Genomic DNA, 57,193 nt, shown 5'->3' with positions numbered 1-57,193 from the left:
CCGAAAGGCCGCCCCTTCAGCCGGGCGACGATGTACAGCACGCCGATTGCCAGGGCGGTCGAGGCCATGAAGATAAACGCCATCACCAGACCGAAGAAGGCCAGGACCAGGAACAGGGCGGCGCGCAGGATTTGTTGGATCAGGTTCATGAGAGTTGGACTCCTGTGGCCGGAAAAGGTTGCATGTGAAGCGTAGACTGACGCGGTCTCCGGCCGGTTCTGGAGGGTGCGCCGTGCCTATCCATATTGGGGTCAATCGGCGGATTTCCAGGGGAATCCGCTATGCTTCTGGTTTCGACTGTTTTCACCCGGACTTCTATGGCTACCACGATACAGGACATCCGCACGATCCTGTCCAGGGTCATCAACCCCGATACCCGGAAAACGTTGGCGGTGACCGAACCCGACCTGCAGATCGCCGCTGCGGGCGATGCCTTCAACATCACTGTAACCCTGGGCTATCCCTTGTTCAATGGCGAGCAGGCCCTGGGGGCCGCCATCCGGACCGCGCTGGACGCGGCCGGCGTGCGCCTGGGGACGCTGGGATTCCAGTCGCGGATCGCCGCCCACTCGGTGCAGCGCGGGTTGCGCCCCCTGGACGATGTCCGCAACATCATCGCCGTGGCCTCGGGCAAGGGCGGGGTCGGCAAGAGCACCACGGCCGTCAATCTGGCGCTGGCGCTGCACAGCCAGGGTGCGCGCGTCGGCCTGCTGGACGCCGACATCTACGGCCCCAGCGTGCCCATCATGCTGGGCCTGTCGGGCAAGCCGAAAAGCGTCGACGGCAAGAGCATGGAACCCATGATCGGCCATGGCCTGCAGGCCAATTCCATCGGCTTTCTGATGGACGACGACGGGCCGGCGATCTGGCGCGGCCCCATGGTCACGCAGGCGCTGACGCAGTTGCTGTCGCTTACCAAATGGAACGATCTGGATTACCTGATCGTGGACATGCCTCCGGGAACGGGCGATATTGCCCTCACCATGGCCCAAAAGGTCCCGCTCACGGGGGCGATCATCGTCACCACCCCCCAGGACCTGGCCCTGGCCGATGCCCGCAAGGGCCTGATCATGTTCCAGAAGGTGGATGTCCCGGTGCTGGGGATCGTCGAAAACATGTCCGTCCACGTGTGCTCCAACTGCGGGCACGCGGAGCCGATCTTCGGCCAGGACGGCGGCCGTCAGTTGGCGGCGACCTATCACCTGCCCTGGCTGGGGGCCTTGCCGTTGCAGCTCGACATCCGCCAGGAAACCGACTCCGGCCGGCCCAGTGTCGTCGCTTCGCCTGACGGCGAGGCCGCGCGCCGCTATCAGGACATCGCCCGTCAACTGGCCATCCACGTGGCCGGGCAGCCGCTGGACGATTCCGGCTCGCGGCCCAGGGTCGTGGCGCGCACGAGCTGATGCTCCGGGAGGCGCTGACCGGATTCGTCAGGAGGATGCATCGGCCAGGCGGGTCCGGGATGCGCCGGGCGCTGCTCGTCCTGGGAATCACGGCCTGCGCCCCTGCGCTGGCCGCGCCGCCGGAAGTCATCATCGATCCGGGCGGCGCGCCGCCTAAAGTGTTGCAATCCATTACCGATGCGGTCGGCGCCATTACGCGCCTGACCGAGGATCAGGACGTGCGCGAGGTCTCGCGCCTGCGGCGACGCGCCTGGGAAGCCGCCCAGGCCTCCCTGCAGACCCAGGGGTATTTCGGTGCGACCGTCACGCTGGACGTCTCGCCGGGCGCCGCCAATGGCGGTGAATTCTGGGACATCACGATCGATGTCGGCGAGCGCGCCCGGGTGCGCCAGCTCGGGCTGCGCTTTGACGGCGCGCTGGCCGGGGATGCCTATGCGTCCCGCCGCCAGGCCTTGCGGGACGACTGGTTGCTGAAGCAGGGCATGCCGTTCATCAATGACGACTGGAGCCGGGCCAAGACCGAACTGCTGGACGAAGCCTCGCGCCGGGATTTTTACTATGCGCGCTACGCGCACACCCGGGCTGCGGTCGATCCCGAGGCGGCCAAGGCCGACCTGGACGTCGAACTCGACAGCGGGCCGCCGGTGCGGCTGGGCGAACTCCAGATCGTCGGCCTGAAGCGGGTGCCCGAATCCCTGATCCGGCGCTATGTGAAGTACGACCCGGGCGAGGCCTATGACCAGACGCGTCTGGAAGACTGGCAGCAGGCTCTGCAGTCTACGACCTTCTTTCGCGGCGCTTTCGTCACCTTGAACGATGGCACGACGCCGCTGCGGGAGACGAACGCTGCGTCGGCAGACCCGCAAAAAGGCACGGCTGCGCCGGAACCTGCGCGGCCCACTGGCACCGATCCCGTCACGCTGCCCGTGCGCGTCCAGGTGACCGAAGGCCCCGCCCGCTACGCCAGCGGTTCGCTGGGCGTGGACAGCGACCACGGCGTGCGGGTCGAGGGCTTGTACCGCCAGAACGTGGTCTACGGCCTGCCAATCTGGATCGAGACTGGCGCCGGGGTCGATCAGAAGCGGCAGCGCGCTTTTTTCGACGTGCATCTGCCGCCCGGCATGGACGGCAGCAAGGACAGTTTCGGTCTGCTGTACGACCATTCGGACATCGAGGGCCTGGAGACCAGCCGCGCCGGCCTGGGCTGGAAACGCAGCCAGACGCGCAAGGCGGCCGGCGACAGCCGCGTCGAATACGAGGTGCGCTGGGGGGGACTGGTTGCCTACGACAAGATCCGCATTTCCGGCGATTCGCGCTACGAGGTCCCCAGTTGGGCGGCCACCTGGCAGTGGCTGCGTCGCGACGTGGACTCCAAATACAACCCGCGTGAAGGCAATCTGATCGAATTCGGCCTGGGCGTGGGCACCACCCTGGACGATGGCAAGGAGTTCCACCGCAGCAGCCTGCGTGCCCAGCAATGGTGGCCGATCGGCGAGCGTGACGTGCTGACCGTGCGCGGCGAGATCGGCAAGGTCTGGTCGCAGACCAACCGGCTGCCTCAGGATTTTTCCTGGCGCACCGGCGGGTCGCGCAGCATCCGGGGCTATCGCTATCAGAGCATCGGCCTGGAACGCGGCGACGCGGTCATGGGCGCGCCCGTGCTGGGCGTGGCCAGCATCGAATACACGCACTACTTCACCGACATGCTGGGCGCCAATCTGTTCATCGACGCGGGGGACGCAGCCGAATCCTTCGGCCAGTTCGACTGGCATCTGGGCTATGGGGCCGGCCTGGCGGTACGCACACCGGCCGGGCCGTTCTTCGTGGACCTGGCCTGGGCGCAGAAGGACCGCCGCCTGCGGCTGCAATTCTCCCTGGGGATCGCGTTTTGAAGGCGCGCATCCTGCGCGGCCTGCGGGCCTTTGGACTCTGGGGGCTGCCGCCCATCGTGCTGGCGCTGCTGCTGGCCGTGGGGTTTGCCGCCTGGTGCGTGTCCAGCACCACCGGCACCCGCTGGCTGTTGCGCACGGCGACCGGTCAACTGGGCGGCGAGGCCCATGGCGTGCGCGGCACCCTGGTGCACGGCTTGTACGTCGAGGGCCTGTCGATCGCGCTGCCCGATGTGGACGTGCGCGTGGTCGGGCTGCATCTCAAGGCGCTCTGGCCGGAACTGCTGGATCGCCGCCTGCATGTCAATGACCTGTCGGCCGTGCGCGTGGACATGGATCTGCGCACCGCACCGGTGCCCGCCGCGCCCGATGCCGCCGATGAATCTTTCCGGATGCCGGCGCTGCCGCTGGGCCTGCGGGTGGACCGGCTGGCGCTGGGAGGGCTGGGCCTGCGCATCGACGGCGAGCCGTTGCCCGTCGAGCTGCTGTCCGTCTCGACCGCCCTGACGCTGGACGCTCACACGGCGACCGTGACGCTGGACCAGTTGCAGGCTGCGCACGAGGGCACGCTGCTGCGGTTCAATGGCAACCTGGCCCTGCGGGGGCTGGCGGCACCCTGGCCTTTCGAACTCAATCTGCACGGGTCCGCCCAGGATCGAAGCGCGCAATCGCCGGTCTGCCTGCGGCGGCTGATGGCGGCTGGGGGTTTTCAACCCGGCAGCGGTGCGTCCGAAGACGCCTGCCGGATCGATCTGGACCTGCGCCTGGCCGGAACCCTGCAGGCCCTGCATCTGCAAGTCAGCGGGCGGGGCGAGGGTCTGGCCTTGCAGGCGTCGGCCGACATTCAGCCCGGTCAGTCTTTTCCGCTGGGTGCGGCGCAGATGGATCTGAGCCTGCCGGGCGATACCCGGGTGACGCTCGCGGTCACGCCCGAAGCGCCGGGTGCGGACGGTCTGAGGCCGATCCACGCGCAATGGTCGGTGCGCGATTTGCGCCCGGCACCCTGGCTGCCGTCGGACCTGGGGGCGTCACTGCTCAATCTGCAAGGTGAACTGCGCGCCCGCCTGGATGCCGGACAGCGGCTGCATGACCTGGGGCTGAACCTGGCGTTCGACGGCCCCAATCGCTGGAACGGCCAGCCCTTGTCGGGCAAGATCCGGCTGGATCGCCTGTCGCGCGCGGGCGGCGTGCTGTTCGACGCGAATGCGGCGGGTCCGGTCGATGTGCTGGGGCTTCAGGCTTCGGGCCTGGACATGGACGTGCGCCTGGGGCCGGATCACATCCGTGCCGGCGGCGAGGCTTCGGCAGACACCAGCCGGCTGACGCTGCAGGCCCGGCTCCCGGCCCTGGCGGCGTTGTGGCCCGGCCTGCCGGGCGGCGCGGAACTGGATTTCGACGTGGCCGGTCCTTTGACCGGGCACCAGGGTCATCTGAAGGCCCATTACACTCCGCCGGACGCGCGCGCCGGCGTGCCCGGCCAGGCACCCATGAGCCTGGATCTGGCGTTCGGCGGCGGCTGGACGCAGGCGCAGGGCTGGCGCGGCCAGATCGGCACGCTGCGGGCCGAGCATGCCGGCCTGGTCCTGGACAGCCGGGCGGCGGTGCCGCTGGCGCTGGACGCCGAAGGCGGCTGGCAGGTCGGCCAGGCGGTCCTCGGGCTGGCGCTGGACGGTGAGCCCCTGCTCAGCCTGCGTCACCAGGCCTCGGCCGGGGGGGCAGGCCATTGGGAAACGCGCGGCGGCATCGATCCCTTGACCCTGACGCCGGATCGCATCACCCGGGTGCAGACCTGGCTGGACCGCGCCGAGGCGCGGCCGGGCGGGGTCCGCACCGAACTGTCCGAACAGGCGCGGCGCAGCCGACTGGACGTCAGCCTGGACTGGAACCTGAAATTCGACGGCGCCCTGGCCGGCGATCTCCATCTGGTCCGTCGGGACGGGGACCTGATCGTGCCCGGCGACGTGCCCATTCAACTGGGTCTGCAAGACGCCCGCCTGGACATCGCCATCCGGCGCATCGGCGAAGGACTGAGCCGCGCCGATGCCGACCTGCAGGTCGGCACCCGCAAAATGGGCCGCATGCGCCTGCGGGCCGACACGCCGATCCATGCCACCCCGGCCGGCGGCCTGGCCCTGCGGCCGCAGGACGAGCGGCACGTGCGCTTCGAAGCCGAATCCCAGGATCTGGCCTGGCTGAACCTGCTGCTGGGTGGCGAGGTGGAAGTCGGCGGCACCCTGCAGGCCGACGTGCAGGGCCGCAGTCTGCCCAACGGGCGCTGGACGCTGTCCGGTCCGGTGCGCGGTGACGGTCTGCGCCTGCTGATCGCCGACCAGGGCGTGCGGCTGCTGGACGGCACCCTGCAGGCCCGTTTCGACGGTACGCAGGTGCTGCTGGAACATCTGCGCTTCCCGGCAGTGCGCCGGGTGACCCCCAAGGAATGGCGCACCGCCACCTGGGTCGCGGAGAACCCGGACGCCCAGAACGGCGCGCTGGACCTGTCGGGCGCCTGGGACCTGCTCGAGAGCCAGGGCCGGGTGAACATCGCCTTCCGGCGTTACCCGATCCTGCAGCGCTCCGACCGCTACGCCATGATCAGCGGCGACCTCCAGATCGAGGCGACCCTGCCTGAAATTCATCTTGGCGGAAAAATCACGGCCGACGCCGGCTGGTTCGATCTGGACATGCTCAACGCCATTCCGTCCCTGGACAGCGACGTGGTGATCCTCAAGCCGGGGGCCAGGGACGTCGCCCCCCCGGCCTCGCCGCCGATGGATCTGCGGGCCGATCTGACGGTCGATCTGGGGCCGCGTTTCTACCTGACCGGCTTCGGCCTGGATTCGGGGCTGATCGGCAGCATGAATCTGCGCATGCAGGCCGGCAGGCTCACGGCCCTGGGCCAGTTGCGGACCCGGGGCGGCGCGATCAATACCTATGGCCAGCACTTGCAACTGCGGCGCGGCACCATCACCTTTCAGGGCGATGTGGCCAATCCCGTGCTCGACATCCAGGCCTTGCGCACCGACGTCGCGGTCCAGGCCGGTGTCCGGGTGGCCGGCACCGCCCGGCGTCCGCGCATCGATCTGATGTCCATTCCTGAAGTCAGCGAAACCGAAAAACTGTCCTGGCTGCTGCTGGGCCACGGGCCGGATCAGGGCGGCGCGGACATGTCGCTGCTGTTCTCGGTGGGCAGTTCCTTCCTGTCGGGCGGCGAGCCGTTCTATAAACGCTTTGGCCTGGATGAACTGAGCATGCGCTCGGGCGAGCTGGGCAGCACGGGCAGCATTCTGCCGGTCGAGAGCGTGGTCAGCGGCCTGGACACGGGCGCCAGCGCCATCGAGCAGCGGTTCGTCCTGGCCGGCAAGACCCTGACCGACGATCTGAGACTGAGCCTGGAACAGGCGATGGCGCAGACCGGCACGGTGGCGCGGCTGAGCTATCGGCTGATGCGCGGCCTGCAGGCCGAGGTCACCACGGGCACCGTCAGCGGCCTGGCCCTGGTCTATCGCTGGTTCTCGATGGACTGAACGCGCCGCGTGCCGTTGATGTGACTTAAAATACCGCAACTTTGAACAGAGGGCGCTCATGAGCATCAAAAACGACCGCTGGATCCGGCGCGCCGCGCAGGCCGGCATGATCGAACCTTTCGAACCCGGCCAGGTGCGCTCGGTCGACGGCCAGCGGATCGTCAGCTATGGCACCAGCAGCTACGGCTACGACGTGCGCTGCGCCAACGAATTCAAGATTTTCACGAACATCAACTCCACCATCGTCGACCCCAAGGCCTTCGATGAAAAGTCCTTCGTGGATTTCAAGGGCGACGTGTGCATCATCCCGCCCAATTCCTTCGCCCTGGCCCGCACGGTCGAATATTTCCGCATTCCGCGCTCGGTGCTGACCGTGTGCCTGGGGAAAAGCACCTATGCCCGCTGCGGCATCATCGTCAACGTCACGCCGCTGGAGCCCGAATGGGAAGGCCACGTGACGCTGGAATTTTCCAACACCACCCCCCTGCCGGCAAAGATCTACGCGGGCGAGGGCTGCGCCCAGATGCTGTTCTTCGAAAGCGACGAGGTCTGCGAGACCTCGTACGCCGACCGGGGCGGTAAATATCAGGGCCAGCAGGGGGTTACCCTGCCGCGCACTTAGTCGCCATTGGCCGCCATGAAATTTCGTTTTCCCATCGTCATCATCGACGAAGACTATCGTTCCGAGAATGCCTCGGGCTTCGGTATCCGCGCCCTGGCGTCGGCGATCGAGGCCGAGGGCGTCGAGGTTCTGGGGGTCACCAGCTATGGTGACCTCAGTTCGTTCGCGCAGCAGCAGAGCCGCGCCAGCGCCTTCATCCTGTCGATCGACGACGAGGAATTCGACGAGGATTCCCCCGAAGACGTCGCCAACGCGATCAAGAACCTGCGCGCCTTCATCGGCGAACTGCGTTTTCGCAACGAGGACATCCCCATCTACCTGTACGGGGAGACGCGCACTTCGCAGCACATCCCCAACGACATCCTGCGCGAACTGCACGGCTTCATCCACATGTTCGAGGACACGCCGGAGTTCGTCGCGCGGCACATCATCCGCGAGGCCCGCGCCTACCTGGACAGCCTGCCGCCGCCGTTCTTCCGTGAACTGCTGGAATACGCCTCCGACGGTTCCTATTCCTGGCACTGTCCCGGGCATTCGGGCGGGGTGGCCTTTCTGAAAAGCCCCGTGGGCCAGATGTTCCACCAGTTCTTTGGCGAGAACATGCTGCGCGCCGACGTCTGCAACGCGGTGGACGAACTGGGCCAGTTGCTGGACCACACCGGCCCGGTGGCCGAGTCCGAGCGCAACGCGGCGCGCATCTTCCACGCCGATCACTGCTATTTCGTGACCAACGGCACGTCCACGTCGAACAAGATCGTCTGGCACGCCAACGTGGCCGCAGGCGACGTGGTGGTGGTGGACCGCAACTGCCACAAGTCGATTCTGCACGCCATCACCATGACCGGCGCCATCCCGGTGTTCCTGCGCCCCACGCGCAACCACCTGGGCATCATCGGGCCGATCCCGCTGGAAGAATTCGACCCCGAGAGCATCCGCAAGAAGATCGAGGCCAATCCCTTTGCGCGCGAGGCCGCCAACAAGCGTCCGCGCATCCTGACCTTGACCCAGAGCACCTACGACGGTGTGATCTACAACGTCGAGATGATCAAGGAAAAGCTCGGTTCCGAGATCGATACCCTGCATTTCGACGAAGCCTGGCTGCCGCATGCGGCGTTCCACGAGTTCTACGAGGACATGCACGCCATCGGCCCGAACCGGCCGCGCAGCAAGGACATGATGGTCTTCGCGACGCACTCCACCCACAAGCTGCTGGCCGGTATCTCGCAAGCCTCGCAGATCGTGGTGCAGGATTCCGAGGACCGCAAGCTGGACCGCAACCTGTTCAACGAGGCGTACCTGATGCACACCTCGACCTCGCCGCAGTACGCCATCATTGCGTCCTGCGACGTGGCGGCGGCCATGATGGAACCGCCGGGCGGCACGGCCCTGGTCGAAGAATCCATCCGCGAGGCCCTGGATTTTCGCCGCGCCATGCGCAAGGTCGAATCCGAGTTCGGCAAGAACGACTGGTGGTTCAAGGTCTGGGGGCCCAACCGTCTGGTGGCCGAAGGCATCGGCAATCGCGAGGACTGGGTGCTGGGTTCGGGTGATGAATGGCACGGCTTCGGCGACCTGGCCGAAGGCTTCAACATGCTTGACCCGATCAAGGCCACGGTGGTGACGCCGGGGCTGGACATTTCGGGCACTTTTGCCGATTCCGGCATCCCCGCGGCACTGGTCTCGCGCTACCTGGTCGAGCATGGCGTGGTGGTGGAAAAGACCGGCCTGTATTCCTTCTTCATCCTGTTCACCATCGGCATCACCAAGGGCCGCTGGAACACCTTGCTGACCGCGCTGCAGCAGTTCAAGGACGACTACGATCGCAACCAGCCCCTGTGGCGGGTGCTGCCTGAATTCCATCGTTCGCACAAGCGCTACGAGCGCATGGGGCTGCGCGATCTGTGCCAGGAAATCCATGAGGCCTACCGCCACTACGATTTCGCCCGCCTGACCACGCGCGTGTATCTCAGCGACATGGTGCCGGCCATGCGGCCGGCCGACGCCTACGCGCGCATGGCCCACCGCGAGGTCGAGCGTGTGCCGGTCGATCAACTGGAAGGCCGCGTCACCGGGGTGCTGCTGACCCCTTATCCGCCGGGCATTCCGCTGCTGATCCCGGGCGAACGCTTCAACCGCGACATCGTCGACTACCTGAAGTTCACCCAGGAATTCAATCAGCAGTTCCCGGGCTTCGAGACCGACGTCCATGGGCTGGCCTACGAGGCCGACGAGCAGGGCAAGCGGCACTACTACGTGGACTGCATCCGCGAAGGCGCCTGATTCCTGTGCGTGCCGGATTTGACGCGCTGGCGGTCGGCCCGGTGACAGCCGGGGCGGCCGCATGAGCCGCGCCCCGTTCGATGTCGCCGTCATCGGTGCCGGCGCCGCCGGCATGATGACCGCCGCCGTGGCGGCCCAGCGCGGCCTGCGGGTGGTGTTGATCGACCATGCCGAACGGCTGGCGGAAAAGATCCGCATTTCCGGGGGCGGGCGCTGCAATTTCACCAATCTGGGCACCACCCCGGCGCAATTCCTGTCGCGCAATCCCGATTTCTGCCGCTCCGCCCTGCGGGCTTACGGGCCGGGAGACTTTCTGGACCTGCTGCGTACGCATGGCGTGTCCTGGCATGAAAAGCACCGGGGCCAGTTGTTCTGTGACGATTCCAGCGAATCCATCATCCAGGTCCTGCGTCGCGAGTGCGAGGCGGGCGGGGTGCAGTGGCGCATGCCCTGCACGGTCCGGGACGTGGCGCGGGAAACGGCCGGCTTCCGGCTGGACACCGATGCGGGGCCGATCCGGGCCACCCGGCTGGTGCTGGCCACCGGCGGCCTGGCGATCCCGCAACTGGGCGCCACGGATTTCAGCCTGCGGATCGCGCGCCAGTTCGGTCTGCGCATCATCGAGCCGCGTCCGGCGCTGGTGCCGCTGAGCTTCGACGCGGAGCAGTGGCGGCCTTATGCCGCCCTGGCCGGCGTGTCCCTGGAGGTGCGCCTGTCGCACGAACCGTCCGGGACCCAGTCCGCCGCGACGGGCGAGGGTCACGCGGGCGCGCCGGAACGCCCGCAGCGCACCGGCCGCAAAAACCGGCGTACCGCCCGCGCCGAATTCCTCGAAGACCTGCTGTTCACGCATCGCGGCCTGTCCGGTCCCGGCATTCTGCAGATTTCCAGCTACTGGCAGCCGGGCGATCCGATCTGCATCGATCTGGCCCCTGGGCGGAGCATGGGCGATGCACTGGTTGCCGCCAAATCAGGCAGCCGGCAAACGCTGCTGACGGCCTTGTCCGGCATCTGGCCCCGGCGTCTGGCGGAAGCCTGGCTGGCCGCCGATGGCGGGCAGCGTCTGGCCGATCTGCCGGATCGCCAGTTGCGCGAGCTGGCGGACCGTATCCACGGATGGGAACTATGGCCCACAGGCACCGCCGGCTATAAAAAGGCCGAGGTCATGAGCGGCGGCGTGGACACGGACGAACTGGACCAGCGCAGCCTGGAATCGCGCCGTTGTCCGGGCCTGCACGTGGTGGGCGAGGCGGTGGACGTCACCGGCTGGCTGGGCGGCTACAACTTCCAGTGGGCCTGGGCTTCGGGCGTGGCCTGCGGACGGGCGCTAGAATCGTCCGTGACATAGCCATCGTCATCGGAGGACGGACATGAACAAACCCCTGAACGGCATCCGGGTGCTGGAAATGGGCCAGCTCATCGCCGGGCCGTTCGCCGCCAAGATGCTGGGCGAATTCGGCGCCGAGGTCATCAAGATCGAACCGCCGGGGCAGGGCGACCCCTTGCGCAACTGGCGCCTGCTGCATGCGGGCACCTCGGTCTGGTGGCAGGTGCAGTCGCGCAATAAACAGTCCGTGACCCTGGATCTGCGCCAGCCGGAAATCCAGGCCGTCGTGCGTCGCCTGGTGGCCGAATGCGACGTGGTGGTCGAAAATTTCAAGCCCGGCACCCTGGAATCCTGGGGGCTGGGCTGGGACGAGCTGCGCGCCGTCAATCCGCGCCTGGTCATGCTGCGCGTTTCAGGCTACGGCCAGACCGGTCCCTACCGTGACCGGCCCGGTTTCGGCGTGGTGGCCGAGGCCATGGGCGGCCTGCGGCACCTGAGCGGCGAACCGGGCCGCACGCCGGTGCGCGTGGGCGTGTCCATCGGTGATTCCCTGTCGGCCCTGCATGGCGTCATCGGCGTGCTGCTGGCGTTGCGCGCGCGTGACCGCGACGGCACGGGCCAGATGATCGATGTGGCGCTGTATGAATCGGTCTTCAACATGATGGAAAGCCTGCTGCCCGAATACGCCGTGTTCGGCGAGGTCCGCCAGCCGGCCGGCAGCAGCTTGCCGGGCATCGCCCCCAGCAATGCCTATGCCTGCCGCGACGGCTACGTGCTGATTGCCGGCAACGGCGACAGCATCTTCCGCCGCCTGATGCAGGCCATCGGCCGGATGGACCTGGGCGACGATCCGGCCCTGGCGCACAACGCCGGGCGCGTGGCTCGGGTGGCCGTCATCGACGGCGCCATCGGCGACTGGGCCGCCTCGCGCACCCAGGACGAGGTGCTGGCGATCCTGAACGAGGCGCGCATTCCCGCCGGACGCATCTACGACATTGCCGACATCGCCGCCGACCCGCACTACCGTGCCCGCGACATGATCCTGGACCAGGCGCTGCCCGACGGCACGCCTTGCCAGGTGCCGGGCATCGTGCCGAAACTGTCCGCCACCCCGGGCGGGATCGACCGTCCGGCCCCGGCGCTGGGCGAGCACACCGATGCCGTGCTGGAGCGGCTGGGCGTGGATGCGGACACGCGCGCCCGCTGGCGGGAGCAGGGCTTTGTCTGAGCGTCCGCCTGGACAGGATGTTGCCTGATTCGCACAGGGTCTTCCAAGGACGCAGGGCGATTGTTGAATCCCCCCATTTCAGGGTATATTTTGCCCTTGCTGTCACCCGATGCGGGTGGGAGAGTGCCGCCTTGTCATCGGGCGGCCGCCGAAGGCGCAATTCGCCCGGAATCGCTCAGGCACCCCGTACCATCCGCATGATGCCGTCATCGCATCGCAGCATTCTGGAGAGATCCGCCCCTTGAATCGGGCGCGGGCGCCGAAGGTGAACCCCCTGCGGTACGGGGCAACTCTCAGGCAAAAGGACAGAAGGGCGCTGCCGGCATGCCTTGCCGCCCTTTTTTCTCGTCCGGAGTTTCCATGCCCGCGCAAACCCCCCTGTACGAAACCCACGTCGCCCTGGGTGCCAAGATCGTCGACTTCGGCGGCTGGGACATGCCCCTGGCCTACGGGTCGCAACTCGAAGAACACCACGCCGTGCGCCGTGCCGCCGGCATGTTCGACGTGTCCCACATGCTCAACGTGGACGTCACCGGCGAACGCGCCCAGGATTACCTGCGCCATCTGCTGGCCAACGATGTGTCCCGCATTGCCGGGCAGCCCGGCAAGGCCATCTATTCCTGCATGCTGCGCCCCGAGGGCGGGGTGATCGACGACCTGATCGTCTATTTCTTCGCCCCGGAACGCTGGCGCGTGGTCGTCAACGCCGGCACGGCGGAAAAGGATCTCGTCTGGATGCGTGAACAGGCCGCCGCCTATGGCGTGACCGTCGCCCCCCGGCGCGACCTGGCCATGGTGGCCGTCCAGGGGCCCGCCGCCCGCGAGGCCGTCTGGTCCGTGCATCCCGACTGGAAGCCCGTCACCCAGGACCTCAAGCCCTTCACCGGCACCCTGATCGACGAAAACACCCTGGTGGCGCGCACCGGCTACACCGGTGAGGACGGTTTCGAGATCGTCCTGTCCGCCACCGCCGTCAAGGCCTTCTGGGATGCCCTGGCGCAAGCCGGCGTGCGGCCCTGCGGCCTGGGCGCACGCGACACGCTGCGCCTGGAAGCCGGCATGAATCTGTACGGCCAGGACATGGACGAGACCGTCCATCCCCTGGAGTCCGGCCTGGCCTGGACCGTCTCGATGAAAGACGAGTCCCGCGACTTCATCGGCCGCGCCGCTTTGCAGGCCGCCTCGAAGGCCCGCGAACTGGTCGGCCTGAAGCTGCTGGACCGGGGCATCATGCGCGGTCACATGAAGATTCGCACCGCCCAGGGCGAAGGCGAACTCACCAGCGGCACCATGGCGCCCACGCTGGGCTTTTCCATTGCCCTGGCCCGCGTGCCGGTCGGTTCGGCGCCGGGAGACCGCGCCGAGGTCGAAATCCGCGGCAAGTGGCTGCCCGCCGAAATCGTGCGCCCGCCGTTCGTGCGCAACGGTCAGGCCCTGGTCTGATCGCGTCTGATCGCAATTCTTTCTTCTTCCATTCTCCATCACTGACAACGGGGTACATCATGTCCATTCCCAACGACCGCAAATACACGGCCTCCCACGAATGGGTCAAGGCTGACGGCGATTGCTTCCTGGTCGGCATCACTGACGACGCCCAGGACCAGCTCGGCGATCTGGTCTTCGTCGGCGACGTCCAGGTCGGCGCGCATCTGGCTGCCGGCGACACCGCCGCCGTGGTCGAATCCGTCAAGGCCGCTTCCGACATCTATGCGCCGGTTGCCGGCGAGATCGTCGCCTTCAACGAAGCCCTGGACGACCAGCCCGCCCTGATCAACGAAGCCGCCTATGACCAGTGGATCTTCAAGATCAAGCCCGACAACGCCGCCGACGTCGACGCCCTGATGGACGCCGCTGCCTACGAGGCCCAGGCCTGATCCACGTCGCGCCCGCCACACCCTGATTCACTCGGTTTTACCCCGGAGAACCCCATGCCGCGCGATTCCGCCACGCATTCCGAATTCATTGCCCGCCACATCGGGCCGTCCGAAGCCGACCAGCGCGCCATGCTGGCGGCCATCGGCACCACCAGCCTGGACGCCCTGATCGGCGAGGTCGTGCCGGAAAACATCCTGTCCGAAGCTCCGTATCTGGACCTGCCCGGTCCCTTGAGCGAAGTCGAGGCGCTGGCGGACCTGAAGGCCATCGCCGGCCGCAACCAGGTGCTGCGCAGCTACATCGGCCAGGGTTACTACGGCACCTACGTGCCGCACGTGATCCTGCGCAACATTCTGGAAAATCCCGCCTGGTACACCGCCTACACGCCGTATCAGCCGGAGATCTCCCAGGGCCGACTCGAAGCCCTGCTGATCTACCAGACCATGATTGCCGATCTCACGGGGCTGGACATCGCCAACTCGTCGCTGCTGGACGAAGCCACGGCCGCGGCCGAGGCCATGACGCTGGCGCGCCGCGTCTCGCGCGCCAAGTCCGACCGATTCTTCGTGTCGTCCCATGTGCATCCTCAGACCCTGGAAGTCGTGCGCACGCGCGCGGCCGGCCTGGGTATCGAATTGGTGGTGGGCGACGAAGCCGACGGCCTGCCGGACTGCTACGGCGTGCTGCTGCAGTATCCGCACAGCCTGGGTGGTGTGGCGGATTATCGCGCCCTGACCGAAAAGGCCCACGCCGCCGGCGCCATCGTCGCCGTGGCCACGGACCTGCTGGGCCTGGCGCTGCTGACGCCGCCGGGCGAATGGGGCGCCGACATCGCGGTGGGCTCGGCCCAGCGCTTCGGCGTGCCCATGGGCTACGGCGGCCCGCACGCCGGCTTCATGGCCTGCAAGGACGCCTACAAGCGCAATCTGCCGGGCCGTCTGGTGGGCGTGTCCCAGGACGCGCGCGGCGAACAGGCCCTGCGCCTGGCGCTGCAGACCCGCGAACAGCACATCCGCCGGGAAAAGGCCACGTCCAACATCTGTACCGCGCAGGTGCTGCTGGCCGTGATGGCTGCCATGTACGCCGTGTGGCACGGTCCCCAGGGGATCGCCCGCATCGCCCGCCGCGTGGCCGGTCACACCGGTCAACTGGCCGGTGCCTTGCGCGCCATGGGCGTCAAGGTCGTCAACGACACCTTCTTCGACACCCTGCACCTGGAAACAGGCGCCCGCACCCAGGCGGTGCTGGACGCGGCGGTGGACGGCGGCATGAACCTGCGCCGCGTGGACGACACGCACGTCGCGCTGTCGCTGGACGAGACCGTCAATGCTCAGGACATCGAGACCCTGGTCGGTGCGCTGGCGACCGGCCTGGGCGTGGCCCGCGCCGCGCCCGACTTCTCGGCCGAGACCGACGGCATCCCGGCGGCGCTGCGCCGCCAGGGCGCCATCCTGGCGCACCCGGCCTTCTCGCGCGTCAAGTCCGAGACCGACATGCTGCGCTACCTGCGCACCCTGGCGGACAAGGATCTGGCTTTGGATCGCACCATGATCCCGCTGGGCTCTTGCACCATGAAGCTCAACGCGACGGCGGAAATGATCCCGGTGACCTGGCCCGAATTCGGCCACATGCACCCCTTCGCTCCGGCCGGTCAGGCGCAGGGCTACCAGGAAATGATCGAACGCCTGTGCGCCGCGCTGTGCGAGATCACCGGCTACGACCGCATCAGCCTGCAGCCCAATTCCGGGGCCCAGGGCGAGTTCGCCGGCCTGCTGGCGATCCGCGGCTATCACCAGGCCAACGGCGAGCATCAGCGCAACGTCTGCCTGATCCCGGCCTCGGCGCATGGCACCAATCCGGCCTCGGCCAATCTGGCGGGCATGGACGTGGTGGTCGTCGCCTCGGACGACAACGGCAACATCGACATGGCGGATCTGCGGGCGAAAATCGCTCAGGTCGGCGACCAGTTGGCCGCCCTGATGATCACCTACCCGTCCACGCACGGCGTGTTCGAGACCACGGTCACGGAAATCTGCGACCTGATCCACGAAGCCGGCGGCCAGGTCTACCTGGACGGCGCCAACATGAACGCCATGGTGGGCGTTGCCCAGCCGGGCCGCTTCGGCTCCGACGTGTCGCACCTGAACCTGCACAAGACCTTCTGCATCCCGCACGGCGGCGGCGGCCCGGGCATCGGCCCCGTGGCCGTGCGCGCGCACCTGGCGCCGTACCTGCCCGGTGAAGTGGGTGAGGACGGCCGCCTGCCGGCGGGCCAGTCCGGTCCGGTGTCGGCTGCGCCCTTTGGCTCGGCCAGCATCCTGCCGATCCCGACCCTGTACATCATGATGATGGGGGCCGAAGGCCTGCGTCGTGCCACCCAGGTCGCCATCCTGAACGCCAACTATCTGGCGACGCGCCTGGCGCCGCACTACCCGATCCTGTACGCAGGGGCCAATGGCCGGGTGGCGCACGAGTGCATCCTGGACATCCGTCCGATCAAGGACAGCAGCGGCATCGGCGCCGAGGACATCGCCAAGCGCCTGATGGACTACGGTTTCCACGCTCCCACCATGAGCTTCCCGGTGGCCGGTACGCTGATGGTCGAACCGACCGAGTCCGAGGGCCTGGAAGAACTGGACCGCTTCGTGGACGCGATGATTGCCATCCGCCAGGAAATCGCCGCCGTCGAACGCGGTGAGCAGCCTGTCGACGACAATCTGCTGGTCAACGCCCCGCACCCCGCGGCCACGCTGCTGGTGCAGGACTGGACGCACCCGTACACCCGTGAACAGGCCGCCTTCCCGCTGCCCGGCATGGCGGCGCGCAAGTACTGGCCGCCCGTCGCGCGGGTGGACAACGCCTGGGGCGATCGCAACCTCAGTTGCGCCTGCCCGCCGATCGAGGCCTACATCGCCGATCCCGTCACGGCCTGACCTCTGTCCACGGCCCGGCCTTCACAGGACCGGGCCGATCGCATGCCCTGCCCGGCGAGTTCCGTATTGCGCGGATCGCCGGATTTTTTTATCTTGTATCTTTAATCTTTTTGAACCGGAGACCGCCCATGCCCTACGTCAACATCAAGATCACCCGCGAGGGCGTCACTGCCGAACAGAAGACCCGTCTGATCGAGGGCGCCACCCAACTGCTGGTGGACGTGCTGGGCAAGAACCCCCAGACCACCTTCGTGGTGATCGAGGAAGTCGATACCGACAACTGGGGGATCGCGGGCGAGCCGGTGACGGCGATCCGGGCGCGCGCCAAAGCCTCGTCGGGCGGTTGACGGTCCGCTCCCGCGCTCAGGCGGCTTTCGTCCCCGGGGCGCGCCGGTAGGTGACGAAATCGTAGGCCAAGCCGTTTTCAGGCGGCTGCGGCAGGCGTTCGGCTTCCTGCCAGTGTCCGGCAGGCAATTCAGGGAACCAGGTGTCGCCGTCCAGATCGGCGTGGATTTCCGTGGCGATCAGTTCGTCTGCCAGCGGCAGGGCCAGGCGAAAGACCTGTTCGCCGCCGATGACGCAGACGAGCTCGGCCTGTGCGCAACTGGCCAGGGCGGCTTCCAGCGTGGCGTGGCATTCGGCGCCGGGCGCGGCAAAGGCCGGATCGCGGCTCAGCACCAGATTACGGCGGCCGGGCAGGGGGCGTCCCAGGGACAGCCAGGTCTTGCGCCCCATGATGATGGGATGCCCCAGCGTGTTGCGCTTGAAGTGCGCCAGATCGGCAGGCAGATGCCAGGGCATGCCGCCGTCGAGGCCGATCACGCGGGTGTCGGTGTAGGCGACGACCAGGCGCAGGAGGGGATGGGACGGCATGGCAGGCGTTCTCCGGAGAAACAATGCGCGCCAGTGTAAACCACCCGTGCTGGCGGAGAACCTCAATCCAGGCGCTGGATGGCCTGGTCCGCGCAGCGTGCCAGCAACGCGTCCAGCCCGCCCTGATCCAGCGTCAAACCAGGGGCAAGGTCCATCAGCGGCCGCAGGACGAAGGCGCGCTCGTGCATGCGCGGATGAGGGACCGTCAGTTCGGGCAGGGCGATGGTCTGGTCGCCATACAGCAGCAGGTCCAGGTCCAGGGTACGCGGGGCGTTGCGGTAGGGGCGTTCCCGGCCGTGGCGCTGTTCGATGGCCTGCAGCGCCGCCAGCAGCGCCAGCGGCGGCAGTGTCGTGTCCAGGCGGGCGACGGCGTTGACGTAGTCCGGACCCGAGGAATCCACCGGCGCGGTGCCGTACAGGGGCGAAAGCTGCAAATCGGCGACGCCCGGCACGGCGGCCAGTTCGGCCGCTGCCCGGCGTACCGTGGCGGCCGCGTCCCCCAGATTGGCGCCCAGGCCGATGTAGGCCGAGGCCGTCATGCTCAGGCCTCGCCGCCGGTCGGGGAGGAGGTCTGCCCGGACTGACCCTCTGACGAGGATGAACTGCGACGCCGGCGGCGCTTGCGGGTCGTGCCGGAGCCGGTGCGGCGGGCACCGGCATGGCCGGCCTGCCAGGTATCGATCATCTGCGAACGGCGTTCGTCGTTGCTGTCGGACAGGTCCATCCACCATTGGGCCAGGACGCTGTCGACTTCGCGGGCCTCGGCCCGCAATTGCAGGAAGTCCACGGAGGCGCGGAAACGCGGCTGTTCCATCATGCGCCAGATCGAACGCACCGTGGCGCGCTCGAACCGGGCCTGCATCAGCCAGATTTCGCGCATGTCGGCCTGGTGGCGGCGCTGGATGGCGAGCTTGTCCATCTGTGCTTCGATGACCGAGTCGGCGGCGTCGATCAGGGCTTCGTTGCGTTGCATCCCCTGAGCGACCAGGGCGGTCCAGCGTTTTTGCACCAGACGCCACAGCAGGGCGGCGAACAGGAAGCTGGGGCTGATGGGCTTGCCCGCGCGCACCCGCGCATCGGTACGCGACAGGGCGATTTCCACGAAGTCCTCGCCGCCGTCTTCTTCGAAGATGCGGTCGATCAGGGGGATCAGGCTTTTCGTCAGGCCCGAACGGCGCAGTTCGCGCAGGCAGTCCATGGCGTGGCCGCAGGTCAGCAGCTTGAGCGTTTCGTCGAACAGGCGCGAGGCCGGGACGTGCTCGATGAGCGGTGCCAGCCGGCTGATCGGGGCGTCGGTGGCCGGGTCGATGCGCGCACCCAGTTTCGCCTGGAAGCGCAGCGCCCGCAGCATGCGGACCGGGTCTTCGCGATAGCGTGTTTCCGGGTCGCCGATCATCCGCACCACGCGGTTCTTCAGGTCTGCCACGCCCTGGTGGAAGTCGATGACTTCTTCCTTGAGAGGGTCGTAGTACAGGGCGTTGATGGTGAAGTCGCGGCGCGCGGCGTCTTCTTCGTGGGTGCCGAATTCGTTGTCGCTCAGGATGCGGCCATGTTCGTCGGTTTTCTGCTCGCCGGAGGACGGTGCGCGGAAGGTCGAGGTTTCGATGATTTCCTGGCCGAACACCACGTGCACCAACTGGAAGCGCCGGCCGATGATGCGGGCGCGCCGGAACAGCGGCCGCACCTGGTTGGGCGTGGCGTTGGTGGCGACGTCGAAGTCCTTGGGTTCCAGGCCGACGATCAGGTCGCGCACCGCGCCGCCCACAATGTAGGCGTCGAAGCCGTGCTGGTTCAGGACTTCGCAGACTTTGATGGCGTGGCGCGACACCAGACGTCGGTCGATGCCGTGCGTGTCGCGCGACAGGCGCACCGGGCCGCTGGGCGGGGTCGCGAACAGGCGCGAGACGAAATTCTTGATGGTCTGCTTGAGCATGGCGCGTATTTTAAGGCTTTGTTGCACCTATGTCCTCGCCGCCGCAGCGTGGGGGTTTTACCGCCGGGCCGCCCCAAGGTAAAACGCGCCCCCTCGGGGTGCAGCAAGCGGGCGTAGCCTGCGCAGCGTGGGGGCCCTTTTGTCTCAGGATTTCGCGTCTTGCAGATCGCCGAACAGGTCCAGGATGCGCCAGCCCCGGCCGGTGGCGGTTTCGCGCAGCGCCGGGCTGGGGTTGGTGGCCACCGGATGGGTCACGGCTTCCAGCAGGGGCAGATCGTTCATGGAATCGCTGTAGAACCAGGACTCGTCGAAGTCTTCCAGTTGCAGATCCAGATCCTGGAGCCACTGGCGCACGCGCAGCACCTTGCCCGCCTTGAAGCTGGGCGTGCCCTCGATGCGGCCGGTGTAGCCGCCCTGCGCATCGCGCTGCGGGAGGGTGGCGATCAGGTGGTCGAAGCCCAGCGCCCGGGCGATGGGGGCGGTGACGAAGGCGTTGGTGGCCGTGACGATGGCGCACAGCCCGCCGCGATTCTGGTGTTCGGCCACCAGGGCGCGCGCGGCAGGCAGAATGCCCGGTTCGACGACCTCGGCCATGTAGTCCAGGTGCCAGCGGTCGAGTTCGTCGGGTCGTCCCAGGCGCAGCAGGCCCAGCATGAAGTCGGCGGCTTCTTCGGCGGACAGGGTGCCCTCGTTGTAGCGGTGCATCAGGTCGTCGTTGCGGCGGCGGGCTTCTTCCGGATCGCCGGCTCGGCCGGTGCGGGCCAGGAATTCGGCCCATTGATAGTCGCTGTCGAAGGGCAGCAGGGTGTGGTCCAGGTCGAACAGGGCCAGGTGGGTCGGTGCAGTCATGGGTTCCTCGGGGGGGCCGGCACGTCGGCCAGCAGGTCTTTCAGCAGAGGCAGGGTGATGGAGCGGTGGCGGGCCAGGGAATACTGGTCCAGGCTGTCGATCAGCGCCGTCAGGCGCCCCATGTCGCGGTCGCAGTGGGTCAGGATCCAGTGCAGCACTTCGTCGGACAACTGCAGCCCGCGCTGCCGGGCGCGGTCGCGCAGGGCCTGGGCGCGGTCCTCGTCGGACAGTTGTTCCAGGCGGTAGACCAGGTCCCAGCCCAGGCGCGTGCGCAGATCCTCGCGCAGCGGCATGGTCAGGGGCGCGCGGTCGCCTGCCGTCAGCAGGGCGAAGGCGCCCGGCGTGCCGGTGGCGGTGCGCCAGCGGTTGAACAGCGCGAACAGCGCCGCCTGGGCGGCGGGGTTCAGGTCGGCGACGTCGTCCACCGCCACCAGGGACAGGGTCTGGTCCTCGTCGGTGGCCAGCGCGTGCAGCCGTTGCGCCGGGGTGCGGGCGTCCAGGTAATGGCAGCCTTCGCCCAGCGCGCGGGCGCGCAGCAGGTGGCTGCGTCCCGAGCCGACGCCCCCCCACAGGTAGACGGCGCGGCCGGGCTCAAGCCCCCGCACGGCCTCCAGTGCGGCCTGGTTCGCGCCGGCCACGAAGCCGTCCAGCGACGGCATCGTGCCGGGCAGGATGTCGAGCAACAATTGCTGTGTCATACACAATGGCACTTCATCGTAAAATCAGAGGTTTTCAGGCATTCAAACCTGCAATTCTTGCACATTCGGCGGTTTTTCTCATGACACAAGGCACCTCTCCCTCCATGACCTACCGCGATGCCGGGGTCGATATCGACGCCGGCGACGCGCTGGTCGACCGCATCAAGCCCCTGGCTGCCCGCACCATGCGCCCCGGCGTGATGGCGGGGATCGGCGGCTTCGGCGCCCTGTTCGAGATCCCGCGCCACCTGCGCGAACCGGTGCTGGTGTCCGGCACCGACGGCGTGGGCACCAAGCTGCGCCTGGCCTTCGAATGGCAGCGCCACGACACCGTCGGCATCGATCTGGTCGCGATGAGCGTCAATGACATCCTGGTCCAGGGCGCCGAGCCCCTGTATTTCCTGGACTACTTCGCCTGCGGCAAGCTGTCCGTGGATACGGCGGCCAGCGTCGTGGGCGGCATCGCGCGCGGCTGCGAACTGGCCGGCTGCGCCCTGATCGGCGGCGAGACGGCCGAAATGCCGGGCATGTACCCGGACGGCGAATACGATCTGGCGGGCTTCGCGGTCGGCGCGGTCGAAAAATCCGCGATCATCGACGGTGCCGGCATCCGGGCCGGCGACACGGTGCTGGGTCTGGCCTCCAGCGGGGCACACTCCAACGGCTATTCCCTGGTGCGCAAGATCCTGCAGCACGCCGGTGCGCGTCCCGACCAGGATCTGGGCGGCCGCCCCCTGGGCGACGTGGTCATGGAACCCACCCGCATCTACGTCAAGTCCGTGCTCGCCGCTCTGGCAGCCCACGGCACGGGGATCAAGGGTCTGGCGCACATCACCGGCGGTGGCCTGCTGGAAAACGTGCCGCGCATCCTCAAGTCCGACCTGTGCGCCCACCTGCATCGCGACGCCTGGCAATGGCCGGCGTTGTTCCAGTGGCTGCAGGTCCAGGGCGGTGTGGCCGACCAGGAAATGGCGCGCGTGTTCAACTGCGGCATCGGCATGGTGCTGGTGGTTGACCCGGCCCAGGCCGACGCCATCGCTGCGACGCTGCGCGCCCAGGGTGAAACCGTCTACGCGCTGGGTGAAATCAAAGCCCGCGCCGAAGGCGGTGCGCAGACGATCGTCGATTAATGCGGTTACGCTGGACGGCGGTCTTTGCATCGCCGTATCCCAGCGTCTCGTTTTTGAACTTTGGAGTCATCCATGAGCGGTTCCCTGATGTTTCTTGCCGTCCTGGCCATTGTGGTCATGGCGACGTTTTATGCGGGTATCAAGGTCGTTCCCCAGGGGCAGAAATGGACGGTCGAGCGTTTCGGCCGCTACACCCGCACCCTTGATCCCGGCCTGAGCCTGATCGTGCCGTTTATCGACGTGATCGGCAAAAAGCTGACCGTCATGGAGTCCGTGCTGGACGTGCCTTCCCAAAGCGTCATTTCGAAGGACAATGTCGCCGTGACTGCTGACGGGGTCGTGTTTTATCGAATCGATGAGGTTGCGAAAGCGGCCTATCAGATTGACAACCTGACCACCGCCATCGTCAATCTGACGACGACAAATCTGCGCTCCGTCCTGGGCTCGATGCAGCTCGATGACATGCTCAGCAATCGTGAAATGATCAATGCCAGGCTGCTGGAAGCCGTGGATGAAGCAACCGCGCCGTGGGGGGTGAAGATCACCCGCATCGAAATCCGCGATCTGAGCATGTCGTCCGAGTTGCAGGAAGCGATGAACTTGCAGATGACGGCTGAGCGCAAGCGTCGCGCCCTGGTGACGGAAGCCAATGGCCGCAAAGAGGCCGAGGTGTTGAAGGCCGAGGGTGAAAAGCAAGCCGCCGTGTTGCGCGCCGAGGGAGAAAAAGAGGCTGCCGTGCTCAACGCCGAGGCCCGTGAGCGCGAGGCCGAGGCCGAAGCCAGGGCAACCGAGGTCGTCTCGAAAGCCTTGCAAGAAGGCAATCAGCAGGCCATCAACTATTTCCTGGGCCAGAAATACGTGGCTGCTCTCCAGACGATCGGTTCTTCGTCCAACAGCAAGCTCGTTCTCATGCCTCTGGAAGCCGGCGGGGTCACGGGCGCCATTGCCGGGGTGGCGGAAATGCTGAAGACGGCTGGAAAATAAGCGGACGGAATCAGATTCATGGAATTCCTGAATGTGATTTTCAACAACCCGTGGATCTGGCTGATCTTGGGCGTGATCGTCATGGGCCTGGAACTCATTGTCCCCGGGGTCTATTTGTTCTGGGTCGGCGCGGGGTTGATCACAACCGGCGTCTCCGTCGTCGCGTTCGCTGATCTCCCTGGTATTCCGCTGGCGGCCCAGATCGTTATTTTCATGGTCGCCATGTTCGGTTGGGTACTGACCGGAATCTATCTGCAGAATCGTGTGCGGCAAGCAGCCCCCTCTGCGTTGAATGCGGGTCTCGCACAGTACGCGGGGCGGCAAGTTCCGATCGTTCAGGTGTTTGCAGATTCACGTCGAGAATCGCAGACAAGCTATCTCGGCAGGATCAAGCTGGAGGATACGACCTATGGTGTTATTTCCCGGCATCCCTTGCAGGAAGGTCAATTCGTGGTGATCCTGGCTTACCAGGACGGCAAGTTCCTGGTCGAGCCGGCAAGCAATTGATCAGTCACCCAGTATCCGGGCACAGTGCCGTGCCACTTCAGCTACGGCCCGATTCGACAGGCAATCCACACTGATCCGCTGCGGCAGCGAGCGCAGCCAGGTGATCTGGCGTTTGGCCAACTGGCGGGTGGCGGCGATGGCTTGTTCGACCGCTTCGGCCAGGGTCGCATGGCCGTCCAGATGGTCCCAGAGCTGGCGGTAGCCCACGCAGCGGATCGAGGGCAGGCCCGGATGCAGGTCCGGACGTGCGCGCAGAGCGCGGACTTCGGCCAGCAGGCCTGCGCTGATCATGGTCTGGTAGCGCTGCGCGATACGTGCGTGCAGCACGGACCGGTCGGAGGGTTCCAGGCTGATGGTCTCGAAGCGCCAGCCGGGCAGGGCGGGGCGCGGCGGTTCGGTCAGCCAGTCGCTCAGCGTCCGGCTGCTGCCGCGCCAGACCTCCAGCGCGCGTTGCAGGCGCTGGCTGTCATTGGGTGCCAGCCGGGCGGCCGTGACGGGGTCCACGCGCGCCAGCTCGGCATGCAGGGCCGGCCAGCCGTGTGCCAGGGCTTCTTCGTCCAGTTGCCGGCGGATCGCCGGGTTGGCCTCGGGCAGGTCGTTCAATCCTTCGCGCAGGGCCTTGTAGTACAGCATCGTGCCGCCGCACAGCAGGGGGATGCGGCCGCGCGCGCGGATGTCTTGCGCCAGCGTGGCGGCGTCCCGGGCGAACTCGGCGGCGGAATAGGCTTGCGCCGGGTCGCGGATGTCCAGCAGATGGTGCGGCACCCGCGCCTGTTCCTCGGCCGAGGGTTTGGCCGTGCCGATGTCCATGCCGCGATAGATCGTTGCCGAGTCCATCACGATGATCTCGATGGGCCAGCGCTCGGCCAGGGCCAGGGCAGCAGCGGACTTGCCGGAGGCCGTCGGGCCGGCCAGGCAGATCAGGACGGGGGTTTGCGAGGACACCTACTGCCCCCGCATGAACAGCTTGTCCAGATCGCCCAGGCTCCATTGAAACCAGGTGGGGCGGCCGTGGTTGCACTGGTCGGCGCGCTCGGTGCGCTCCATCTGGCGCAGCAGGGCGTTCATTTCGTCCAGGGTCAGCCGCCGATGGGCCCGCACCGCGCCGTGGCAGGCCATGGTCGACAGCAGTTCGTTGCGCTGCTCGGTCAGCCGGGCCGAGTGGCCGATGCGTTCGACGTCGGCCAGCACGCCGCGCGCCAGGGATTCGATATCGCCTCGCGCCAGCAGGGCCGGCACGGCGCGCACGGCCAGCGAGGCCGGGCCGGTGGCGCGGATCCGCAGCCCCAGGGCATCCAGCGTGTCCTGGTGCGCCTGGGCGGTGGCCACCTGGATCTCCGAAGCCGTGAACACCACCGGCACCAGCAGCTCCTGCGCCGGCAGGGGTGCCTGATCCAGGGACAGTTTCAGGGATTCGTAGACGACGCGCTCGTGCGCGGCGTGCATGTCCACCAGAATCAGGCCGCGCGCGTTCTGGGCCAGGATGTAGATGCCGTGCAATTGCCCCAGCGCCATGCCCAGGGGCAGATCGGCGTCTCCGGGCTGCCCGGCGGCTGTCGGTGGCGCAAAACTTGCCGATTGCGGCAGATCGCCCGTCTGATCCGGCGCGCCCGCAGCCATCTGGCCTGGCGCAGGGGCCACCCGTCCTGAGCCGGTCGCTTCCGCCGAATCTGCCGCATCCAGCGGCTGATACAGCTTGCGCCAGTCCTGGGCCGGGATCCGGTCGTTCAGCGGGAAACGCTGCTGCACCGGGATTCGGGCAGGGTAGGAAGATGCGGGGCGGGCTGCACCCGACCCGCCGGACAAGGGTGCGGTCGTGCCGGGCCGGGGGAATACGGGACTGGGCTCACCCGGCGCCGTCGCCGTCGCCGGTTCGGCGGCAGCGTCGCCATCCGTCGGTGCCGGGGGGGCATCGATCGGACCGTCCACGGCGGCGCCGCCGCGCCCGGCCAGCGCCTCGCCCAGCGTCTGGGAGACATAGCGGTGTACCGCGCCGCTGTCGCGGAAGCGGACCTCGTGCTTGGCCGGATGCACGTTCACGTCCACTCCCGCCGGGTCCAGCGTCAGGAACAGTACGAAGGCCGGCTGGCGGTCGCCATGCAGCACGTCGGCGTAGGCCTGACGCACCGCGTGGGACACCGTGCGGTCGCGCACATAGCGGCCGTTGACGTACAGATATTGCCGGTCGGCGCGGTTGCGGGCAAAGGTCGGGCGCGTGATGCAGCCTTCCAGCGCGACCAGACCCTGCTCGGCCGATACCGGCAGGCTCTGGGCCGTGAATTCCTCGCCCAGTACGTCGCGGATGCGGCCGTGGATGTCGGTGGCCGGCCAGTTGCGCTGCGGCTTGTCGTTGTGGAACAGGCGCAGGGCCACCCGGGGGTGCGCCAGCGCGATGCGCTCCACGGCGCCCAGGCAGTGGCCGTATTCGGTCTGATCGCTGCGCAGGAACTTGCGCCGCGCGGGGATGTGGTCGAACAACTGGCGCACGTCCACGCGCGTGCCCACAGGGCCGGCCGCCGGGGTCGGTTCCGTCTGGCCTGCGGTGATCTGCCAGGCCTGCGTGTCGCCATCCGTGCGGGACGTCAGGGTCAACTGGGCGACCGAGGCGATCGAGGCCAGGGCTTCGCCCCGGAATCCCATGGTAGCCACCGATTCCAGTTCCGCCAGGGACGTGATCTTGCTGGTCGCGTGGCGTTGCAGGGCCAGGGACATCTGTCCGGGCGGAATCCCGTGGCCGTCGTCGGCCACCAGAATGCGGCGGATGCCGCCGCCGTCCAGGCGGATCTCGACGGCCCGGGCACCGGCGTCCAGGGCGTTTTCCAGCAGTTCCTTCAGCACGGAGGCGGGGCGTTCGATGACTTCGCCCGCAGCAATCTGGCTGATCAGGACGTCGGGCAGGGCGGCAATGGTTCGCATCATGAAAACGATTATAGTGAGCAAGTTGCCCGGCCCCGTCGCCGGGTCCCTTCCCCTTTTTCGAGGTCTCGCGGCCAAATGGCTGAATTGTTCCAACTCATTCTGCACATCGACCAGTACCTGGGCGTCTGGGTCGCCGAATATGGCGCCTGGATCTACCTGATTCTGGCCTGCATCATTTTTGGTGAAACGGGGCTGGTCGTGCTGCCGTTCCTGCCGGGGGATTCGCTGCTGTTCATCGCCGGGGCCTTTGGTGCCTCCGGCCTGCTGGACCCGGTCCTGATGGGCGGCATCCTGATCGTGGCCGCGATCCTGGGCAATACCGTCAATTATCAGGTGGGGCGCTTCATCGGCCCCAAGGTCTTTTCACGCGACTATCGCTTCCTGGACCGCAAGGCCCTGATCAAGACCCATGCCTTTTATGAAAAACACGGCGGCAAGACCATCGTGCTGTCGCGGTTCTTGCCGCTGTTCCGGACTTTTGCGCCCTTCGTGGCCGGGGTCGCGGCCATGCGCTGGGTGACCTTCCAGTTCTATAACGTCCTGGGGGCCGTCATCTGGGTTGCCGGTCTGATCACCCTGGGTTATTTCTTCGGCAATGTGCCCATCATCAAGGAGCACCTCAACACCATCGTGCTGATCGGCGTGGGGGCGGCCGCCGTGCCGGCGGTCGGCGGCGTCCTCTGGAAGCTGCTGCGCGGCAAGAAGGCCGAGGAAGCCTGAGAGCGTCCGTGCCGCGTCTTGCGGGGCGCCGGGATTCACGAGGCACGAAACAGCCCGCAGAGGACTGTTTCGTGCCCTGTTTCATTCACGCCGCGCCAACGCGGGCTGCGCCGAAAAATAGTCCCGGATCCCGCTGAACACCGCGTTGGCGATGCGCTGCTGGTGCGCCGCAGTGCGCAGCAGTTGCTCTTCCTGGGGATTGCTGATGAAGGCGGTCTCGATCAGGATCGAGGGGATGTCCGGTGCCTTCAGCACGGCGAAACCGGCGCGTTCGATGCGGTTCTTGTGCAACTGGTTGATCTTGCCGATCTCGCCCAGGACCTGGGTGCCGACCCGGATCGAATCGTTGATCTGCGCGCCTGTGGACAGGTCCAGCAGCACCTTGGCCACCTGAGCGTTGTGCGCGCCCAGGTTCACCCCGCCGATCAGGTCGGCGTCGTTTTCTTTCTTTGCCAGCCAGCGGGCGGCGGAGCTGGTGGCGCCGTTCTGTGACAGCGCCCAGACCGACGAGCCGCGCGCCGAGGGCTTGATCCAGGCGTCCGCGTGGATGGAGATGAACAGGTCCGCCTGGACGCGGCGGGCCTTTTGTACGCGCACGTTCAGCGGCACGAAGTAATCGCGGTCGCGGGTCAGGTAGGCGCGCATGTTCGGCTGGGCGTCGATCAGTTTTTTCAGCCGGTGCGCGATCTGCAGGACGATGTCCTTTTCGCGTGTGCCGCGCCGGCCGATGGCGCCCGGATCCTCGCCGCCGTGGCCGGGGTCCAGCGCGATCAGGATCGGCCGGCCGGTGCGGACGCCAGGCGCCGCGCGCGGCTGGGGCGGCGGGGTGTCGTCGGGCTGCTTGCGTGCGGTCGGCGGCAGCTTCTGGCCTTCGACCGAGGGGATGGGCGCCTCGGTCGGACTGTCCTGGGCGAGATTTTCCAGGATGCCGGCCAGCGGGTCGTTGTCCGCGTCCTTCAGCAGCGCCATCAAGGGGTCCTGCGCGACCTTCGGGTACAGGTCCAGCACCAGACGGTACTTGTATTCACCGATGGGCTTCAGGGTGAAGACCTGCGGTGCCACGTCCTGCTTCAGGTCGAACACCAGGCGCACGACGTCGGGGCGATTCTGGCCCGCACGCACGGTGCTGATGTAGGGATCGTTGGGCCGGATCTTGGAGACCAGATCGTTGAGGGCGGGGTTCAGCCGCAGGCCCTCGATGTCCACCACCAGTCGATGCGGACTGTCGAGCGTGAAGTGCTCGGCCTTCAGCTCGGTGTCCATTTCCAGCGTCACGCGCGTGTATTCGTCGGCCGGCCAGGTCCGCACCGCCAGGATGGTGGCGGCCTGCGCCAAGCGTGGCACGACCGGCAGCAGCAACAGGGCGCCGCCGCCCGCGATCATCTTGCGCCGCAGGGGAGCAGCGGGGGTATTCATCGGCATGGCGGGTCCAGATGCGTCAGCCATTGTTGTCCTTTTTCACTGCAGGCGGTCAGACGGGCGTGCCGACCGGTGCCGGCGTATTCCAGGCGGATGTCCAGGTCCGGAGGCGGCAGACGCGTGCCGGCCTGCTCGGGCCATTCGATCAGGACGACCGCGTTTTCGGCCAGCAGTTCGTCGAAACCTGCGTCCCGCCATTCATGTGCATCGCTAAATCTATAGAAATCAAAGTGATAGAAGTATAAGTTAGAAACGTTATAGCTTTCAAGAAGCGCGTAGCTGGGACTCTTGATCCGGCCGGTCACGCCACCGGCCCGCAGCAGCGCGCGGGCCAGACTGGTTTTGCCCGCGCCCAGCTCGCCGCGCAGGTGGATGCGGCCCCCGGCGGGGGGCGCGCCCGGCGTGCGGCCACAGACCTGTTCGGCCAGGCGTTGCGCCAGGGCGACGGTGGCGTCTTCGTCCGGCAGGGACCATTCAATCGAGGGGAGCGGAGTCGTCATCGGGAGAGCCTTCGGGATTCAGGTCACGGCGTCCAGCCACAGCGGCAGGGTGACGGCCGACAGCAGTGTGCCGATCGACATGGTGACCGCGACCAGCCGGCCATCGCCGCCCATGCGGGTGGCCAGCACATGGGCCGAGGAGGCCGTGGGCAGGGCGCTGAACAGGACCAGCACCAGCCGTTCGCCGGCCGACAGGTCCAGTGCCCAGGCCAGTGCCAGCGCAATCGGTGGCAGCAGGATCAGCTTGGCCGTCACCATCCAGGCCATCAGCGGCGCATGAGCGCGTCCGCCTTGCAGGGACAGGGTGGCGCCCACGCACAGCAGGCCGATGGCCAGGGCGCAGGCCCCCAGCCGGCCGAGCGCGACGTCGAGGACATGGGGAATGGGCACACGCAGGAAATTGCAGGCCAGTGCCGCCAGCGTGGCCAGGATGAAAGGATTGCGGGCGATTTCCCGCAGTGCGCCCCCACCGTGCCGGGTGGCCAGGGCATGCACCGCGCCGATATTGCTGATGGGGACGGCGAAGCCGACGAACACGGCCATGGTCGTCTGCGCGCCGGACCAGGGCAGGCCGCCGGCCAGGGACAAGGCCAGATAGGTATTGAAGCGGAAGCCGCACTGGGCGACCGAAGCATGCGCCGCCGGGTCCGGGCGCACCACCAGGCGGCCCAGCCAGGCCAGGGCGATGCCGCCGAGCATGACGCCGACCGTGGCGGTCAGCATCACCGTGGTGTTGCCTAAATCCAACGGTGTGCGGGTGATCGAATGGAACAGCAGGGCGGGAAACAGAACGAAATAGACCAGTTTTTCCGCCCCTGCGAAGAAGGTCCGGTCGAATCCCAGCCGGTGCAGCAGGATCCAGCCCAGGGCGATCAGCAGAAAATCGGGCAGGATGAGCAGAATGACGGACATGGGCGGCGACGGGGCGGAGCCGGCGTGTCGGACGGGACCGGCATGCCGGGAGGGGCAAGCATGATTGTACGTGGCTTGCGTCGCGTCTGTGCGCGGGGGTGCCGCAGGCCGGAAAGAGGTTTCAAAACCGGGTTTGAATGCTCAAATCCAGGTGGCCAGCATGGGATATACCCTTATAAAGGGGCAATTATGCGTTTTTGATCGATGTCAATACTAGTCACTGTTGCTTCGAATTCGTACAATATGCCTACGTTTTGATTCTGAAACGTACCAAGACGCAAGTTCATGCTTCAAGAACTCTGGCCGGAAGCCAGGGGCTCCGACTTGCCATTGGATCAAGGCACCTCTACTCCCATGCATATCCGATACTGATGCAGTTGAGGCGGTTGCACCGTCTACTCATAGGCACGGCATCATCGGTTTCAGGCGTCGTTGAATACGTCGGCCATGCTGCCGGCACCCGTTTCGGTTTCAGGCGTTTGCCTTCGACAGCTATCCGGGTGCGTGAATCTCAATCAAGACGCGGCGGCCTCAAAGGTCGCTCTGGTCCCCGAGTTCAGGAGCATTGAACATGGCCAGTCATAAAAAAACAACGCTGTCCGCCCTCTGGACGGCCCTCGCCTTCGCTTTCGCCCCCGCAGCCTTTGCCGACAACGTCACGCTGACCCAGGCGGTCGAGACCGCCGTCCTCCACAACCCCGAGGTTAGCGCCCAGTTCCACAACTTCCAGTCCGGCGTCGAGGGCCAGAAGGTCCGCCGCGGCGCCCTGCTGCCCGAAGTCAACCTGCAAGGCTGGACGGGCCGCGAATACCGGGGCAGCACCAGCACCAACGGATCCACCGACTGGAACCGCAACGGCTATAGCCTGTCCCTGCGCCAGTTGCTGTTCGACGGTTTTTCCACGATCAACGACGTGCGTCAGTTGGGCTTTGAAAAACTGGCCGACTACTACACCCTGAAGGCTACGGTCGATGATCTGGCCCAGCAGGCGGTCCAGGCCTACCTGGACGTCCAGCGCTATCGCGAACAGGTCAATCTGGCACAGCAGAATTACAACCTGCACAAGGACATCCTGGGGCAGATCTCCGAGCGCAGTTCCTCGGGCGTCGGCCGCGGGGTGGACGAAGTCCAGGCCCAGGCCCGTCTGGCGCTGGCTCAGACCAACTTGATGACTGCTGCGGGCAACCTGAACGACGTCACCCAGCGCTACCAGCGCATCGTCGGCCAGGTGCCGACCGAGACGATGGCCGATGCGCCCGACGTCGCCGCTTCGCTGCCCAAGGACCCAACCGATTTCACCCAGTCCGTGCGCGTCAGCCCCTCCGTGCTGGCGAAACAGGCGCTGGTCCAGGCGGCTGAACGCGGCAAGGCTTCGGCCCAGGGCCGCTTCTCTCCCACGCTGGAGCTGCGCGCCGCCACCGGCCGCGACCGCTCCGATCCGCCTTACATCAACAACGAGACCACGCAGAGCTCCAACGTCCAGTTGTTCGCGAACTTCAATCTGTTCCGCGGCGGTGCGGACGCGGCCCGCGTCCGCCAGACTTCGGCCCAGACCTACGCCGCCCGGGACGTGCGCGACTACACCTGCCGCAACGTTCAGCAGGAGCTCTCCATCGCCTGGAACAACGTCGTGCGCCTGCGTCAGCAGATGCCCTTCCTGCAGCAGCATGAACGCGACATCGCCCAGGTGCGTGTGGCCTACATGCAGCAGTTCAAGATCGGCCAGCGCACCCTGCTGGATCTGCTCGACACTGAAAACGAACTGTTCGATGCCCGGCGGGCGCTCACCAACGGGGTCTTCGACCTGCGCACGGCCGAATATCACTGGCTGGCTCTGTCCCACCAGGTGTTGCCGGCGCTGGGTCTGGCCGACCCCTACCAGGAACAGCCGGATGAAGCTGCCAAGCTCGAATTTCCGGATGAAATCCTCAAGGCCTGCCTGACGCCGCTGCCGGACACCCGCAACCTGCAGCCCGTCCAGGTCAACTACCAGTCCGGCGTCAAGCCGCCCGTGCTGGCGCCTGCGGGCAAGGCCGGTAAAGCCAGTGGCTGGAACTGAGTCTTAAAACTTTCTTTCAAATCAAGCGATACCCGGGCTTTGCGGCCCGGTCTGAAGGTGAAGGTCCGGTCGTCCACCGCAGTTGCGGTGGCCCGGCTTTCCCTGCCGCATGGGGAATGCCGATGGCCTCTGATCAGGACCGTTTCAAGCAGGATCTCTCCGACCTGGATGCTGGATTCATCCGGGTCCTGGAGGATCTGATCGACGCATTGATCGCCAACGGGGCCCTGCGCCTGACCGACTTGCCGCCCCAGGCGCTGGAAAAGCTTGCCGAGCGCAAGCGCACCCGCCAGCGCCTGCAGGGCGCGCTGAACCTGATTTCCGACGACGATGCCATCCTCTGAGGCCGCTGCCGCGATGGCAGACCAACCCGAAGCCCCCGATCCGTCCAGTGCCGCCCAGGCGCCGGAACTGCCGGGCGCCACGCCGCACCAGTTGCACGACGACTCCCTGCTGGGCAGCCTGGTCCTGGTCACGCGCTTGCTGGGGCGTCCCTGCACTGCCCAGCAACTGTCCTCGGGTCTGCCTCTGGTGGACCAGTGCCTGACGCCCTCCCTGCTGGGGCGCGCCGCCGGCCGCGCCCAGTGCAACGCCCGCATCGTGCGTCGCACCCTGGGCAACTGGTCGCGCAGCGTCATGCCGGCCATTCTGTTCCTCAAGAACCAGCGCGCCTGCGTGTTGATCCTGGAACGCCGCGACCATTATCTGGTCCATTACCCCGAGGCGGCCGAACCCGTCGAAGTCCCGCGCGCCGAACTCGAAGCCGAATACGCCGGCCTGGCCTGTTTCGTGCAGCCGCGCTACCGCACCGAAGACCGCACCGAGGACGCCCACATGCGGGCGCGCAGCGGCCACTGGTTCTGGGCCGCGATGCTGGGCAACTGGAAGCTCTACCGCGACGCCGTGGCCGCCGCCGTGCTGATCAACATCTTCGCGCTGGTCATGCCGCTGTACACGATGAACATTTACGACCGCGTCATCCCCAACAGCGCGGTCGAGACGCTCTGGGCGCTGACCATCGGCATCGCCCTGGCCATGGTGTTCAATCTGGTGCTGACCGCCATCCGCGCCTACGTCGTGGACATCGCCAGCAAGCGGGTGGACGTGGAGCTGTCCTCACGCATCATGGAACAGGTTCTGGACCTGCGCATGGAAAGCCGGCCGGTGTCGGTGGGGTCTTTTGCCTCGAACCTGCGCTCCTTCGAGTCCGTGCGCGACTTCATCGCCTCGGCCAGCCTGACCACGCTGGTGGATCTGCCCTTCGTGCTGCTGTTCCTGGCCGTGCTGGCCTGGATCTCGCCCTGGATGGTGCTGCCGCCGCTGGTGGCCATCGTCGTGATCCTGGTCGTGTCGCTGTTTTCCCTGGCACGGGTCGAAAAAATGACCCTCGAATCCTTCCAGGCCGGGGCGCAGCGCAACGCCGGCCTGATCGAGGCCCTGAACGGCATGGAAACCGTCAAGGCCCTGAACGCCCAGAGCCATACCCAGCGCATGTGGGAAGAATCCACCCGCTGGCTGGCCGAACTGGGCGCGCACATCAAGCTCACCTCGTCGATCACCGTCAGCTTCGTGCAGACCTGCCAGCAACTGGTCAACATCGCCGTCGTGGTGATCGGCGTCTACCTGGTCCAGGAAGGCATGACCATGGGCGGCATCATCGCGGCCTCCATGATCTCCGGACGCTGCCTGGCGCCGCTGGGGCAGGTCGTCGGCCTGATGATGCAGTTCCACAATGCCAAGGCGTCCCTGAAGTCCATCGACAACTACATGGGCATGCCGGTCGAGCGCCCGGCGGACCGCTCCTTCATGCCGCGCCCTGTGCTCAAGGGCGGCATCGATTTCCAGGGCGTCACCTTTGCCTATCCCAACACGTCTCTCGCGGCGCTGGACAACATCAGCTTCCGTGTCCAGCCCGGCGAAAAGATCGGCATCATCGGCCGCATCGGTTCGGGCAAGACGACGCTTGAAAAACTCGTCCTGAAGCTTTACGCGCCGACCTCCGGCACTGTCCTGATCGACGGCATCGATCTGAACCAGATCGACCCGGCCGACGTGCGCCGCGCGGTCGGTTACGTGCCCCAGGACCCGGTGCTGTTCTACGGCACCCTCAAGCACAACCTGACGATCGCCTCGCCGTTCGCCACGGACGAGGACGTCCTGCGCGCCGCTCAACTGGCCGGCGTGGACGAATTCGCCGCCAGTCACCCCGAAGGCTATGACATGATCGTCGGCGAGCGCGGCGATTCCCTGTCCGGCGGCCAGCGCCAGTCCATCGCCATTGCCCGCGCCCTGGTCAACGATCCCCAGATCCTGCTGCTGGACGAGCCCAGCAGCAATATGGATCACCAGAGCGAATCCCAGCTCAAGACCCGCCTGCGGGCTGCCAGCGAGGGCAAGACCCTGATCCTGGTCACGCACCGCACGTCTCTGCTGGATCTGGTCGATCGTCTGATGGTCATCGACCACGGTCGCATCGTGGCCGATGGACCCAAGGCCCAGGTGGTCGAGGCCTTGCGCCAGGGCCGCATCGGCGGCGCCCGCAGGAGCTGATGTCATGAACATGCTGACTCATTGGCTGGACCGCCTGCGTGTCTCGTTCGCCTCCGATCATCAGGGCGGCGGCAAGGACATGATCGATGATGCTTCCTGGACACTCAGCCAGCAGCGCACGCGCGGTTCGCGCATGCTGATCTGGATGTCGCTGTTGACCGTGGGCGTGCTGATTGCCTGGGCCTCCACCGCCAACATCGACGAGGTCGTGCGCGGCGAGGGCAAGGTCGTGCCCTCGCGCCAGGTCCAGGTCATCCAGAGCCTGGACGGCGGCGTCGTCCAGCAGATCCTCGTGCGCCCCGGCGACAAGGTCGTCAAGGAACAGGTCCTGCTGCGCATCGACCCCACACGCTATTCTTCGTCCCTGGGGGAAAACCGCGTCGAGGCCCTGGCCCTGAAGGCCAAGGTCGCCCGTCTGGAGGCCATCGCCAACAACGCGCCCTACCAGGCGCCCGAGGACGTCCAGGCCCAGGCCCCGCAACTGGCTGAACAGGAACGCAACGTCTGGCAGGCCCGCACTCGCGAACTGCAGGCCAACCTGGAGGTCGCCCAGGAGCAGCTCAACCAGCGTCAGCAGGAACTGCGCTCCAACATCGCCAATCGCGATCAGGCCGCCACCAGTTGCGCCCTGGCCTCGCGCGAATATTCCATGACCCGGCCGTTGCTCGCCAGCGGCGCGGTATCCCAGGTGGATCTGCTGCGCTTGCAGCGCGACGTGGCGCGCTTCTGCGGCGAGGAAAAGTCCGCCGCCGCCCAGATCGACAAGATCCATGCCGCCATCCAGGAGGCCGAGGCCAAGCTCAAGGAAACCGAGGTCACCTTCCGCAACCAGGCGCGCACCGACCTGTCCGACGCCCGCGCCAAACTGTCTGCTCTGCTGGAAAGCCAGGTCGCCCTGGTCGATCGCGTGACCCTGTCCAACATCCGTTCGCCGGTCAACGGCACCGTCAAGACCCTGACGGCCAACACGGTGGGCGGCGTGGTGACGCCAGGCAAAGACATCATGGAAATCGTCCCGTCGGACGACACCCTGTTGCTCGAAGTGCGGATCAATCCGCGCGACATCGGTTTCCTGTATCCGGGACAAAAAGCCGAGGTCAAATTCACGGCCTACGATTTCTCCATCTACGGCGGCCTGCAAGGCCACGTCGAGGAAATCGGCGCCGACTCCATCACCGATGAAAAGGGAAACTCCTATTACATCGTGAAGGTCCGTACGGAAACCGCCTATGTCGGCAGTGACGAACGGCCCATCATCCCCGGGATGATGGCCGAAGTCCACATCCTGACAGGCAAGCGCACGCTGATGCAGTATCTGCTCAAACCCGTGCTGCGCGCGCACTCCAACGCCTTCCGCGAACGCTGAGAGGATACGCAATGACGATACCGGTTCTGTTGTTGACCGCCGATGACGCGCTGTACCAGCATTGGGCCGGGCTGGATGGGCTGGGTTGGGCGCCCGCGCGCGGCCATCGCCTGACCGACCTGGCCCCCTGGGGGCGGCGTGGCGTGCTGGTCATCATGGACGCCCGCCTGCTGCCCAGGGCCGATACCGACATCCCGGACGTGCCGACCGGCCTGCAGGTCGTCGTCGCCAGCAGCCACCCCGGCGATCCCGAGGGCCAGCGCGCCCTGGTCGCCGGCGCCGCCGGCTATGTGCACGCCTACATGCCGCTCACCGGCCTGGACCGCGTCCTGCGACACGTCATGGGCGGCGAGATCTGGGTCGGCAAGAGCATGCTGTCGCGCATGCTCAGCCAGATCGGCCAGGCAGTGCCCGAGTCCAGCCAGGACTGGGCGCGCGACCTGACCGTGCGCGAACGCGATGTCGCCCGCTACGTCGCCCTGGGCCATTCCAACCAGTCCATCGCCGATGTCCTGGGCATCACCGAACGCACCGTGCGCGCGCACCTCTCCGCCATCTTCGAGAAACTGGGCGTCACCGACCGCCTGATGCTGGCCCTGCGGGTACACGGCATCGACCAGACGGCGACCCAGGGGACGGCGAAGGGCGTGGGGGTTTAGGCTCTAAGCGTTCAGGCCGTTCAGGCAAATACCACTTCCACGGACCCCGTGTGGTCGGTGGAAGATGCTGGCCCGACGACGATCTGGACGCGGCGCCCCAAGCGGGTCAGGTATTCCAGCATCCGCGCTTCGCTGATGCCCCGGAAGTGTCCGCGCATCATATTGGAAAGCTTGGGTTGGCTGATGCCCAGGATGTCAGCCGCCTTCTGCTGCGTCCAGCCATGTTGTCGGATGATCTCGGTGATCTTTGCCGCCAGCCGCGCTTTGATCAGCATTTCATCCGCATCGGCGGCGCCGAGGTCGGCATAGACATTGCCGCTGCCTTCTTCAATCGTGATCATCGTTGCCTCATCATATGCGCCCGCACTGCCTTCAGGCGATCTCTGATTAAGTCTATATCCGGCCTGGGCCAGATGCAGTGCATAACCGAACGTGTCCTGCACCTCTGCAGGCATGGCCGCCAGATCCTTTTTTGAAGAACCGACCCAGAGCAGTGGTTTCATCCAGGGGCATCCTTGTTGATTATACCCATATGAGGATATTTCTTGATAATTTGTTGCTCCTGCGGACGAGGCTGCTTCCAGGGAGAGTAGTCCGGTGCGGGGCCGAGGATCCAGAATTGTCGGCGGTGAGCAGTCACCCGGATAGATCAGACATTTCCCGACGGCTGAAAAGGTCACGCTTGTCCCGGCAATCAGGAGTGCCCAGCGCGGCTGGTAGCGAGAAGTGGCGTTTACACCGCTCATTTCGGCCAGGTTTTCTACCCTGTCGTTTCAGCCAATAGACAGTTTTTCCTGAGGTTATTAGTATTAACCCTTATAAAACGGTACGGTCGGGCACAACCCGGTGGTTTACCAAGCATTCATCTTTGTAGGGAATTTCTTTGGCGACCGGCACGATTCAGATCCTTCACGTCACAGGCAAGGCCTGGATGCGCACTTCCGACGGCACGCTGATCGCGTTGCACGAAGGCATGCGCGTGCCCGTCGACGCCCGCATCCTGACGGACAAGGGCGCATCCGTCATCCTGCAAGCCGACGGGGTCCCAGCGGTGATTCTGGGGCAGAACACGGATATGCTGGTGACGTCGGAACTGGCGCAGGCCGACCCCACGCCGGCCGATCACGCCGTAACGGCGCCGGCCGATGTGGTCGCTGATCAGGTCCTGGCCGCGCTGGACGCGGGCCAGGACCCGTTTGCCATCCTGGACCCGACCGCCGCAGTGCTGACCGGCGGCGGTGGCGGCGGCGTGGCCTTTACGCGCCTGGCCAGCATCGTCGAACCTGTCACGCCGCTGGATCTGACCTACCCGCGCCCAGGGCTGGAAACGCCGGAATTCACCCAGTTGGGCGGAGCCGTCGCAGGCGAAGCGGACGCGGATGCGGCCGCCGCCGGTGCTGGTGGCAGCGCCGGCGAGAATGACGGCGGTGACGGCGGTGACGGCGGTGACGGCGGTGACGGCGGTGACGATTGCGGATGCGGTGATAAGGAAGTTCCGCCGGATGCGGACCGTGTCCAGAATAATCTAGGGAACCACGGCTGGTCGGGTGGTGCAAACACCATTTACGGCGTGGAAACGGGCGGCAACAACCTGGCCGGTGATTACGAGGCTGGCATGACCGTCGGCCAGGGTACCGTCACGAAAACCGGTGGTGATGATTACGTCGACGGTGGCAAGGTTGGCGCCGGCAATAATTTGTATGGTGATTACCTTGATTCTTCCGCTGTGGTCAGTTCGGGCGGTGACCTGACGCTGAACATCAATGGGGGCGCCGACGCGCTGTGTGACAGTGATGGGGCTGGCAGCAACCTGTATGGCGATTTCGTGCGGATCAATGCCGTGCAAGCGTACGGGGGCGACGTCACCATCAACGTCCAGGGCGGTTCCGATACGATCCAGGCAGGTGACGGCGGCGGCAACACAATCTACGGCGATCACGTGGAAATCGGCGCCCTGCAATCCGCTTTTGGGCATCAAGCGCAGGTGAACATCATCCTTGGGAACGACGTCATTCACGGCGGCTCCGGCGATGATGTCATCTACGGCGATTACGTCATCGGAGCAGACAAGGCCGGTGTGACGGTCACCGGGGGCAACGACACCATCCACGGCGGTGCTGGCAACGACACCATGTGGGGCGGCTATGGTGACGACACCTTCGTCTGGAAACTGGGCGACCAGGGCACGACGGATCATGCTGCGGTGGATACGATCAAAGACTTTGGCACGGGGGAAAGCCATCTGGGCAATGACACCCTGGATCTGAGCGACCTGCTCAAGGGCCATGACAACGACTTGACGCAGTACCTGCATATCAGCGGCGATGGCAAGCAGACCGTCATCAACATCAGCACCGATGGGCATGTAGGTGCCGGCCATGACCAACAGATCATCATCGAAAATGCCGACCTGACCGCTGGTTATCAAGGCGCCGGCCTGGATACCCCCGAAGGACAGGCTGCCCTCATCAAAAGCCTGATCGAGGGCAGCAAGCTGACCGTCGATCACTGACCCCCATAGGCGCAGCCGCTGGGACGAACTGGACGCCCTGGCACCGACCAACCCGTTTGCGGTGATCATCATGGCGCAGTTGCAGGCGTCGGGCCACCCGGACAAGGCGACCCGGCTGGCGCCGCTGCTGGATCTGACCCGGCGGCTTTATGGCTACGGCTATAAGCGGGAGCAGATCGGTCCCTTGCTGCGCTGGGTCGAGTCGGTGGTCCGCCTGCCGCCGGAGCTGGAAACCGAATACTTGCAGGTTGCCAAGGAACTGGAACGGGAGCATGAAATGAGCTATGTGACGATTGCCGAACGCCATGGACTTGCACGGGGCCATGCCGAAGGTCTTGTTAAAGGCAAGGTCGAGACGTTGTTGCTGCTGCTCCAGCGTCGTTTCGGTCCGATGGATACCGAAACCACGAAACGTATCCAGTCAGCGAAGCCTGCCAAGCTGGAAACCTGGTCCCTGAACATCCTGGACGCGACCACCCTGGAAGACGTCTTCCGCGACTGATCGCTCCCGATTCCCAGCCGCGTCAGGCGTGCTTGCCTTTGGGCGCGTGGCTCTTGAGCGATGCCACCATGCGCGTTTGCCACCCGCGCCTGGCCGTCATCGAACTTAGGCGGCAGCCTGCGCCGGCATGACATGCAAAGCCTTTCCCGAATGCTCGGCTTGCCACAGATCATAGGAAACCTGGCCGCGCAGCCAGGTTTGCGCGCTCGGCCCGCGGCCATTGGGTTTACGCAACCAGGCTTCCAGCCTGCGGGCCAGATCCACCGAGATTGCCGCGCGGCCATGCAAGACGCGCGACAGTGCCACGCGGCTCACGCCCAACTGGCGGGCAGCCTCGGATACAGATAGACCCAGTGCCGGCAGCACGTCCTCGCGTAAGGTCTCGCCCGGGTGCGGGGGATTGTGCATACGCATCGCATTGTGCTCCTAGTGATAGTCCTGGTAGTCCACCAGAATGACGTTTTGGCCCTCGAATCTGAAGGTCAAGCGCCAATTCCCGTTGACCCAGATCGACCAATCGTATCGCAAGGCGATCATCACCGTTTGCGGTGATCATCATGGCGCAGCTGCAGGCGTCAGGCCACCCGGACAAGACGACCCGGCTGGCGCCGCTGCTGGATCTGACCCGGCGGCTTTATGGCTACGGCTATAAAAGGGAGCAGATCGGTCCCTTGCTGCGCTGGGTCGAGTCGATGGTCCGCCTGCCGCCGGAGCTGGAAACCGAATACTTGCTGGTCGCAAAGGCACTGGAAATCTGGGCACTGAACATCCTGGACGCGACCACCCTGGAAGACGTCTTCCGCGACTGATCGCTCCCGATTCCCAGCCGCGTCAGGCGTGCTTGCCTTTGGGCGCGTGGCTCTTGAGCGATGCCACCATGCGCGTCTGCCATCCAGGCCCGGAACTTTTCCAGCGATCCAGCACGTCCGGGGGGATACGCAGGCTGATGGACACGCTGGGCGCAGCCGATTTCGGCCGCCCGCGGCGGACGATCTGACCGCCGTCATGCAGTTCGGCGTGCAAGAACCAGTCGTCCGTCAGCTCTGGTGCATCGTCGTGGTCAGGCGAGATGGCGCGCATATCTTTCTTGCTCACGGGCATTGGCTTTCCTCATGCTGATGATGCGGCGCATCGTGCCGCGTGGCGTCCAAACCAGAACGACCATCCGGTCGTCCATCTCACCGATAGTAATGTAGCGAGGTTCGCCGTAATCAGCGCGGTTGTCGAGCGCGGTGAAGTGTTTGCCAGCGAATACCTGATCTGCCAGATACATATCAAGCCCGCGTTCTGCCAGGGTCTTGATGCGCTTGACGGGGTCGCTGGTAATTTGCATAGTTATTGTATATACAATAAATAAGGTGAGCAAGGGCTCCTGCCAGCACGCATCTGATGGGTAAGGTATATCGGGTCTGATTGCTGGGAAATCGGCTCGGCCACCGGGTTGTGATGTTCCGGGTGCCTTATTTTGCAAGTGGCCCGCAGCCTCCACCAGACGGGAAACACCGGACGGCTAAAACGCTCCCGGATATTTCCATGCCTCGGTCGCCCACGCCAAAACGCCGCTGTCCGGCCTCCGTGTTTTCCCTAGTCACTCCCGCCCCCTTATTGTCTTTCCCGCCAATACGAAGATCGCAGCCACTCGCGTAGCATCCCGACACATGATCGCCGCAAGAGCGCATTTTGCGTATCCGTCGGCGCTACAGAATTCACCACTGGGGAACCCACATGGCTACCGATACCGTCCTGATCACTCACGTCACCGGCCAGGCCTGGATGCGCGCATCCGACGGCACGATGATTGCGCTGCACGAAGGCATGCGCGTGCCGGTCAACGCGCACATCCTGACGAACGAAGGCGCCAGCGTGACCCTGCAGGCCAACGGCGTGCCGCCGGTCATCGTCGGCCAGAACACCGACATGCTGGTTTCCGACGACCTGGCCGCTGCAAACCCGCAGCCGGCCGACAATGCTGTGGCGCCCCCGGCCGATACGACGGCCGACCAGATCCTGGCGGCGCTCGACGCCGGTCAGGACCCGTTCGCCATCCTGGACCCGACCGCTGCGACCTTGACCGGCGGCGGTGGCGGCGGCGACAGCTTCACGCGGCTGGCCAGCATCACCGAGGCCACCTCGCCCCTGGATCTGGCCTATCCGCGCCCGGGTCTGGAAACGCCGGAATTCACGCTGTTGGGCGGGGCTGCGGCGGGGGACGACGCGGCCCCGCTGATTCCTGCTGGGCCAACACTGAACATTCCCGACGGCAACGATCGTACCCATGAAGGCGGGCCGGTCCTCGTGCCGGGCACCTTCACCATCGGCGAAGCCGATACGACCACTGGAGTCGAGGGAACCTTCTCCTTCTCCGCTGCGGCTGGCCTGGCCGCCCTGGTGTTCAATTTCGCAGGCGAGACCGGCACGGCCGGCGGCGATGGCGCGCCTCCGGCCGCTTCTCTGACGGTGACGTTGGCCGAACTCGTCGCCGCGACGCCGGGTGCGCCCATCGTCATTGATACGGACCGAGGTCTCCTGACCCTGACCGGCTATGACCCGGCCACAGGCACGGTCACCTACCATTATGTGTCCGACGGTTGGCAGGATCACACGGGTGCGGCCACGGATCCGTTCATCGGGCAATACTTGCCCGATTCCATCGGCGTCACTGTGGTGGACAGCCTGGGCCGTTCCGTCACCAGCGAGATTGTGGCAGCCATCACGGATACAGAACCTGTCGCCAAACCGGATACCGCCGAAGTGACGGAAGACACTGTTCTGAGCGTCATTGGCAACGTCATTACTGGCACGGGGGCTGACGGCGAGGATACGCTGGCGGCGGATCCCACCCACGTGACCGCGATTCAGGCGCCGGGCGCAGCGGACGGCACCCCTGTGCCTGAAAGCGGCACGGTGACTGTGCAGGGTGTCTACGGCGACCTGACGATCGACGCGGACGGGAACTATACCTATACGCTGGCGGGGGGAGACGATCCCCGCTACGGCGCTGTGCAGGCGCTGGGGGCGGATTCCCATCCCACGGAAGTCTTCACCTACACGCTGACCGACCAGGATGGTGATCCCTCGTCCACGACGCTGACGATTACCGTCAACGGCATCAACGATGCGCCAACCATCACCTTCGGCAATGACGGTACTGACGCGAGTGCGGCGGTGTCGGAAGAGGGGCTGCGGGCCGGAATCCCGTTCCCGCTGCCGCCGCATGGCGATGGCATCCCGGACGGCGCTGGCACCCCGGATACGACCAACAGCGCCAAGGACAGCGGCACGTTCACGGTCCACGACGTGGATGCGGGCGATGTGTTGACAGTGAAGCTGGGCACGCCGTCCGAAACGCTGACCTCGAACGATCAGACGGTGCATTGGGTGTTGTCCAGCGATGGGCAGACGCTGACCGGCCGGGTCGGCGGGAAGCTGATCGGCCAGGACGTGATCAAGATCACGCTGCAAGACAACCATGATGGTACCTACTCCTACGACGTGAAGCTGCTGGCGCCGATCGATCACCCGAACAAGACGATTGAAGACGCCCTGAACGTCGGTGTGCCGATTCTGGTGTCGGACGGTCACACCACGACCACAGGTCACCTGACGGTCAACATCCAGGATGACAGCCCGCTGGCTGTCGATGACAACGGCGGCACGGTGGTCGAGGACTCCCACGGTCTGGCGGCGATTCTGTCGGGCAACGTGCTGGCCAATGACGTTGGCTGGGGCGCGGATGGCCCGAAGGACATCGTGCATGGTTTCCAGTGGAATGGCAGCAACGCGGTCCAGGTGGATGGCGATGGCAATCCTGTGGCTGGCGGTGCCAGTCTGTCCGATTACGGTCATTTGACCTTGTTGCCCACGGGCAACTGGGTGTTCGTGCTGGACAACGGCAAGGACGCCACGCAGGCGCTGGCCGAGGGCGAGACGCGAGACTTTGCGATCACCTATACGCTGACGGACAATGATGGCGATACGTCCACGGCGACGTTGACGGTCACCGTCAAGGGCACGAATGATGCGCCGACGATCACCTTCGGCCAGGAAGGCACTGACGCGAACGCGGCGGTGTCGGAAGAAGGGCTGCGGGCCGGATTCCCGTTCCCGCTGCCGCCGCATGGCGATGGCATCCCGGATGACAACGGCGACCCCGACACGACCAACAGCGCCAAGGACAGCGGCACGTTCACGGTCCATGACGTGGATGCGGGCGATGTGTTGACGGTGAAGTTGGGCACGCCGTCCGAAACTCTGACCTCGAACGATCAGACGGTGCATTGGGTGCTGTCCAGCGATGGGCAGACGCTGACTGGCCGTGTCGGCGGGAAGCTGGTCGGCCAGGATGTGATCAAGATCACGTTGCATGACAACCATGATGGTACCTACTCCTACGACGTGAAGCTGCTGGCGCCAATCGATCACCCGAATACGAGCATCGAAGACGCCCTGAATGTGGGTGTGCCAATCCTGGTGTCGGACGGTCATACCACGACCACAGGTCACCTGACGGTCAACATCCAGGATGACAGCCCGCTGGCCGTCAATGACAACGGCGGTACGGTGGTCGAGGACGCTCATGGTCTGGCGGCGGTTCTGACGGGCAATGTGCTCCTGAACGACACCGGCTGGGGCGCGGACGGTCCGAACGATCTGCTCGACGGCTTCGCCTGGAATGCCGGCGACAACGCGGCGGCGCAGGCCGACCTGTCCCAGTACGGCATGCTGGTGCTGGGGCCGGCGGGCGTTTGGTCCTTCGTGCTGGACAACACCAAGCCGGCCACGCAGGCGCTGGCCGAAGGGCAGGTGAAGGACTTTATCCTGAAGTACACGCTGACGGACAATGACGGCGATACGTCCGAAGCCTCGCTGACCATTCATATCCAGGGCACGGCCGATACGGCGGACGTGAGCTTCGATGCGGGTGCGGGCCCGGATGCGGGCAAGGTGTTCGAGGCCGGCTTGCCGGCCGGCACGGGCGAGATGTCCGATGGCGATGCGGGCAACAACAGCGATGGCAGCGAGACGACCACGGGCAAGATCACGGTGACGGCGACCGATGGGGTCGCCAGCGTGACCCTGGACGGGACTCCGTATACCTTGGCCCAGCTCGACGGCAAGACGGTGAATACGGGGACGGGCGTGCTGACGGTCACCGGCCATACGGTTTCGCCGGACGGCAAGTCGGTCGAAATCTCCTATAGCTACACGCTGTCGGGTGAGCAGGCGCACCCCAGTGCCGACGGCAACAATACGGTGCAAGACAGCATTCCCGTCGCGGTGACCGGCGTCGGCGGTAGCTCGGCCAGCGGCGCGCTGACGGTGACGATCGTGGACGATGTGCCCACGATCACGGTGGACACGGAAGCTACGGGCGCCTACGGCGCCGCGATCACCGGCAGCGTGGACATGGCCTTCGGCGCCGATGGCGAGAAGAGCGTCACGGTGAAGGTGGGCGGCGAGACGGTCACTGGCGTGAAGGACGGCAGCGGCAACTACAGCTTCACGCTGGCCGATGGTTCGGTGGTGAGTCTGAACGGCACCACTGGAGACTTCAGCTACAACGGCGTGCCGGCCTCTGGCGCGGGCACGAGCTATACCTTCACCTTCACGGTGGAGGATAAGGACGGCGACACGAACAGCGCGAGCACGACGGCCACGATTGCAGGTACGGACACGAGCGGTCTGTCTGGCGCGGCGAGTTCGTCGGATGTGGACGTGGCGGCCAACACGGACGGCACGCCAGGCAATGACGTGACCCATGCCGTGACGGTGACTGGCCTGCCTGCCGGTGCGCAACTGGCTGCGGGTACCTATACGGGCACGTACGGTTCGGTGACGGTGGATGCCTCGGGCAATGCGGTGTACCAGCAGACGGGTCTGTACACGCACACGGGTTCGGGTGCGGACACGAAGGCCGATGCCGACAGCGTGACGGTGAAGGTGACGCTGGGCGATGGCACTCAGGTGGACATGATCGTGAAGGTGGGCATTGCCGACGACGTGCCGACGGCGCAGAATCATAATGGCGGCACGGTGATTGAGGATGCGGCGACGAACTTCGTCGAGGGTGATGTTCTTGGGGCCGGCAGTGACAGTAGTTATGGCGCTGACGGTGCGGCATCCTCCGGTGCGCTTGCCTGGGGTACAGCGGTAGCTACCAAGGGCGGCACGACAGTGAACCTGGCGGATTACGGTCACTTGGATCAAAAATCGGATGGGACGTGGAAGTTCACGCTGGACAACACAAAGTCTGCTACGCAGGCCTTGAATGACGGCGACACGATTGACGTCCAGTTCAGCTACACGCTGAAGGATGCTGATGGCGACACGGTTACCAAGAACGTGAGCTTCGATATCCAGGGCCATACCGACGCCAACTACGACGTCAAGTTTGGCACGGCTGGTGACGATACGATCACCGACGGTAGTAATGTCAATTCCATCATTGTCGGCGATGTGCCTCCCGGTTTGACTACGGTTCCCGGGCAGAACTACAACATTGCCTTTATCGTGGATACATCTGGGAGCATGGGGGCCAAGGGCGTTGAAGATGCTGCGGCCGCCATCAAGAGTGTCATTGATACTCTGAAAGCTAAGGCTCTGGAAGATGGCAGTGGCAAAGTCAATGTGTATATTTCAGACTTTGACAGCACCGTGCGTGAGACCGTCACCTTTGACCTGACGGATCCGAATGTGGATTCTAAATTGCAGACGTTCCTGAACTCCATGAGTTCAGGTGGGGGTACTAACTACGAGGCAGCCTTTAAGGATGCAGCCAATTGGTTCCATTCCTCAGATGTGACGGGTAATCCTGGGCATAATCTGACGTATTTCATTACCGATGGGAAGCCGACCTATCGTTATGTTGACAGCAGCGATAATCCTAAGGTGATCGATAACTACTCTGGTAGCGATTCAAATTTAAGCTCTATCAAGCCAGCAGGCTACCAGCTGGGTGATGTGGTCACTGCTCAAGTGGGTGGCCAGACTAGAGTTATTATTGACGAATTGGGGCGTGTCCATCAGTGGACAGAATCAAAATTTTTAGGCTGGTCGAGTTGGTCTGATAACTGGAGCGATCCGAATGATCAAGTTCAGGATCATTATGTTTTCGCAGCCAACGGTAATGGTGGAGTTGGCTTGGCTATCATCAAGGGTAACGGTAGTAGCGAGAATGATAGTAACGTGATCTCTGACGCACAAAGCGCCTTTGGAATTATTTCCAGCATTAACGGTATGGTGGTCGAGGCCATTGGTATGGGGGAAAAGGTCAGTAATAATGACTTGAAGTCCTACGATACAGATCATCATCCTCAGACAGGTATCGATCCGAGCGATTTGGCTGCGGCTATTCTGGGAACAGAAGTCATGCAGCAAATGGGACAAGATACTATTAACGGGGGCAATGGGAATGACATTCTGTTTGGGGATTCCTTGATCTTGGGTAATAACGATTCTGGGATTTCTGGTGTGAGTGACTTGAAATCCTACGTGGCTAGCCATACAGGGAAGACTGCTGCAGAGGTCACCAATCAGGATATCCATGATTACATCACGGTCAACCATGGTGAATTCAACAAGTCAACGGATTACGACAATAACGATCATCTGTATGGTGGATCTGGCAACGATATCCTCTACGGCGGCGGCGGTAACGACGTCCTGGATGGCGGGTCAGGTAACGATATCCTCTACGGTGGTGCCGGTAATGACACCCTGACCGGGGGCGCCGGTGATGATGTGTTCGTCTGGCAGTTGAACGATAAGGGCACGACTGCTGCACCAGCCGTTGATCGTGTCACCGATTTCGGTGTGGGGGGGACGGATCTTCACGGTAAAGATATGCTGGATCTTAGCGATTTGCTGCAGAACCACCATGACACCGGCGGTGGTTTGCACGGAGATCTCTCTCAGTATCTGCAGATCACCGGTGGCACAGGTGCAAACGCTGGGAAGACCATCATCAACGTCAGCACCACCGGGGACGTTGCCCATGGCCATGATCAGCAAATCGTGATTGAGAATACAGACCTGACCCAAGCTTATTCCGGTATGGATCAAGCCCATATGATTCAGCAGATGATCGCTGATGGAAAGTTGAAGGTCGATCAGTAAGGAAGTAGGTAAGCAGTCTTAATCTGTAAGCCCCCCGGCCAGCACCGTCTTGAACCCAGTGGCGGTAACTGGACAATAGATCCCCATCAATTTCCAGATGGGGATCTATTGACACCGCGACATTTGGGGCTGGTGAGGACTTTCGCACTCTGCCTCGACGGCATTTCTCCAAAGAGGAGAAGCATCGAACTGTGCAAGAATTCCTGGCCCTGGGCGTTCCGTTGGCACGGTTTGCCAGGACGCGCGACCTGCACTACAACCAATGGAGTCGTTGGCGTAAAGAGTACCTGGCAGGCAAGTGTGGTCCGGTCAACATGCTTGGCGCGCCTGAATCCGTAAGCGCGCGCCGAACCTTGCAATTACCCACTAATATCATTGAGATGCAGAAGGTTCTCAATTATTTACTTTAACTTGACGTATGCTTCCATCGGTTAGACCTGACTGATGGTGGCGAACATGACACAGCATCTGGATTGGCCGTTTGGCGCCGACGCTTGGGCCGAGCATGAGGGGCGCTCTGCGCCACACGGGTTCTGTGATTTGCGGCTTGCGCGACGGCTCCGACAGATCCTCATGCAACTCTCGGACACCGGGGGACCCAGCATCCCGTTTGCCAGCCAGGACTGGGCTCAGGCGAAGGCGGCCTACCGTTTCTTCTCCAACCCACGAGTCAACGAACGCGCAATCCTCTCCGGTCATATGCGCCGCACCCAGGAGCGTGTAGACGCGGCCCCGGGGCCATTGCTCGTACTGCACGACACGACGGAGATATCCTATGGCAGAGACGTCGGCGGCGTGGGCCTAATCGGCCGGGTCGCACGCCTCACCGTTTGCGGTATCTTGATGCATTCCAGTCTGGTCGTGAGTAAGCGCGCGCCGAACACACCTTGAAGGCGCATGGCAATCAGGACGATAGTCCCCACTTGTTTTTAGTGGGGACTATCCATGGATTCAGACACTTCAGTGCAGCGGCCCGCGCGGCGTGTGCATAGCAAAGTCTTCAAGGCACAGATTCTGCAGGCGTGCGACAAGCCAGGCGTAGGATCCCCCTCAGAGTAGACATCAGCCAGTAGAATTTCGGAGCCTCCTTTCAATCGGAGACTCCCTTGAAGAAAAGCAGATTTACCGAAAACCAGATCGTTGCGGTGCTCAAAGAAGGCGAAGCCGGCATCCCGGTCGTCGAGTTGTGCCGCAAGCACGGCATCAGCAACGCCACGTACTATCAGTGGAAGAGCAAGTACTCGGGTGTGCAGGTGTCCGAGCTGCATCGCCTGCGCGAGCTTGAGGCGGAGAACGCCAAGCTCAAACGCATGTACGCGGATCTGGCCCTGGAGAACTCAGCCATCAAGGATGTGCTCAACCGAAAATCCTGACGCCGTCAGCCAGGCGCGAGGTCGTCGAGCAGTTGGTGGAATCAAAGCTCTCGGTCACACGTGCCTGTCAGATTGCTGGCCTATCGCGGGCGGCGTACTACAAGAGGCCAACTCCGGCAGAGCAACGCGATGCCGAGGTCATTGATGCGCTCAATGCGATCGTGACCCGGCATGGGCGCTGGGGGTTCTGGAAGTGCTTCACGCGGCTGCGGCTCGATGGCCGTTGCTGGAACAAAAAGCGGGTTCACCGGGTGTACTGCGAGATGGGATTGAATGTGCCTCGACGCTGCAAGAAACGGCTGACCGACCGGCCTCGTCAGCCGCTGGACCATTCCCTGGAACCAAACCGCTGCTGGGCATTGGACTTCATGCACGATGCCTTGTATTGCGGCCGACGCTTCCGGACGTTGAACGTGATCGACGAGGCCAACCGGGAATGCCTGGCCATCGAGGTTGGTACATCCATCCCCTCAGCGCGCCTGATTCGTGTGCTCAACCGCTTGATCAATTGCTATGGGACTCCTGAGGCTATACGGCTGGACAACGGGCCGGAAATGGTCTCGTTGGCCTTTACCGAATGGGCTGGCGCCCGGGGAATCGCCGTGCGTTATATCCAGCCAGGCAAACCGAATCAGAATGCGTTCATCGAGCGCTTCAACAAGACGTATCGCACTGAAGTGCTCGACGCTCACCTGTTCGCCAATCTGCAGCAGGTGCAGGCCATCACCGAACAATGGCTGATCGATTACAACGAATACCGCCCACATGAATCACTGGGCGACATCCCGCCGGTGCAGTTTATGCCCCGGCTAACCCTTGCTCCGAATCTCTACCAACCGTTGTCTACTTGACGGGGGATCCTACGGGTCGGCATATCCAGGGCTGCTTCTGGAAATCAGTCCCCGGGGCGGCCTGCACAGCAAGCATCACCCCAAGGGCTATGCATCATGCTGATTCTCGAACAGCAGGACAAGCCCGACGATTTCATGGCCCTGCGTACCGTCACCTACACCGGCCTGACGTACCAGACGCTGCTGCGCGGCCAGGACATCCGTCTGCCCTTGCCGCCGGTGCTGCCGGTGGTGCTCTACAGTGGGCGGCGGCGCTGGCGGGCGGTTCTGGATCTGGATGGCTTGATCGGCGACATTCCGGACGCTCTGCGCCCCTATCAGCCGCAGATGCGCTATCTGCTGGTGCATGAGCAGGATCTGCTCAAAAGCATCGGTCGGCCAGGGCACAACCTGGCGACACTGCTGTTCCGTCTGGGTCGCAGCCGCGATGTTGAACAGTGGCGCGGTTTGTTGCACACTCTGATCCAGGCAATGCGCACCGAGCCCGGCTACGAAGAACTGAACCGCAGCCTGACGGCCTGGCTGTATATCGTGGCCCAACGCAATGCCAACCCAGCAGAAGATCTTCCGCGCGTGAAGACCTTACAGGAGCTCGACATGATGATCGCTGAAAAACCCGGCATCTGGGCCCGGCAATGGCTCCGGGAAGGCCGCAAGGAAGGTCGCGCTGAAGGTCAGGCTGAACTGTTGCTTGAACAGATTCGGCACCGCTTCGGATCTGTCTCCGACGACGTCGTCCAACGCATCCAGTCGGCGCGAGTCCCGCAATTGAAAGCCTGGGCGTTGAATTTCGTGGACGCCACGACGCTGGACGACGTATTCCGGGATTGAGGCGCCTACGCCAGGCAGCTGCCTGCTGATTGCGGTTTTTCCAACCGTCGCGGGCGTTGCCGCCCGGTCCACGATCTCTGCCCTTGGGGGCGAGTGCCCCTCCTCTTGCATCCCCCATTGTCTTTAACGCCAATGTCAAGACGCGCGTTGCACCGGTAGTATCCTTGCGACAAACGTGGAATTGTTGCATCGCCTCTTTTCTATTGCACCTATTTGTATCAAAATCCGTGCATGTCCTATTGCCAGCCGACCGCTGCCAGGGTCCGTGCCCTGTCCAGGGGGTTGACGGTACTGGTCCTGTTCCTGGCGCTGGCCTGGGGGCCGGCGCCGGCGGTGACGTTCGACCCGGGGGCGCTGGTGTCCTATGCACGCCAGCACTACGGCGCCAAGGCCAGCCGCGCGGTGGAGTCCTGGCAGGCCATGCTGGCCCAGGCCGCAGGGCTGGACGAGCAGGAAAAGCTGCGCATGGTCAACAGCTTCTGGAACAACACCCTGATCGGCAGCGAGGACATTACGGTCTGGGGCCAGGTGGATTACTGGGCCACGCCGCTGCAATCGCTGTCCAAGGGCGCGGGGGACTGCGAAGACTACGTGATCGGCAAATATTTTTCTCTGCTGTACCTGGGCGTGGCGCCCGAAAAGCTGCGCTTCGTCTATGTGCGCGCCCAGATCGGCAGCCAGAGCATCGCCCACATGGTGCTGGGCTATTATCCACAGCCTCAGGCCGAGCCCCTGGTGCTCGACAGTCTGGTGGATCGGATGCAGCCCGCACACAATCGGCCGGACTTGACGCCGGTGTTCAGTTTCAATGCCCAGGGGGTGTACATGCCCGGTGGGAAGCGGTCTTCGGTGGATGGCATCGGCCGGTGGCGGGATCTGTTGTCCCGCATGCGGACCGAAGGTTTTCAGCCGTGATGGAATGAAAGGAATGTCATGTCCCTGTTGAGACAACTGCTGTTGAGTGTGACCCTGGCGATCCTGGTGATTCTGGCCGGGGCGACCTGGTTCAGTATCGGCTCGGCGCGTCAGTATCTGGACGCCCAGCTTCAGGGGCAGAGCGATTCCACTGCGACATCCCTGGCGCTGACGCTGTCGCAGCCGTCCAACCAGGACCCGACGGTGCGCGAACTGCTGATTTCCGTGCTGTTCGACAGCGGCCAGTTCCAGGTGGTGGAATTTCTGGATCCCACGGGCCGGATTCTGATCCGCCGCGAGATCGAGGACGGCCGTGACGACCGGGTCACCGCCCCCGACTGGTTCAGTCATCTGCTGCCACTGGAACGGCACGAGGCCCAGCGCCAGGTGACCAATGGCTGGTCCCAACTGGGCGTCGTGCGGCTGCAGGCGAACGATGCCTATGCGCGCAATGCGCTGTGGGACAGCACGGTGCGGATCGTGTCGCTGACGGTAGGGGCCGGCTTCCTGTGGGGGCTGTTCGTGGCCATGCTGATGCGCTGGCTGCGTCGGGCGCTGCAGGAGGATGTGACGGCGCGCGTCCAGGCCATGGCGCAGGCGTCGGCGGGCGAAGACCTGCCGCCGGTGCGCCATCCCGCGATGCTGGAACTGCGCGAGGTCGCCCAGATCATCACGCGCACGCACGAGCGGGTGCGGGCGACGGCGGCCGAGCACCAGTCGCGCATCGAATCGCTGGAACTCGAACTGAACCAGGATACGGTGACGGGCCTGGCCAATCGCAAATATTTCATCAACGAGCTGCGCCGGCTGCTGGAGCAAACCACGCCCGGGCAGGGCGAAGGCGGCCACGTGATGCTGTTCCGCCAGTGCGATCTGCAGTCGATCAACCAGACCATGAGCCGACAGGTGGTGGATCAGTGGCTGCGCAATATGGGCCAGTTGGTGCTGGAGGTGCTGCGTGAACGGCTGGGGCAGCAGGCCTGGCTGGCGCGCCTGAATGGGTCGGACTTCGCCTTCATCATGCCGATGGTGCCCGGCCCGGTGGCGGTGCGCGTGGCGCAGATCGTGGGCGAAATCCTGCAGGCTCAGCGTATCCAGTTGGGGCAGGCGGGGCTGTGCCGCTGGCGCATGGTGTTGACGGATTTCGAATCCGGCGAGGGGCTCAGCGATGTGCTGTCGCGCCTGGACGAGGCCTTGATGCGCGCCGAAAGTGCCGGACATACGAATGTGGAATACGTGCCGGGCGAGGATCTGCGCAGCGTGACGGGTGCCCGTGGCGGCGGCGAGCAGGCCTGGCGCGTGTTGCTGCGCAATGCGCTGGACGAGGGCTGGTTTGCCCTGGTGACCCAGCGCGATGTGTCCTCGGCTTCCGAGGACCGCCTGCAGGGGTTGTTGACCTTGCATGAGCCCGGTGCCTCGGAGCCTTTGTCGGGGTACTTGTTCATGCCGCCGGCCGTGCGTCTGGGGCTGTCCGCAGACTGTGACGTTCAGGCCGTCAGCCTGGGCCTGAACTGGCTGCGCACGCATCCGGGCGATCTGGTGTTGCGTGTGTCGCTGGCTTCGATCCTGCACGAGGAATTCCGCGGCGAGGTCGCCAGCCTGCTGGCCGAGATGCCTGACCAGAGCGCCCGCCTGCTGATGGATCTGGATTCGTACGGACTGGTCGCGCATCGCGCCCCGGTGGTGGCGTTTGCGACGATGCTGCGCGAACACGGTGTGCGCCTGGGCCTGCGGCGCTTTGCCGAGCAGCCCGAGGCGTTGCTGTATCTGCACGAGATCCGGCCTGAATACATCCGTGTGTCGGGCAGTCTGCTGGCCGCCCAGGCCGACAGTCCGGGCGCCCGCCGCCTGCTGGCGGCCGTCCAGGAAACAGCCCGCGAGATTGGCACGGTGGTGGATCTGGCGGCGGGGTCGTAGCGCGTTGGGGGCCAGGGCGTAGACTATAATCGCCAGCTTGTGTCGGATAGGCCAGCCCCGCCCGGGGTCTGCAGCCGATCCTGTTCCGGTAGCCGGTTTTTGAAGCCGCGCTTCTCTGGCGCCTCGTCTCCTTAGTTAAATGGATATAACTTTCCCCTCCTAAGGGAAGATTGCAGGTTCGATTCCTGCAGGAGACGCCATTAATTTTATGTAATACGATGATTTATAAGAATTGTCTTTTATTACATATTTTTTGCCCCATACACAGGTCCACACTAAAGATTTAGTGGCCATGGACTTCCACCGGAATAGTGGACCGTTCAGTGTTTCACGTGGTGGTGCGTAGGCGGCACGCCCTCAGTCCTCATCCCCCAAAGCCACCGTCACGGGCTTGGCGCCTAACGCTACGCTGAGCACGCTGGACGCCACGCTGATCAGATAGCCCCGCCGTCCGCCGTTCAGGTATACCGTGTCGTAGTCCAGCAGGCCGGCCTCGACCCAGACGGGCATGCGCTTGCGCGTCGCAAAGGGCGAGGTGCCGCCGACCTGATAGCCCGAATGGCGCTGCGCCGTGTCGGGCGAACAGGGCGCGATTTTCTTGGCCCCGGTCTGACGGGCCAGGTTCTTGGTGGAGACTTCGCAGTCGCCGTGCATCAGCACGACCAGCGGCCGGGCCTGCTCGTCTTCCATGATCAGGGTCTTGGCCACCTGATGCAGCGGTACGCCCAACTGGTGCGCGGCTTCGCGTGCGCCGCCGTGGTCGACGTAATCGTAGGGGTGCTCGCCAAAGGGGATCTTCTGCTGCCGCAGCCAGTGAGTGGCGGGGGTCTCGGAGGTGTGTCTGGTCTTGGTCATGGCGGGATGTATGCGTGCGGCCCCTCACGCGCGCGGATGGTGCTGCGCGTGCAGGGTCTTGAGCCGTTCGCGGGCGACGTGGGTGTAGATCTGGGTGGTGGAGATGTCCGCGTGGCCCAGCAGCATCTGTACGACGCGCAGGTCGGCGCCGTGATTCAGCAGGTGGGTGGCGAAGGCGTGGCGCAGAACGTGGGGCGACAGGGGTACGCGGATGTCGGCCTGCAGGGCGTATTTCTTGATCAGCAGCCAGAAGGCCTGGCGCGTCATGGCGGCCCCCCGGGTGGTGACGAACAGGGCGTCACAGGGGCGTGCGCCCAGGATGGCGGGCCGGCTCTCGCGCAGGTGACGCTCGATCCAGTGGAGGGCCTCGGCGCCCAGGGGCACCAGGCGGTCCTTGCCGCCCTTGCCCATGACGACGCGCACCACGCCGTCGCTCAGGCTCAGATCCTGGACGGCCAGGCCGACCAGTTCGCTGACGCGCAGGCCGGTGGCGTACAGGGTTTCCAGCATGGCGCGGTCACGCAGGCCCAGGGTGGCATCCACGTCCGGTGCGGCCAGCAGGGCCTCGACCTGCGTTTCGGACAGGGTCTTGGGAAAGCGGGCGGGCTGGCGGGCGCTGCGCAGGCCCAGGCAGGGGTCCTCGGCGCACAGACCGCGCCGCAGCGCCCATAGAAAGAAGCGCCGCAGGGCGGCCAGACGGCGGTTGGCGGTGCTGGCCTTGGTCTGCAGGTGCTGGGCCGCCAGCCAGGCCTGGATGTCTTCTTGCCGTGCGGCTTCGGGCGGGCGGCCGTGCTCGGCGCGCAGCCAGGTGCCGAAGGCGCTCAGGTCGCGCCGGTAGGCGGCCAGGGTGTTGTCCGCCAGACCGTCCTCCAGCCACAGGGCGTCCAGGAAAGTGTCGATCGTCGGAAAGGGGGAGGGCTGCGCCCTGTTCGCCAGGGCGTCCGTCTTGGGCATGGAAGGATTTTACCTGCCCCAATGATCATCATCACGCAGCCGGAATAGCGGAATATACCTATATATATTACGATGTTCGAAAACTGAAGGAGCCCTGCATGAAGATTCGTACCTGGGTGGCTGCGTGCGTCCTGACCGGCGTGGCGATGCCGGCTGTCGCCGGTGAAGTCCTGGTGTCGGCGGCGGCCAGTCTGACTAATGCGTTCAAGGAACTGGCGGCACAGTACGAAGCCGCTCATCCGGATGCCAAAGTGCTGACGACCTTCGGTGCGTCGGATGTGGTGTTGCGCCAGATCACCGAAGGCGCGCCCGCCGACGTGTTTGCCTCGGCGGACCAGAAGGCCATGGACAAGGCCGAGGCCGCCAAGGCCGTGGACCCCGCGACCCGGGTGAATTTCGTGCGCAACGAGGTCGTGCTGGTGGTGCCGGCCGACAATCCGCGCGGGATCGCGTCGCTGGCCGACCTGAAGAAGGCAGGCGTGACGCGCATCGCCCTGGGCAATCCGGCCTCCGTGCCTGTGGGCCGCTACACCCGGGCCGCCCTGGAAAAGGCCGGCGCCTGGGATACGGTCGAGGCGCATGAAATCCTGGGCGAGAACGTGCGTCAGGTGCTCAGCTATGTGGAACGCGGCGAGGTGGACGCCGGCTTCGTCTTTGCCACCGATGCCGCGATCATGAAGGACAAGGTCAAGGTCGTCCAGGTGGTCGAGACGCCCACGCCGGTGGTCTATCCGATCGCCCTGGTCCAGCGCGATGGCCGTGCGCCGGAGGCTGCGGACTTCCTGAAGTTCGTGATGTCGTCCGATGGTCAGGCCGTGCTGGCGCGCTATGGCTTCGCCAGGCCGTAAGCAGGCCGGCCCAAGTCTGATCTGAAACAGAGCGGGTCGTTTCAATGGACGGCATCTGGGTCCCGTTGCTGCTGTCGCTGAAGGTCGCCGGCTGGGCGACCATGCTGGCGACGGTCGGCGGGATCGCCGTGGCCTGGGGGCTGTCGCGCTGGTCCTCGCGCTGGTGCGATGTGGTCGACGCTTTTCTGACGCTGCCCATGGTGCTGCCGCCCACCGTGACCGGCTATTACCTGCTGGTGCTGTTCGGCCGGCGCGGCTGGCTGGGCGAATGGCTGCAGTCGCATGGGATCGAGCTGGTCTTCACCTGGCAGGGCGCCGTGGTGGCCGCCGCCGTGGTGGCGTTTCCCATGGTGTTGAAGGC

The 57,193-nt window shown here is 65.0% G+C and carries 49 protein-coding genes, 1 tRNA gene, 1 pseudogene and 2 riboswitches (1 of these 53 cut by a window edge); of the genes and pseudogenes, 33 read left to right on the top strand and 18 right to left on the bottom strand.

The genetic code is table 11. The annotated features are described in order from the left end of the window. Positions 1-149 carry the 5' portion of a hypothetical protein gene (locus WA983_RS13285; protein WP_424312172.1) on the bottom strand. It extends 121 nt beyond the left edge of the window, so only the first 149 of its 270 coding nucleotides appear in the window; its start codon is at positions 147-149; its stop codon lies off the left edge, out of view. 168 nt (positions 150-317) lie between these two features. Between WA983_RS13285 and apbC the strand changes: the two genes are divergently transcribed. The 11 genes from apbC (at position 318) to WA983_RS13230 (ending at position 17,428) form a co-directional block, all read left to right on the top strand. After that, the gene (gene apbC, locus WA983_RS13280; RefSeq protein ID WP_424312171.1) at positions 318-1,403 is read left to right on the top strand and encodes an iron-sulfur cluster carrier protein ApbC; all 1,086 of its coding nucleotides are present in this window, start codon (positions 318-320) and stop codon (positions 1,401-1,403) included. A 59-nt stretch (positions 1,404-1,462) separates the two neighbouring features. Next, the gene (locus WA983_RS13275) at positions 1,463-3,295 is read left to right on the top strand and encodes an autotransporter assembly complex protein TamA (protein ID WP_424312170.1); all 1,833 of its coding nucleotides are present in this window, start codon (positions 1,463-1,465) and stop codon (positions 3,293-3,295) included. Beyond that, positions 3,292-6,816, top strand: a complete 3,525-nt coding sequence (locus WA983_RS13270) for a translocation/assembly module TamB domain-containing protein (protein ID WP_424312169.1) — start codon at positions 3,292-3,294, stop codon at positions 6,814-6,816. Before WA983_RS13275 ends, WA983_RS13270 begins: the two co-directional genes overlap by 4 nt. Positions 6,817-6,874: 58 nt before the next feature. After that, a complete protein-coding gene (gene dcd, locus WA983_RS13265) occupies positions 6,875-7,438 on the top strand; it encodes a dCTP deaminase (RefSeq protein ID WP_424251115.1) in 564 nt (187 codons plus the stop codon). A 15-nt stretch (positions 7,439-7,453) separates the two neighbouring features. Next, complete coding sequence (locus tag WA983_RS13260) at positions 7,454-9,718, top strand: Orn/Lys/Arg decarboxylase N-terminal domain-containing protein (RefSeq protein ID WP_424312168.1); 2,265 nt, start codon at positions 7,454-7,456, stop codon at positions 9,716-9,718. A 61-nt stretch (positions 9,719-9,779) separates the two neighbouring features. Further along, on the top strand, positions 9,780-11,066 hold the full coding sequence (locus WA983_RS13255; RefSeq protein ID WP_424247224.1) for an NAD(P)/FAD-dependent oxidoreductase: 1,287 nt from the start codon (positions 9,780-9,782) through the stop codon (positions 11,064-11,066). Positions 11,067-11,088: 22 nt separating this feature from the next. Further along, complete coding sequence (locus tag WA983_RS13250) at positions 11,089-12,273, top strand: CaiB/BaiF CoA transferase family protein (protein ID WP_424312167.1); 1,185 nt, start codon at positions 11,089-11,091, stop codon at positions 12,271-12,273. 106 nt (positions 12,274-12,379) lie between these two features. Next, a riboswitch (glycine riboswitch) is annotated at positions 12,380-12,475 on the top strand. Between the two features lie 12 nt (positions 12,476-12,487). Next, positions 12,488-12,592, top strand: a riboswitch (glycine riboswitch). 41 nt (positions 12,593-12,633) lie between these two features. Further along, positions 12,634-13,716 (top strand): glycine cleavage system aminomethyltransferase GcvT, encoded by a 1,083-nt coding sequence (gcvT, locus tag WA983_RS13245; protein ID WP_424247476.1) that lies wholly within the window; start codon positions 12,634-12,636, stop codon positions 13,714-13,716. A gap of 59 nt (positions 13,717-13,775) precedes the next feature. Beyond that, positions 13,776-14,147: a glycine cleavage system protein GcvH gene (gcvH, locus tag WA983_RS13240; RefSeq protein ID WP_424247478.1), complete on the top strand. Its 372-nt coding sequence runs from the start codon at positions 13,776-13,778 to the stop codon at positions 14,145-14,147. A gap of 54 nt (positions 14,148-14,201) precedes the next feature. Next, positions 14,202-17,081 (top strand): aminomethyl-transferring glycine dehydrogenase, encoded by a 2,880-nt coding sequence (gene gcvP / locus WA983_RS13235; RefSeq protein ID WP_424312166.1) that lies wholly within the window; start codon positions 14,202-14,204, stop codon positions 17,079-17,081. A 128-nt stretch (positions 17,082-17,209) separates the two neighbouring features. After that, entirely contained in the window at positions 17,210-17,428 is a 219-nt protein-coding gene (locus WA983_RS13230; RefSeq protein WP_424250047.1) for a tautomerase family protein, read from the top strand. Between the two features lie 16 nt (positions 17,429-17,444). Here WA983_RS13230 and WA983_RS13225 read toward each other — a convergent pair whose 3' ends face one another. From WA983_RS13225 to hda, 5 genes are all read right to left on the bottom strand, one after another. After that, on the bottom strand, positions 17,445-17,954 hold the full coding sequence (locus WA983_RS13225) for a dihydrofolate reductase (RefSeq protein ID WP_424250045.1): 510 nt from the start codon (positions 17,952-17,954) through the stop codon (positions 17,445-17,447). Positions 17,955-18,016: 62 nt separating this feature from the next. Next, a complete protein-coding gene (locus WA983_RS13220; protein ID WP_424250043.1) occupies positions 18,017-18,493 on the bottom strand; it encodes a 2-amino-4-hydroxy-6-hydroxymethyldihydropteridine diphosphokinase in 477 nt (158 codons plus the stop codon). A 2-nt stretch (positions 18,494-18,495) separates the two neighbouring features. Continuing rightward, positions 18,496-19,887 (bottom strand): polynucleotide adenylyltransferase PcnB, encoded by a 1,392-nt coding sequence (pcnB, locus tag WA983_RS13215; protein ID WP_424250050.1) that lies wholly within the window; start codon positions 19,885-19,887, stop codon positions 18,496-18,498. A 144-nt stretch (positions 19,888-20,031) separates the two neighbouring features. Beyond that, the gene (locus tag WA983_RS13210) at positions 20,032-20,736 is read right to left on the bottom strand and encodes an HAD family hydrolase (RefSeq protein ID WP_424250042.1); all 705 of its coding nucleotides are present in this window, start codon (positions 20,734-20,736) and stop codon (positions 20,032-20,034) included. After that, complete coding sequence (gene hda, locus WA983_RS13205) at positions 20,733-21,434, bottom strand: DnaA regulatory inactivator Hda (protein ID WP_424250040.1); 702 nt, start codon at positions 21,432-21,434, stop codon at positions 20,733-20,735. Before hda ends, WA983_RS13210 begins: the two co-directional genes overlap by 4 nt. An 80-nt stretch (positions 21,435-21,514) precedes the next feature. Between hda and purM the strand changes: the two genes are divergently transcribed. The 3 genes from purM (at position 21,515) to WA983_RS13190 (ending at position 24,055) form a co-directional block, all read left to right on the top strand. Next, complete coding sequence (gene purM / locus WA983_RS13200; RefSeq protein ID WP_424312165.1) at positions 21,515-22,564, top strand: phosphoribosylformylglycinamidine cyclo-ligase; 1,050 nt, start codon at positions 21,515-21,517, stop codon at positions 22,562-22,564. 72 nt (positions 22,565-22,636) lie between these two features. Further along, the gene (locus WA983_RS13195) at positions 22,637-23,548 is read left to right on the top strand and encodes an SPFH domain-containing protein (protein WP_424250035.1); all 912 of its coding nucleotides are present in this window, start codon (positions 22,637-22,639) and stop codon (positions 23,546-23,548) included. A gap of 18 nt (positions 23,549-23,566) precedes the next feature. Continuing rightward, positions 23,567-24,055: an NfeD family protein gene (locus WA983_RS13190; RefSeq protein WP_424312164.1), complete on the top strand. Its 489-nt coding sequence runs from the start codon at positions 23,567-23,569 to the stop codon at positions 24,053-24,055. Here WA983_RS13190 and miaA read toward each other — a convergent pair whose 3' ends face one another. Next, entirely contained in the window at positions 24,056-25,000 is a 945-nt protein-coding gene (miaA, locus tag WA983_RS13185; RefSeq protein ID WP_424312163.1) for a tRNA (adenosine(37)-N6)-dimethylallyltransferase MiaA, read from the bottom strand. Further along, complete coding sequence (gene mutL / locus WA983_RS13180) at positions 25,001-26,974, bottom strand: DNA mismatch repair endonuclease MutL (protein WP_424312162.1); 1,974 nt, start codon at positions 26,972-26,974, stop codon at positions 25,001-25,003. A gap of 75 nt (positions 26,975-27,049) precedes the next feature. On the opposite strand from mutL, the gene WA983_RS13175 reads away from it, so the two are divergent. Beyond that, positions 27,050-27,694: a VTT domain-containing protein gene (locus WA983_RS13175; protein WP_424312161.1), complete on the top strand. Its 645-nt coding sequence runs from the start codon at positions 27,050-27,052 to the stop codon at positions 27,692-27,694. An 81-nt stretch (positions 27,695-27,775) separates the two neighbouring features. Here the strand turns inward: WA983_RS13175 and WA983_RS13170 are convergent, their stop codons facing one another. The 3 genes from WA983_RS13170 to WA983_RS13160 are packed head-to-tail and all read right to left on the bottom strand — an operon-like array spanning position 27,776 to position 30,525. Next, on the bottom strand, positions 27,776-29,116 hold the full coding sequence (locus WA983_RS13170) for an N-acetylmuramoyl-L-alanine amidase (RefSeq protein WP_424312160.1): 1,341 nt from the start codon (positions 29,114-29,116) through the stop codon (positions 27,776-27,778). Beyond that, on the bottom strand, positions 29,107-29,613 hold the full coding sequence (gene tsaE, locus WA983_RS13165; protein ID WP_424248860.1) for a tRNA (adenosine(37)-N6)-threonylcarbamoyltransferase complex ATPase subunit type 1 TsaE: 507 nt from the start codon (positions 29,611-29,613) through the stop codon (positions 29,107-29,109). Before tsaE ends, WA983_RS13170 begins: the two co-directional genes overlap by 10 nt. Positions 29,614-29,631: 18 nt before the next feature. Beyond that, entirely contained in the window at positions 29,632-30,525 is an 894-nt protein-coding gene (locus tag WA983_RS13160) for an AEC family transporter (protein WP_424248858.1), read from the bottom strand. Positions 30,526-31,096: 571 nt separating this feature from the next. Here WA983_RS13160 and WA983_RS13155 point away from each other — a divergent pair. The 5 genes from WA983_RS13155 (at position 31,097) to WA983_RS13135 (ending at position 37,159) form a co-directional block, all read left to right on the top strand. After that, positions 31,097-32,584 (top strand): TolC family outer membrane protein, encoded by a 1,488-nt coding sequence (locus WA983_RS13155; RefSeq protein WP_424312159.1) that lies wholly within the window; start codon positions 31,097-31,099, stop codon positions 32,582-32,584. Positions 32,585-32,706: 122 nt separating this feature from the next. Next, positions 32,707-32,928 (top strand): hypothetical protein, encoded by a 222-nt coding sequence (locus WA983_RS13150; protein ID WP_424249468.1) that lies wholly within the window; start codon positions 32,707-32,709, stop codon positions 32,926-32,928. Positions 32,929-32,941: 13 nt separating this feature from the next. Next, the gene (locus WA983_RS13145; protein ID WP_424249470.1) at positions 32,942-35,134 is read left to right on the top strand and encodes a type I secretion system permease/ATPase; all 2,193 of its coding nucleotides are present in this window, start codon (positions 32,942-32,944) and stop codon (positions 35,132-35,134) included. A 79-nt stretch (positions 35,135-35,213) separates the two neighbouring features. Beyond that, positions 35,214-36,500: an HlyD family type I secretion periplasmic adaptor subunit gene (locus WA983_RS13140; RefSeq protein ID WP_424249475.1), complete on the top strand. Its 1,287-nt coding sequence runs from the start codon at positions 35,214-35,216 to the stop codon at positions 36,498-36,500. Between the two features lie 11 nt (positions 36,501-36,511). Then, positions 36,512-37,159 (top strand): helix-turn-helix transcriptional regulator, encoded by a 648-nt coding sequence (locus tag WA983_RS13135; protein WP_424249472.1) that lies wholly within the window; start codon positions 36,512-36,514, stop codon positions 37,157-37,159. 20 nt (positions 37,160-37,179) lie between these two features. Here the strand turns inward: WA983_RS13135 and WA983_RS13130 are convergent, their stop codons facing one another. Continuing rightward, positions 37,180-37,500 (bottom strand): helix-turn-helix domain-containing protein, encoded by a 321-nt coding sequence (locus tag WA983_RS13130; RefSeq protein ID WP_424249477.1) that lies wholly within the window; start codon positions 37,498-37,500, stop codon positions 37,180-37,182. A gap of 542 nt (positions 37,501-38,042) precedes the next feature. Here WA983_RS13130 and WA983_RS13125 point away from each other — a divergent pair. Further along, positions 38,043-39,671: a retention module-containing protein gene (locus WA983_RS13125; RefSeq protein WP_424312158.1), complete on the top strand. Its 1,629-nt coding sequence runs from the start codon at positions 38,043-38,045 to the stop codon at positions 39,669-39,671. 70 nt (positions 39,672-39,741) lie between these two features. After that, positions 39,742-40,173, top strand: coding sequence for a DUF4351 domain-containing protein (locus WA983_RS13120; RefSeq protein ID WP_424312157.1), 432 nt, complete (start codon positions 39,742-39,744; stop codon positions 40,171-40,173). A gap of 105 nt (positions 40,174-40,278) precedes the next feature. On the opposite strand, the gene WA983_RS13115 is transcribed toward WA983_RS13120, so the two are convergent. Then, on the bottom strand, positions 40,279-40,587 hold the full coding sequence (locus WA983_RS13115; protein ID WP_424248003.1) for a HigA family addiction module antitoxin: 309 nt from the start codon (positions 40,585-40,587) through the stop codon (positions 40,279-40,281). A gap of 12 nt (positions 40,588-40,599) precedes the next feature. Beyond that, a pseudogene (locus WA983_RS13110) lies at positions 40,600-40,689 on the bottom strand (peptidase); the annotation flags it as partial. 41 nt (positions 40,690-40,730) lie between these two features. On the opposite strand from WA983_RS13110, the gene WA983_RS13105 reads away from it, so the two are divergent. After that, on the top strand, positions 40,731-40,982 hold the full coding sequence (locus WA983_RS13105; protein ID WP_424248001.1) for a hypothetical protein: 252 nt from the start codon (positions 40,731-40,733) through the stop codon (positions 40,980-40,982). 22 nt (positions 40,983-41,004) lie between these two features. Here the strand turns inward: WA983_RS13105 and WA983_RS13100 are convergent, their stop codons facing one another. Next, positions 41,005-41,268: a BrnA antitoxin family protein gene (locus tag WA983_RS13100; protein WP_424247999.1), complete on the bottom strand. Its 264-nt coding sequence runs from the start codon at positions 41,266-41,268 to the stop codon at positions 41,005-41,007. Further along, a complete protein-coding gene (locus WA983_RS13095; protein ID WP_424248005.1) occupies positions 41,234-41,506 on the bottom strand; it encodes a BrnT family toxin in 273 nt (90 codons plus the stop codon). Before WA983_RS13095 ends, WA983_RS13100 begins: the two co-directional genes overlap by 35 nt. 392 nt (positions 41,507-41,898) lie before the next feature. Between WA983_RS13095 and WA983_RS13090 the strand changes: the two genes are divergently transcribed. The 8 genes from WA983_RS13090 to WA983_RS13055 all read left to right on the top strand — a co-directional run bounded on the left by WA983_RS13090 (position 41,899) and on the right by WA983_RS13055 (position 54,375). After that, entirely contained in the window at positions 41,899-48,288 is a 6,390-nt protein-coding gene (locus tag WA983_RS13090; RefSeq protein WP_424312156.1) for a retention module-containing protein, read from the top strand. A 68-nt stretch (positions 48,289-48,356) separates the two neighbouring features. Further along, a complete protein-coding gene (locus WA983_RS13085) occupies positions 48,357-48,698 on the top strand; it encodes a transposase (protein WP_424312188.1) in 342 nt (113 codons plus the stop codon). 34 nt (positions 48,699-48,732) lie between these two features. Next, complete coding sequence (locus WA983_RS13080) at positions 48,733-49,179, top strand: IS4/Tn5 family transposase DNA-binding protein (RefSeq protein ID WP_424312155.1); 447 nt, start codon at positions 48,733-48,735, stop codon at positions 49,177-49,179. Positions 49,180-49,394: 215 nt separating this feature from the next. Further along, positions 49,395-50,512 (top strand): IS3 family transposase gene (locus tag WA983_RS13075; RefSeq protein ID WP_424312154.1). Its coding sequence is split into 2 segments (ribosomal slippage): positions 49,395-49,656 and positions 49,656-50,512, totalling 1,119 coding nucleotides; the frame shifts between segments, so codons are not numbered across the junction. Between the two features lie 96 nt (positions 50,513-50,608). Next, complete coding sequence (locus tag WA983_RS13070) at positions 50,609-51,343, top strand: DUF4351 domain-containing protein (protein WP_424312153.1); 735 nt, start codon at positions 50,609-50,611, stop codon at positions 51,341-51,343. A 231-nt stretch (positions 51,344-51,574) separates the two neighbouring features. After that, on the top strand, positions 51,575-52,258 hold the full coding sequence (locus WA983_RS13065) for a transglutaminase-like cysteine peptidase (protein ID WP_424312152.1): 684 nt from the start codon (positions 51,575-51,577) through the stop codon (positions 52,256-52,258). 18 nt (positions 52,259-52,276) lie between these two features. Then, on the top strand, positions 52,277-54,175 hold the full coding sequence (locus tag WA983_RS13060) for a LapD/MoxY N-terminal periplasmic domain-containing protein (RefSeq protein ID WP_424312151.1): 1,899 nt from the start codon (positions 52,277-52,279) through the stop codon (positions 54,173-54,175). A gap of 125 nt (positions 54,176-54,300) precedes the next feature. Further along, positions 54,301-54,375: transfer RNA gene (locus WA983_RS13055), tRNA-Arg, on the top strand. Between the two features lie 157 nt (positions 54,376-54,532). Here WA983_RS13055 and WA983_RS13050 read toward each other — a convergent pair. Together WA983_RS13050 and xerD are read right to left on the bottom strand one after the other, a co-directional pair. Further along, the gene (locus WA983_RS13050; RefSeq protein ID WP_424251961.1) at positions 54,533-55,030 is read right to left on the bottom strand and encodes an aminoacyl-tRNA deacylase; all 498 of its coding nucleotides are present in this window, start codon (positions 55,028-55,030) and stop codon (positions 54,533-54,535) included. 24 nt (positions 55,031-55,054) lie between these two features. Further along, on the bottom strand, positions 55,055-55,984 hold the full coding sequence (gene xerD / locus WA983_RS13045) for a site-specific tyrosine recombinase XerD (protein WP_424251963.1): 930 nt from the start codon (positions 55,982-55,984) through the stop codon (positions 55,055-55,057). A gap of 98 nt (positions 55,985-56,082) precedes the next feature. Between xerD and modA the strand changes: the two genes are divergently transcribed. Further along, positions 56,083-56,832 carry a molybdate ABC transporter substrate-binding protein gene (gene modA, locus WA983_RS13040; RefSeq protein WP_424251965.1) on the top strand — a complete coding sequence of 250 codons (750 nt, stop codon included), beginning with the start codon at positions 56,083-56,085 and terminating at the stop codon, positions 56,830-56,832. Positions 56,833-56,876: 44 nt separating this feature from the next. Next, positions 56,877-57,193 (top strand): molybdate ABC transporter permease subunit (locus tag WA983_RS13035; RefSeq protein WP_424312150.1); only part of this gene is annotated, 317 nt, incomplete at its 3' end.

The organism is Castellaniella sp. (assembly GCF_049650445.1).
Classification (GTDB): domain Bacteria; phylum Pseudomonadota; class Gammaproteobacteria; order Burkholderiales; family Burkholderiaceae_B; genus Castellaniella.
Note: the sequence above shows the minus strand (reverse complement) of the source record. Positions and strands in the feature narration are given on the sequence as shown.

What these genes read in the sequence shown, in the direction of transcription:
- apbC (WP_424312171.1), top strand. Translation starts at nt 318, where the DNA reads ATGGCTACCACGATACAGGACATCCGCACGATCCTGTCCAGGGTCATC.
- WA983_RS13275 (WP_424312170.1), top strand. Translation starts at nt 1,463, where the DNA reads ATGCGCCGGGCGCTGCTCGTCCTGGGAATCACGGCCTGCGCCCCTGCG.
- dcd (WP_424251115.1), top strand. Translation starts at nt 6,875, where the DNA reads ATGAGCATCAAAAACGACCGCTGGATCCGGCGCGCCGCGCAGGCCGGC.
- WA983_RS13260 (WP_424312168.1), top strand. Translation starts at nt 7,454, where the DNA reads ATGAAATTTCGTTTTCCCATCGTCATCATCGACGAAGACTATCGTTCC.
- WA983_RS13255 (WP_424247224.1), top strand. Translation starts at nt 9,780, where the DNA reads ATGAGCCGCGCCCCGTTCGATGTCGCCGTCATCGGTGCCGGCGCCGCC.
- WA983_RS13250 (WP_424312167.1), top strand. Translation starts at nt 11,089, where the DNA reads ATGAACAAACCCCTGAACGGCATCCGGGTGCTGGAAATGGGCCAGCTC.
- gcvT (WP_424247476.1), top strand. Translation starts at nt 12,634, where the DNA reads ATGCCCGCGCAAACCCCCCTGTACGAAACCCACGTCGCCCTGGGTGCC.
- gcvH (WP_424247478.1), top strand. Translation starts at nt 13,776, where the DNA reads ATGTCCATTCCCAACGACCGCAAATACACGGCCTCCCACGAATGGGTC.
- gcvP (WP_424312166.1), top strand. Translation starts at nt 14,202, where the DNA reads ATGCCGCGCGATTCCGCCACGCATTCCGAATTCATTGCCCGCCACATC.
- WA983_RS13230 (WP_424250047.1), top strand. Translation starts at nt 17,210, where the DNA reads ATGCCCTACGTCAACATCAAGATCACCCGCGAGGGCGTCACTGCCGAA.
- WA983_RS13225 (WP_424250045.1), bottom strand. Translation starts at nt 17,954, where the DNA reads ATGCCGTCCCATCCCCTCCTGCGCCTGGTCGTCGCCTACACCGACACC.
- WA983_RS13220 (WP_424250043.1), bottom strand. Translation starts at nt 18,493, where the DNA reads ATGACGGCCTCGGCCTACATCGGCCTGGGCGCCAATCTGGGGGACGCG.
- pcnB (WP_424250050.1), bottom strand. Translation starts at nt 19,887, where the DNA reads ATGCTCAAGCAGACCATCAAGAATTTCGTCTCGCGCCTGTTCGCGACC.
- WA983_RS13210 (WP_424250042.1), bottom strand. Translation starts at nt 20,736, where the DNA reads ATGACTGCACCGACCCACCTGGCCCTGTTCGACCTGGACCACACCCTG.
- hda (WP_424250040.1), bottom strand. Translation starts at nt 21,434, where the DNA reads ATGACACAGCAATTGTTGCTCGACATCCTGCCCGGCACGATGCCGTCG.
- purM (WP_424312165.1), top strand. Translation starts at nt 21,515, where the DNA reads ATGACACAAGGCACCTCTCCCTCCATGACCTACCGCGATGCCGGGGTC.
- WA983_RS13195 (WP_424250035.1), top strand. Translation starts at nt 22,637, where the DNA reads ATGAGCGGTTCCCTGATGTTTCTTGCCGTCCTGGCCATTGTGGTCATG.
- WA983_RS13190 (WP_424312164.1), top strand. Translation starts at nt 23,567, where the DNA reads ATGGAATTCCTGAATGTGATTTTCAACAACCCGTGGATCTGGCTGATC.
- mutL (WP_424312162.1), bottom strand. Translation starts at nt 26,974, where the DNA reads ATGATGCGAACCATTGCCGCCCTGCCCGACGTCCTGATCAGCCAGATT.
- WA983_RS13175 (WP_424312161.1), top strand. Translation starts at nt 27,050, where the DNA reads ATGGCTGAATTGTTCCAACTCATTCTGCACATCGACCAGTACCTGGGC.
- WA983_RS13170 (WP_424312160.1), bottom strand. Translation starts at nt 29,116, where the DNA reads ATGCCGATGAATACCCCCGCTGCTCCCCTGCGGCGCAAGATGATCGCG.
- tsaE (WP_424248860.1), bottom strand. Translation starts at nt 29,613, where the DNA reads ATGACGACTCCGCTCCCCTCGATTGAATGGTCCCTGCCGGACGAAGAC.
- WA983_RS13160 (WP_424248858.1), bottom strand. Translation starts at nt 30,525, where the DNA reads ATGTCCGTCATTCTGCTCATCCTGCCCGATTTTCTGCTGATCGCCCTG.
- WA983_RS13155 (WP_424312159.1), top strand. Translation starts at nt 31,097, where the DNA reads ATGGCCAGTCATAAAAAAACAACGCTGTCCGCCCTCTGGACGGCCCTC.
- WA983_RS13150 (WP_424249468.1), top strand. Translation starts at nt 32,707, where the DNA reads ATGGCCTCTGATCAGGACCGTTTCAAGCAGGATCTCTCCGACCTGGAT.
- WA983_RS13145 (WP_424249470.1), top strand. Translation starts at nt 32,942, where the DNA reads ATGGCAGACCAACCCGAAGCCCCCGATCCGTCCAGTGCCGCCCAGGCG.
- WA983_RS13140 (WP_424249475.1), top strand. Translation starts at nt 35,214, where the DNA reads ATGATCGATGATGCTTCCTGGACACTCAGCCAGCAGCGCACGCGCGGT.
- WA983_RS13135 (WP_424249472.1), top strand. Translation starts at nt 36,512, where the DNA reads ATGACGATACCGGTTCTGTTGTTGACCGCCGATGACGCGCTGTACCAG.
- WA983_RS13130 (WP_424249477.1), bottom strand. Translation starts at nt 37,500, where the DNA reads ATGATCACGATTGAAGAAGGCAGCGGCAATGTCTATGCCGACCTCGGC.
- WA983_RS13120 (WP_424312157.1), top strand. Translation starts at nt 39,742, where the DNA reads ATGGCGCAGTTGCAGGCGTCGGGCCACCCGGACAAGGCGACCCGGCTG.
- WA983_RS13115 (WP_424248003.1), bottom strand. Translation starts at nt 40,587, where the DNA reads ATGCGTATGCACAATCCCCCGCACCCGGGCGAGACCTTACGCGAGGAC.
- WA983_RS13105 (WP_424248001.1), top strand. Translation starts at nt 40,731, where the DNA reads ATGGCGCAGCTGCAGGCGTCAGGCCACCCGGACAAGACGACCCGGCTG.
- WA983_RS13095 (WP_424248005.1), bottom strand. Translation starts at nt 41,506, where the DNA reads ATGCAAATTACCAGCGACCCCGTCAAGCGCATCAAGACCCTGGCAGAA.
- WA983_RS13090 (WP_424312156.1), top strand. Translation starts at nt 41,899, where the DNA reads ATGGCTACCGATACCGTCCTGATCACTCACGTCACCGGCCAGGCCTGG.
- WA983_RS13080 (WP_424312155.1), top strand. Translation starts at nt 48,733, where the DNA reads ATGGTGGCGAACATGACACAGCATCTGGATTGGCCGTTTGGCGCCGAC.
- WA983_RS13070 (WP_424312153.1), top strand. Translation starts at nt 50,609, where the DNA reads ATGCTGATTCTCGAACAGCAGGACAAGCCCGACGATTTCATGGCCCTG.
- WA983_RS13065 (WP_424312152.1), top strand. Translation starts at nt 51,575, where the DNA reads ATGTCCTATTGCCAGCCGACCGCTGCCAGGGTCCGTGCCCTGTCCAGG.
- WA983_RS13060 (WP_424312151.1), top strand. Translation starts at nt 52,277, where the DNA reads ATGTCCCTGTTGAGACAACTGCTGTTGAGTGTGACCCTGGCGATCCTG.
- WA983_RS13050 (WP_424251961.1), bottom strand. Translation starts at nt 55,030, where the DNA reads ATGACCAAGACCAGACACACCTCCGAGACCCCCGCCACTCACTGGCTG.
- xerD (WP_424251963.1), bottom strand. Translation starts at nt 55,984, where the DNA reads ATGCCCAAGACGGACGCCCTGGCGAACAGGGCGCAGCCCTCCCCCTTT.
- modA (WP_424251965.1), top strand. Translation starts at nt 56,083, where the DNA reads ATGAAGATTCGTACCTGGGTGGCTGCGTGCGTCCTGACCGGCGTGGCG.